Annotated in this window: 48 protein-coding genes and 2 tRNA genes (2 of these 50 running past the window's edge); 29 read left to right on the top strand and 21 right to left on the bottom strand. The window is 33.9% G+C overall.

Features of this window, described 5'->3' with window-relative positions; genetic code table 11:
• The 3 genes in view from FGF67_RS12610 to FGF67_RS12600 are tightly spaced (at most 26 nt apart) and all read right to left on the bottom strand, a layout consistent with a single transcriptional unit that may run on beyond the window.
• On the bottom strand, window positions 1-835 hold the 5' portion of the coding sequence (locus FGF67_RS12610) for a T9SS type B sorting domain-containing protein (protein WP_139698106.1). It extends 1874 nt beyond the left edge of the window; the window shows 835 of its 2709 coding nt (coding positions 1-835); its start codon is at window positions 833-835; its stop codon lies beyond the left edge, outside the window.
• A gap of 26 nt (window positions 836-861) precedes the next feature.
• The gene (locus FGF67_RS12605) at window positions 862-1686 is read right to left on the bottom strand and encodes an ABC transporter permease (protein ID WP_139698105.1); all 825 of its coding nucleotides are present in this window, start codon (window positions 1684-1686) and stop codon (window positions 862-864) included.
• Between the two features lie 19 nt (window positions 1687-1705).
• A complete protein-coding gene (locus tag FGF67_RS12600) occupies window positions 1706-2602 on the bottom strand; it encodes an ABC transporter ATP-binding protein (protein ID WP_139698104.1) in 897 nt (298 codons plus the stop codon).
• 126 nt (window positions 2603-2728) lie between these two features.
• Here FGF67_RS12600 and FGF67_RS12595 point away from each other — a divergent pair, with 126 nt between their 5' ends.
• A complete protein-coding gene (locus FGF67_RS12595; RefSeq protein ID WP_139698103.1) occupies window positions 2729-3796 on the top strand; it encodes a hypothetical protein in 1068 nt (355 codons plus the stop codon).
• A 7-nt stretch (window positions 3797-3803) separates the two neighbouring features.
• On the opposite strand, the gene FGF67_RS12590 is transcribed toward FGF67_RS12595, so the two are convergent.
• The 4 genes from FGF67_RS12590 to FGF67_RS12575 are packed head-to-tail and all read right to left on the bottom strand — an operon-like array spanning window position 3804 to window position 7386.
• Window positions 3804-4319, bottom strand: coding sequence for an IS1096 element passenger TnpR family protein (locus FGF67_RS12590; protein ID WP_139698102.1), 516 nt, complete (start codon window positions 4317-4319; stop codon window positions 3804-3806).
• Window positions 4320-4360: 41 nt separating this feature from the next.
• Window positions 4361-5380 (bottom strand): COX15/CtaA family protein, encoded by a 1020-nt coding sequence (locus tag FGF67_RS12585; RefSeq protein WP_139698101.1) that lies wholly within the window; start codon window positions 5378-5380, stop codon window positions 4361-4363.
• Window positions 5381-5386: 6 nt separating this feature from the next.
• The gene (locus FGF67_RS12580) at window positions 5387-6808 is read right to left on the bottom strand and encodes a CCA tRNA nucleotidyltransferase (RefSeq protein ID WP_139698100.1); all 1422 of its coding nucleotides are present in this window, start codon (window positions 6806-6808) and stop codon (window positions 5387-5389) included.
• 17 nt (window positions 6809-6825) lie between these two features.
• Window positions 6826-7386: an L-threonylcarbamoyladenylate synthase gene (locus FGF67_RS12575; protein WP_139698099.1), complete on the bottom strand. Its 561-nt coding sequence runs from the start codon at window positions 7384-7386 to the stop codon at window positions 6826-6828.
• 268 nt (window positions 7387-7654) lie between these two features.
• On the opposite strand from FGF67_RS12575, the gene FGF67_RS12570 reads away from it, so the two are divergent.
• Both FGF67_RS12570 and FGF67_RS12565 read left to right on the top strand, forming a co-directional pair.
• The gene (locus FGF67_RS12570; RefSeq protein ID WP_139698098.1) at window positions 7655-8530 is read left to right on the top strand and encodes a polysaccharide pyruvyl transferase family protein; all 876 of its coding nucleotides are present in this window, start codon (window positions 7655-7657) and stop codon (window positions 8528-8530) included.
• Between the two features lie 14 nt (window positions 8531-8544).
• Window positions 8545-9762 (top strand): glycosyltransferase, encoded by a 1218-nt coding sequence (locus tag FGF67_RS12565; protein WP_233244077.1) that lies wholly within the window; start codon window positions 8545-8547, stop codon window positions 9760-9762.
• Window positions 9763-9787: 25 nt separating this feature from the next.
• Here the strand turns inward: FGF67_RS12565 and FGF67_RS12560 are convergent, their stop codons facing one another.
• Window positions 9788-10441: a class I SAM-dependent methyltransferase gene (locus FGF67_RS12560; protein ID WP_139698096.1), complete on the bottom strand. Its 654-nt coding sequence runs from the start codon at window positions 10439-10441 to the stop codon at window positions 9788-9790.
• Between the two features lie 40 nt (window positions 10442-10481).
• Window positions 10482-11438, bottom strand: coding sequence for a hypothetical protein (locus FGF67_RS12555; RefSeq protein ID WP_139698095.1), 957 nt, complete (start codon window positions 11436-11438; stop codon window positions 10482-10484).
• Between the two features lie 104 nt (window positions 11439-11542).
• Here FGF67_RS12555 and FGF67_RS12550 point away from each other — a divergent pair, with 104 nt between their 5' ends.
• From FGF67_RS12550 to FGF67_RS12540, 3 genes are read left to right on the top strand one after another with little or no spacing between them, the layout of a single operon-like run.
• A complete protein-coding gene (locus FGF67_RS12550; protein ID WP_139698094.1) occupies window positions 11543-12427 on the top strand; it encodes a hypothetical protein in 885 nt (294 codons plus the stop codon).
• A complete protein-coding gene (locus tag FGF67_RS12545; protein ID WP_139698093.1) occupies window positions 12424-13224 on the top strand; it encodes a glycosyltransferase family 2 protein in 801 nt (266 codons plus the stop codon). The genes FGF67_RS12550 and FGF67_RS12545 overlap by 4 nt, the downstream gene beginning before the upstream one ends.
• Window positions 13211-13978, top strand: a complete 768-nt coding sequence (locus FGF67_RS12540; protein WP_139698092.1) for a lipopolysaccharide kinase InaA family protein — start codon at window positions 13211-13213, stop codon at window positions 13976-13978. The genes FGF67_RS12545 and FGF67_RS12540 overlap by 14 nt, the downstream gene beginning before the upstream one ends.
• On the opposite strand, the gene FGF67_RS12535 is transcribed toward FGF67_RS12540, so the two are convergent.
• From FGF67_RS12535 to FGF67_RS12525, 3 genes are all read right to left on the bottom strand, one after another.
• The gene (locus tag FGF67_RS12535; RefSeq protein WP_139698091.1) at window positions 13975-14733 is read right to left on the bottom strand and encodes a glycosyltransferase family 2 protein; all 759 of its coding nucleotides are present in this window, start codon (window positions 14731-14733) and stop codon (window positions 13975-13977) included. The genes FGF67_RS12540 and FGF67_RS12535 overlap by 4 nt on opposite strands.
• Window positions 14733-15782, bottom strand: coding sequence for a glycosyltransferase family 9 protein (locus tag FGF67_RS12530; protein ID WP_139698090.1), 1050 nt, complete (start codon window positions 15780-15782; stop codon window positions 14733-14735). The genes FGF67_RS12535 and FGF67_RS12530 overlap by 1 nt, the downstream gene beginning before the upstream one ends.
• A gap of 93 nt (window positions 15783-15875) precedes the next feature.
• Window positions 15876-16691 (bottom strand): 2,3,4,5-tetrahydropyridine-2,6-dicarboxylate N-succinyltransferase, encoded by an 816-nt coding sequence (locus FGF67_RS12525; protein ID WP_139698089.1) that lies wholly within the window; start codon window positions 16689-16691, stop codon window positions 15876-15878.
• Between the two features lie 325 nt (window positions 16692-17016).
• Here FGF67_RS12525 and FGF67_RS12520 point away from each other — a divergent pair, with 325 nt between their 5' ends.
• The 6 genes from FGF67_RS12520 (at window position 17017) to FGF67_RS12495 (ending at window position 20325) form a co-directional block, all read left to right on the top strand.
• Window positions 17017-17295 carry a hypothetical protein gene (locus FGF67_RS12520; protein WP_139698088.1) on the top strand — a complete coding sequence of 93 codons (279 nt, stop codon included), beginning with the start codon at window positions 17017-17019 and terminating at the stop codon, window positions 17293-17295.
• A 90-nt stretch (window positions 17296-17385) separates the two neighbouring features.
• A complete protein-coding gene (gene ruvX, locus FGF67_RS12515; protein WP_139698087.1) occupies window positions 17386-17796 on the top strand; it encodes a Holliday junction resolvase RuvX in 411 nt (136 codons plus the stop codon).
• Window positions 17797-18198: 402 nt separating this feature from the next.
• Window positions 18199-18447 (top strand): T9SS type A sorting domain-containing protein, encoded by a 249-nt coding sequence (locus tag FGF67_RS12510; RefSeq protein ID WP_139698086.1) that lies wholly within the window; start codon window positions 18199-18201, stop codon window positions 18445-18447.
• 124 nt (window positions 18448-18571) lie between these two features.
• Window positions 18572-19162, top strand: a complete 591-nt coding sequence (gene def / locus FGF67_RS12505; protein WP_139698085.1) for a peptide deformylase — start codon at window positions 18572-18574, stop codon at window positions 19160-19162.
• Between the two features lie 54 nt (window positions 19163-19216).
• The gene (locus tag FGF67_RS12500) at window positions 19217-19651 is read left to right on the top strand and encodes a DUF5606 family protein (RefSeq protein WP_139698084.1); all 435 of its coding nucleotides are present in this window, start codon (window positions 19217-19219) and stop codon (window positions 19649-19651) included.
• Window positions 19652-19755: 104 nt separating this feature from the next.
• Entirely contained in the window at window positions 19756-20325 is a 570-nt protein-coding gene (locus FGF67_RS12495) for a TlpA family protein disulfide reductase (protein ID WP_139698083.1), read from the top strand.
• On the opposite strand, the gene FGF67_RS12490 is transcribed toward FGF67_RS12495, so the two are convergent.
• From FGF67_RS12490 to FGF67_RS12470, 5 genes are read right to left on the bottom strand one after another with little or no spacing between them, the layout of a single operon-like run.
• The gene (locus FGF67_RS12490) at window positions 20322-21470 is read right to left on the bottom strand and encodes a lycopene cyclase family protein (protein WP_139698082.1); all 1149 of its coding nucleotides are present in this window, start codon (window positions 21468-21470) and stop codon (window positions 20322-20324) included. The genes FGF67_RS12495 and FGF67_RS12490 overlap by 4 nt on opposite strands.
• A gap of 17 nt (window positions 21471-21487) precedes the next feature.
• A complete protein-coding gene (locus tag FGF67_RS12485; RefSeq protein ID WP_139698081.1) occupies window positions 21488-21937 on the bottom strand; it encodes a sterol desaturase family protein in 450 nt (149 codons plus the stop codon).
• A gap of 10 nt (window positions 21938-21947) precedes the next feature.
• The gene (locus tag FGF67_RS12480; RefSeq protein WP_139698080.1) at window positions 21948-22787 is read right to left on the bottom strand and encodes a phytoene/squalene synthase family protein; all 840 of its coding nucleotides are present in this window, start codon (window positions 22785-22787) and stop codon (window positions 21948-21950) included.
• A 36-nt stretch (window positions 22788-22823) separates the two neighbouring features.
• Window positions 22824-24296: a phytoene desaturase family protein gene (locus tag FGF67_RS12475; protein WP_139698079.1), complete on the bottom strand. Its 1473-nt coding sequence runs from the start codon at window positions 24294-24296 to the stop codon at window positions 22824-22826.
• A gap of 43 nt (window positions 24297-24339) precedes the next feature.
• Window positions 24340-25239 (bottom strand): MerR family transcriptional regulator, encoded by a 900-nt coding sequence (locus FGF67_RS12470; protein ID WP_139698078.1) that lies wholly within the window; start codon window positions 25237-25239, stop codon window positions 24340-24342.
• Window positions 25240-25490: 251 nt separating this feature from the next.
• Between FGF67_RS12470 and FGF67_RS12465 the strand changes: the two genes are divergently transcribed.
• Entirely contained in the window at window positions 25491-27752 is a 2262-nt protein-coding gene (locus tag FGF67_RS12465; protein WP_139698077.1) for a tetratricopeptide repeat protein, read from the top strand.
• Between the two features lie 23 nt (window positions 27753-27775).
• Here FGF67_RS12465 and FGF67_RS12460 read toward each other — a convergent pair.
• Window positions 27776-27860 (bottom strand) — tRNA-Leu (locus FGF67_RS12460).
• 440 nt (window positions 27861-28300) lie between these two features.
• Here FGF67_RS12460 and FGF67_RS12455 point away from each other — a divergent pair.
• The 3 genes from FGF67_RS12455 (at window position 28301) to FGF67_RS12445 (ending at window position 32598) form a co-directional block, all read left to right on the top strand.
• Window positions 28301-28834 (top strand): inorganic diphosphatase, encoded by a 534-nt coding sequence (locus FGF67_RS12455; protein ID WP_139698076.1) that lies wholly within the window; start codon window positions 28301-28303, stop codon window positions 28832-28834.
• Between the two features lie 304 nt (window positions 28835-29138).
• Window positions 29139-31523 carry a sodium-translocating pyrophosphatase gene (locus FGF67_RS12450; RefSeq protein WP_139698075.1) on the top strand — a complete coding sequence of 795 codons (2385 nt, stop codon included), beginning with the start codon at window positions 29139-29141 and terminating at the stop codon, window positions 31521-31523.
• A 79-nt stretch (window positions 31524-31602) separates the two neighbouring features.
• Complete coding sequence (locus tag FGF67_RS12445; protein ID WP_139698074.1) at window positions 31603-32598, top strand: App1 family protein; 996 nt, start codon at window positions 31603-31605, stop codon at window positions 32596-32598.
• Here the strand turns inward: FGF67_RS12445 and FGF67_RS12440 are convergent.
• Together FGF67_RS12440 and FGF67_RS12435 are read right to left on the bottom strand one after the other, a co-directional pair.
• Complete coding sequence (locus FGF67_RS12440) at window positions 32595-33209, bottom strand: deoxynucleoside kinase (RefSeq protein ID WP_139698073.1); 615 nt, start codon at window positions 33207-33209, stop codon at window positions 32595-32597. The genes FGF67_RS12445 and FGF67_RS12440 overlap by 4 nt on opposite strands.
• Before the next feature lie 4 nt (window positions 33210-33213).
• Window positions 33214-33993, bottom strand: a complete 780-nt coding sequence (locus tag FGF67_RS12435; protein ID WP_139698072.1) for a hypothetical protein — start codon at window positions 33991-33993, stop codon at window positions 33214-33216.
• 177 nt (window positions 33994-34170) lie between these two features.
• Here FGF67_RS12435 and FGF67_RS12430 point away from each other — a divergent pair, with 177 nt between their 5' ends.
• The 3 genes from FGF67_RS12430 (at window position 34171) to FGF67_RS12420 (ending at window position 37940) form a co-directional block, all read left to right on the top strand.
• A complete protein-coding gene (locus FGF67_RS12430) occupies window positions 34171-35040 on the top strand; it encodes a GLPGLI family protein (protein WP_139698071.1) in 870 nt (289 codons plus the stop codon).
• A gap of 42 nt (window positions 35041-35082) precedes the next feature.
• Window positions 35083-37797, top strand: coding sequence for a TonB-dependent receptor (locus FGF67_RS12425; RefSeq protein WP_139698070.1), 2715 nt, complete (start codon window positions 35083-35085; stop codon window positions 37795-37797).
• Between the two features lie 60 nt (window positions 37798-37857).
• Window positions 37858-37940: transfer RNA gene (locus FGF67_RS12420), tRNA-Tyr, on the top strand.
• 47 nt (window positions 37941-37987) lie between these two features.
• On the opposite strand, the gene FGF67_RS12415 is transcribed toward FGF67_RS12420, so the two are convergent.
• Window positions 37988-39511, bottom strand: coding sequence for a coiled-coil domain-containing protein (locus FGF67_RS12415; protein WP_139698069.1), 1524 nt, complete (start codon window positions 39509-39511; stop codon window positions 37988-37990).
• A 251-nt stretch (window positions 39512-39762) separates the two neighbouring features.
• Here FGF67_RS12415 and FGF67_RS12410 point away from each other — a divergent pair, with 251 nt between their 5' ends.
• The 10 genes from FGF67_RS12410 to FGF67_RS12370 all read left to right on the top strand — a co-directional run.
• Window positions 39763-40221: a beta propeller repeat protein gene (locus FGF67_RS12410; RefSeq protein ID WP_139698068.1), complete on the top strand. Its 459-nt coding sequence runs from the start codon at window positions 39763-39765 to the stop codon at window positions 40219-40221.
• Between the two features lie 137 nt (window positions 40222-40358).
• Window positions 40359-40520 (top strand): hypothetical protein, encoded by a 162-nt coding sequence (locus FGF67_RS17545; RefSeq protein ID WP_233244076.1) that lies wholly within the window; start codon window positions 40359-40361, stop codon window positions 40518-40520.
• A 6-nt stretch (window positions 40521-40526) separates the two neighbouring features.
• Window positions 40527-42740, top strand: coding sequence for a glycoside hydrolase family 3 C-terminal domain-containing protein (locus tag FGF67_RS12405; RefSeq protein WP_233244075.1), 2214 nt, complete (start codon window positions 40527-40529; stop codon window positions 42738-42740).
• Window positions 42741-42859: 119 nt separating this feature from the next.
• Entirely contained in the window at window positions 42860-44506 is a 1647-nt protein-coding gene (locus FGF67_RS12400; protein WP_139698067.1) for an apiosidase-like domain-containing protein, read from the top strand.
• 50 nt (window positions 44507-44556) lie between these two features.
• The gene (locus tag FGF67_RS12395) at window positions 44557-47079 is read left to right on the top strand and encodes a glycoside hydrolase family 2 TIM barrel-domain containing protein (protein ID WP_199240685.1); all 2523 of its coding nucleotides are present in this window, start codon (window positions 44557-44559) and stop codon (window positions 47077-47079) included.
• Window positions 47080-47114: 35 nt separating this feature from the next.
• On the top strand, window positions 47115-49502 hold the full coding sequence (locus tag FGF67_RS12390) for a glycoside hydrolase family 3 N-terminal domain-containing protein (protein WP_199240684.1): 2388 nt from the start codon (window positions 47115-47117) through the stop codon (window positions 49500-49502).
• 12 nt (window positions 49503-49514) lie between these two features.
• Window positions 49515-50918: a sulfatase-like hydrolase/transferase gene (locus FGF67_RS12385; RefSeq protein ID WP_139698066.1), complete on the top strand. Its 1404-nt coding sequence runs from the start codon at window positions 49515-49517 to the stop codon at window positions 50916-50918.
• Window positions 50919-51060: 142 nt separating this feature from the next.
• Entirely contained in the window at window positions 51061-54780 is a 3720-nt protein-coding gene (locus FGF67_RS12380; protein WP_139698065.1) for a T9SS type A sorting domain-containing protein, read from the top strand.
• A complete protein-coding gene (locus FGF67_RS12375) occupies window positions 54780-56417 on the top strand; it encodes a sulfatase-like hydrolase/transferase (RefSeq protein WP_233244074.1) in 1638 nt (545 codons plus the stop codon). Before FGF67_RS12380 ends, FGF67_RS12375 begins: the two co-directional genes overlap by 1 nt.
• A 24-nt stretch (window positions 56418-56441) precedes the next feature.
• Window positions 56442-57671: the 5' portion of a T9SS type A sorting domain-containing protein gene (locus tag FGF67_RS12370; protein WP_139698064.1), read on the top strand. 1200 nt of this gene lie beyond the right edge of the window; the window shows 1230 of its 2430 coding nt (coding positions 1-1230); it begins with the start codon at window positions 56442-56444; its stop codon lies off the right edge, out of view.

Raw genomic sequence — 57671 nt, 5'->3', positions numbered from 1 at the left:
GTACATAAAGCAATGCTCCACTTGGTGAAAATTCTACACCGTAGGGATAATTACTAGCACCTTGAATTACAATTTCTTGTTGATTACTTACTGTGCCGTTTTTAGAATCAAAGTCATATACAAAAAGTCCATCCGTCATATTGGCGCAGACCATTTTAGTACCATCAGGAGATAGTTTGAGGTAGCCCCGAGGATCAAAAATAGATTGTAAAAATGTTGATGTTACCGCCTTAATCTCCACACCAAGATTGTTTACTTCAAAGGCGTGAAAGGTGTTAAAGAAATCTAAATCGCCACTCGCATCGGCAAAGGCAATCACCCAAATAGATCCTGAAATACAGTCTTTAATAACAGCTGTAATTTTTTCTGAGCATTGTTTTAAAAGTTGAACGTTTTTATTGGTAATGGCTCCTAAACCATTATCTAGAGACATATCAACTGTAGAGTAGTTTAACCCAAAGTGGGGTTGTTCAAAGGTGTAGTCGTCTACCGTGAAAATGTAGAAAATAGTATCACTATCAGGCTTGGGGACAATAATGGCCGATTGTGTGCTTGAAGGATCGCCAAGTAGCCCTAAACCATTGGTCATTACAGCATGATTTTTATTCCATACAGTTATGCCATCAGTATAAAATAACAGATTTCCAGTGTCGTCTGATATTGAAGCACAACCTTCAATAGTGCTCAAACTTCCATTAGTTAAAGGGGTTACTGTATTGTTGGCTGAATTAAAAGTTATGCCACTATTAAAACCAAAATACCAATTGGAAGCTTCATTTTGAGTAAAACCACAAAAAAAAGTAGCACAACAAATGTAAAAAAGAATGTTTTTCATCTTTAATAGCAAGGCTACCAAAGATATTATAAATCTCGCTTTTTTAATAATCTATACGATAAAAATATAAACAAGCCTGTCCAACATAAAACGATAATCATTTCGTAGCCATGGGCAGCATAATCATAGACCAAATTAGATTTGTCTGGAAATTTGCTCATTGCAATACGTTGAAAGGGTTGATCAATCAATTTGTACATAGATTTAAGAGGAAAAAAGTTTTGGGTTTTTTCTGCAACATTAGCATTAAATTGCCATGCAAGGAGTCCGAAAACAATCCATTCTATGATAAATAAAATGAATAAAAAGGCTAGTGCAAAGGCAGAGCGTTTTGCAAGCATACCAAAAAATAAACATAAACTAAAAAAGCCCATTAGCTTGACAAAGTAGGCTACTAAAAATTCAGTGCCTTTAAGTACTATAGAAAATTCGGTATAGCTAGAATAGTATAGGCCAATACATAGAGAAATAAGACATATTAAAACCGTAGAAATTAATGAGAAAAATACTATGGTGTAGAATTTTGATAGAATGAATTCTTTTTTACTCAAACCATCAATAAGATTTTGTTTTATGGTTTTATTGCTGTATTCATTACCAATCATACTGACTACAACAATAGCAAAGAAAAATTTAAACTGTGAGGCAAAAAATGTAGTGAGATGCCAAATAATAGGAAAATTGAAGACCCCAAGTTCTCCAAGTTCTAGTGTGAAGAACCCAAAAACATTAATTTTTAAAGAAGATAGTAGAATAACAAAGAAAGGCAGTATAAATGAAATAAATATTAGAATTTTACTTGTTCTATTAAGTAAAAGTTTCTGTAGTTCTAAGCTTAAAAGTCTTAACATTACGTTGGGTTTTGATGTGTTATTGGTTGTCGGTTAGCTGCAAGAATTGTTCTTCTAAGCTTTCTTTGCGCTGTACTAAATGCGTAAGAATGATGTTTTTATCAAAAAGAAAGGAGTTAAAATCTTCTGATTTCATGGGTTCTTTCAAAAAGGCTGTAATTAAATCAGGGGTTACAACCACTTTATCGAATGACGGGTGATTATGAAGTAATTCAATCAACTTTTCATTTTGGTTTGATTTTAGTTCAAAAAAACCATGACTTGAAATCATTTCGTCCACTCTGCCTGAATATAGCTTTACGCCTTTTCTAAGCACAATAACATGTGAACAGACTTTTTCAACTTCATCAAGTAGGTGTGATGCCAATAATATAGTAGTGCCCTTAGTTGCAATTTGTTTTATAATTTCTCGTATTTGATGAATCCCCTGTGGGTCTAAACCATTTGTAGGCTCATCAAGAATTAATATTTCAGGATCATTCAACAGGGCAGAGGCAATAGCCAAACGTTGCTTCATACCAAGTGAATAGGTTTTAAATGTACTGTCTTTTCTGTCTAAAAGTCCTACTATTTCAAGCTTTTCATCAATTTTAGCATAGTCAACACCCTTTATTTTGCATACCAATTTTAAATTTTGAGTGGCCGTCATATAAGGGTAAAAGTTTGGACGCTCAATAATAGCACCAACTTTTTTTAAAGCATCATGGGTAGACACGTTTCCATCAAACCATTTGAAACTCCCTGACGTTTTGTTGACTACGTTTAAAACAATGCCTAGTGTGGTTGATTTTCCGCTACCATTGGGGCCAAGAATACCATAAACATTGCCTTTGTTTATAGTAAATGATAAATCTTTTACAGCAGTGAGGTAGCCAAACTTTTTTGTAAGATTGTTGATGGTTAAAATAGAATTCAAGCGTGACGTGTTTAGAGCAGGCTATAAATAAGCAAGCTTTGTTAGTTATAAAGGTATGACGAGACTCTTTATTTTTTGTTACATCCTTTGCTAGAAAAGCCGTAAATTTGTGTAAGATTATGAGCTATGCAGGACTTAAAAATTTCAAAACGGAAACCTTCATTTCCAATTACTTCAAAATTACATAATTATCTTTCAGAATATAATAGAACGGTAAAGATTCCTATTTTTTATGACGATTTGTTACGGTTTCAAGGGTCTATTGTTGTGTATGATAAAGACGAAAATGATACTCTTTGGATTCGTGTTTATTATAATGAATTTGAACGCGAGGAAATTGAATCGGCATTAAAAAAAGTTTATACCATTTTTCATTCTGATGGAAATGAAAATGTATTGCCTTTTTTAAGTGTTGATGCCATTGATTACTGTACGTTTGGAAATTCAAAACCTTTCCGAATAAAAATCAGAAATATTTTAAATGATAACTCTACCTATTTTTACATAAAAACGGCCGATGCTTCCAGAATTTATGGACTAGAATTAGAACATATGTTGTCACCGTATAACCTCAATTTTTTGGTGTATAGAAACACCCTCATTGAAGAACATATTGCAGGTATACCAGGTGATGAGTTTATAAAAAATATGTTGCCTAATTGTAGCAGGTCTGAAAAATCTCAGATAGCAAAGGAGTTTGTGAAGTTTAATGAGCGGTGTATGATACGATTGCTGGGTGACATGCGTTCTTATAACTACGTGATAGTACCAATGCACGATTTTGATAAGGTTGTTTATAAGATAAGAGCTATCGATTTTGATCAACAATCCTACGAAGGGAAGTTTAACATTTATAGGCCTCAGTTTTTTAAAGAAAACTATGAGATGGTTAAATTGGTCTCAACCAGTATTCAAAAATTATCTATTGATCAGTATAAAACGGAAGAACGCTCTATGTTAGTAAAACGATTAAAAAGTTTTAATGATCGGGTAGCTAAGTTGTTGTATTGTATGGAAGCTGATGAAATCTCTACGCAAGCGCATGTTGATTATTTAAAAATGACCATTTTTGATTATACTCACGACGTTAATTTTAAGAAGAGTAAAAACATGGGGCAAATTGTAAAGTTCTCCTTAGAGTTTTTGACTAGAAATTACGAAAATGTGAATATTGAGAAATTAAAAATGCGGTAATTACCATTTAATTCCAGTGTTCATCAAAGCCTAAATTATCATAGTCATCAATGTCTAAACCATCTTCAAACTCATTGAAGTCGTCGTCAAAGTTATCAGACTCAAATAATTTTTCAGGAGCTGAGTCAGGCACTTGGCCTTTTACAAACATAAGGTTAGGGTAATCTAAGCCTTCGTTTTTATCTACAATTTCTGCTAATTCAACGTAAAATGTCCACATGTTTAAAAAGTCGTAGATATATATAAGCTTTGTTTGTGCTTCATGCACCACACAATCTAATGACGTTTCGTGCATTAAACGAGCTGAATTATCATCGCTTAAATCAAAAAGAGAAATTTCTTCGCCTTGCTCCCAAGCATCATTACTAATGTAAAAAGAAGCCATTTCAGAACCATCAAAACCAAAAGATTGCGTAATAATATTATGTAAATCTTCAAGCGTATCTGTTTCTAAGATTTCTAAATCTCTGAAGATATCCTCTTCAGTATCATTGTCTAAAATAACTCTAAATCTGTAAACCATTTAATGCATATAATTGAGGCACAAAGGTAGCTATTTTTAATTTATTTTGTAAAACGATGTAATGTAAAAGTCATAGCGCTCAACATTAAAAACGCACCTACTTGATGTGCTACACCCAACCATAGCGGTACGTGTAAAATTAAGGTAAATACCCCTAGACCAAATTGAAAAAATACTAAAATAACTAAAGCGTTTACGCTTTGTTTTTGGTACTTTGAAAGTGAAGTAGATTGCGCCTTTTTCCAAATTAAAAACACACAGGCCACTACGAGAAATGCCAAAATACGATGAACAAATTGTATACCACTAGGGTTTTCAATAAGGTTTTTATAAAAAGGTTCTAATACATAAACAGAAGGATGTATGAATTCACCATCATTCATTAAGGGCCAATGGTTATGCACTAAGCCAGCCTTTAGTCCTGCAATAAAAGCACCGTATATAATTTGTACAATTAAAATGATATAACTGATAATAATTATGTTTTTAATAGGTTTGTTTGCCGGTTTTTTATTGGGGAAAATGATATCTAAAGCCACCCAAAGCGTTGCTGCAAAAGTTAAAAAGGCGGTGGTTAAATGAGCTGCTAACCTATAATGGCTTACGTCGGGCATGTCTACCAAACCACTTTTAACCATATACCAACCTAAAAAGCCTTGAAAAGCCCCCAAACCAAGTAAAACTACACATTTCTTAATGGTGGGTTTTGTAAGTTGTTTTCTAATTAAGAAATAAATAAAAGGAATGATAAATACTAAGCCTATTGCTCTTCCAATAACACGATGAATCCACTCCCAGAAATAGATGCTCTTAAAATCTTCAATGCTAAAATGGCTATGGTAAAACTGGTATTCGGGGTGTTGTTTGTACAAATCAAACGCTTCTTGCCATTCTTGGTCACCAATAGGAGGTATGGTACCTGTTATTAAGCGGTAGTTGGATATAGATAAACCAGAATCTGTTAACCGGGTAATCCCACCCACAATAACCATAATAAAGATGAGAAAGCATCCTGTTAATAACCAGTACACTACAAATTTGTTATCCTTTTCTTTTTTCACAAAGCGTTATATTTCGGTTGGTGTTAGTCCTAGTTTTTTTCCTTTTTTTATCATGAGTGTGTGAGCAGCGTCATAATTGTTAGGAATTTCTCCTTCTAAAATGGCTTCTTTTATAGCTTCTTTAATAATACCAATCTCTTTTGAAGGTTTAAGGTTAAACGTTTTCATGATTTCTTCACCAGAAATTGGTGGTTGAAAATTTCTAACATGATCACGTTCCTCAACTTCTACAATTTTATCTCTAACAATTTTAAAATTATTATGATATTTTTTAAACTTCTTTGGATTTTTAGTTGTGATATCAGCCTCACACAACGTCATTAAATCATCTACGTAGTTACCAGCATCAAAAACCAAACGACGCACCGCAGAATCGGTTACAATATCTTGCGCTAATACAATGGGGCGTGAGCTCATTAAAACCATTTTTTGAACAAACTTCATTTTGTCATTCAAAGGCATTTTTAACCGTTTGAATAAACGGTACACCATTTTAGAGCCCTCAAACTCATGGCCATGGAAGGTCCATCCTATCTTTTTATTAAACTTTTTTGTTGGCGCCTTACCTATGTCATGCAGTAATGCCGCCCATCTTAACCATAAGTTATCTGTATTCTGTGCTATATTGTCTACAACCTCAAGGGTATGATAAAAGTTGTCTTTATGACGTTGGCCTTCTATTTCATCAATCCCTTTTAGGGCGGTTAATTCAGGTAAAATATGATGTAAAAGCCCTGTTTTTTCAAGTAGCAAGAACCCTGTAGAAGGTGTGTTACTTTCTAAAATTTTATTAAGTTCTGTAACAATACGTTCTTTTGAAATAATGGTAATACGCTTGTTATTATTCTTTATGGCATCAAGAGACGTTGATTCAATTTTAAAGTTTAATTGCGTTGCAAATCGTATAGCACGAAGCATTCTTAAGGGGTCATCAGAATATGTTATACCTGGACTTAAAGGTGTTCTGATGATTTTATTTTCAAGGTCATTCATACCTCCAAACGGATCAAGTAAGTCGCCAAACTGATTTTCGTTTAGGTTAAGAGCCAAGGCATTAATGGTAAAATCTCTACGGTTTTGGTCGTCTTCTAATGAGCCATTTTCAACGGCAGGATTTCTGCTATCTTCGGTATATGATTCTTTTCTTGCACCAACAAATTCAATTTCAATATCATCAAATTTAAGCATAGCTGTGCCATAGGTTTTAAATACCTGAACGTTGGGTTGGGTAGGCAGATTTTTAGCCACTTGTCGGGCTAATGTAATACCATTACCAATGGCCACAATATCAATGTCTTTGGCGTTTCTACGATTGAGAATAAAGTCGCGTACAAAGCCACCAATAACATAAGAATCTAGTTGTAATTCTTGAGCAGATTTAGATATGATTTTAAAAACAGGATGGCCTAATGCTTCTTTGAAATTCATTAATGCGTGTTGCGGTTTTATTCTCTAATAATTTTCACTAAGCCATTATTACTCAATTTAATAATTGAAGATGGCTTTGCGCAATTTTTTTCGTGGTGCAAATTTACAACATAGTCTACACCTTTTAAAACCTCTGGCGCTATTTCTTTAAATGATTTCGGGGTTGGTTGACCACTTATATTTGCGGAAGTGGATACAATGGCGCCGTTAAATTTTCTGCATAACCAATAGCAAAAGTCGTCATCCGGAATTCTTATGGCAATGGTGCCATCTGAAGCAATTAAATTATCAGCTAAATTTTGGGCGTCATCGTAAATGATAGTAGTTGGTTTGTTGGTAATCTCAATAATGTTTCTAGCGGCTTCAGGTATTTCTTTTACATACTTTTTTAGCATGCGGTCATCAGCCACCAAACATATTAATGCTTTGCTGTCTACACGATTTTTTAATTGATATACCTTTTTTATAGCCTTAGGGTTTGATGCATCACAGCCAATGCCCCAAACGGTATCTGTAGGATAAAGAATAAGTCCGCCTTGTTTTAAGGTATCAATAGCCTTTTTTAGTTCTGATTGCATTTTTTTATTGAATAATAGAATTCTTTTTTTTGCAAAATTACAATTTAATCTAGTGGATTTTATTAGTATATCTAAATGAAATTTAAAAAATGGAATTGTAACAAAAAGCTGTACAAATAGTTGAATTACTTAGCTGTTTTTTAAAAAGTAAACCAAATGAATACTAAAAAGATATGAGGTTCTCAGTGAGTATTATCAGTTAATAACATGTGTGGTAGTTCAATGAACCTATTTTTTGTTATACCTTTGAAAAATTAAATAAAATGGAATGCAATTAGTTTATTATAAATCAAAATCAGGAAATTTTGGAGATGATTTAAATATATGGATGTGGCCCCAGATTTTCGGATCAGATTTTTTACAAGAACATCAGGAGATTGCTTTTTTTGGAATAGGATCTATTCTAATGGAAGATTCTGTATTTATAGAACAAGCAAATACCTGTGAAAAAAAGGTTGTTTTTGGAACAGGCATTAGATCTATTAATGAAAATATAAAAATTGATGATTCTTGGCATATTTTCTTTTTAAGAGGCCCTTATAGCTCTTTAAAATTAAAAGGAAATTTAGATCATTACATAGCAGATGCGGCCTATTTTTTAACTTTGTTACCTCAATATAAATCATATATAAATACACCAAAAAAATATAAAATAAGCTTCATCCCTTATTTTATGTCTGTTGATAAAGTGGATTGGCAAAAAATTTGTGATGATTTATCTTGGAATTTGATTTTGCCAACAGACTTGAATAATGTAGAAGAATTTATTACAGAAATAGCAGCAAGTGAGCAAATTATAAGTGAGGCGATGCATGGAGCAATGATTGCAGATATAGTACGCGTACCTTGGGTGCGGTTTCGTTTTTATTCACATTTACACGAAGGAACAATGGTTTCTGAATGGAAATGGAATGATTGGTTGTTGTCTATAGGTTTTCATGAAAATAAAGAAATCAATATAGGACTTAGAAACAAAAAAAGTACCAGAGGGTTTATAAAGAAAAGAAAAGTTAAGTCCTTAATCTACAGCCAAACAAAGAATATTGATGAATCACTATTCCGATTATCCTCAGACGAAACACTTAATAATATAGTAAAGCAATTGAAATCTAAAAAGGAAGCGTTAATTCGTTTTATAGATTAATGTTTAAAAAGTTTATGAAAAAAAGATTAAAATTGATTCTTAGAAATAATCTATTGAAGCTTCAACTTAAAAAGCAAAATGTGGTTTTTGATTTTAATTCGATTAATTATAGAGAAAAAAGTATTTTAATCATAGATACCTATATTCCCAAATATAATGAAGATTCTGGATCAAAAAGATTACTTCAACTGATTAAGTTGATGCTAAACAATAACTTCTCTGTTTTTTTAATGGCTAATCAAAAAGAATATAAGCAGAAGGATGAATGTGTTGAGAGGTTTAAATCATTAGGTGTTAATGTTTATCAGCCAAGTTTGGATAAAGCGGATAACTTAATAACAAGAAATCAGTATATAAAAAACATCGCATCAAAACTAGATTATGCTTGGTTACATAGACCTGAAAATTTTGAAGCCTACCATTCGGTAATAAAAGACCTTAATAGTAAAGTGACCTTGATTTATGACATGGTAGATTTTCATTATTTAAGATTGATTAGAGAGTGGGAGCTAACAAAAAGCGATAAGCTTAAACAAAAAGCCGAAGCAATGTTAAAGTTGGAAATAGACAATTGTAAAGCTGCTGATAAAATTGTAGTTATATCAGAAAGGGATAAACATTCATTAGAAAGCTTTTACAAAGAGAATTCAAAAATGATTACCATAGGTAACCTCCATGAGTTTAAAAAGAAAACAAAAGCATTTAAAGAATTTTCAGAGAGAAAAAACTTGCTTTTTATTGGTGGGTTTAAACATAAACCTAATGTTGATGCTATTTTATGGCTAAAGAATGAAATAATGCCCTTAGTTTGGGAGGTAAATAAAGATATAAAAGTAGATATTGTGGGGAGTAATCCGCCACAAAAAATTATAAAATTAAACAGTGAAAATTTTAATGTGGTAGGTTATGTTGAAGATGTTTCAACATACTTTAACTCGGCAAAGTTGTTTGTAGCGCCATTACGGTATGGAGCAGGAATAAAAGGAAAAATAGGACAAAGTTTTGAATATAGTTTGCCTGTTGTAACTACCGATGTTGGTGCTGAAGGCTTTAATTTTGCTCCATTTTCAGAAGAAATGATAGCAAACAGCGCAGAGTTATTAGCCTCTAAAATATTAAAACTTTATGATGATGAAGCATTGTGGAGTTCTATCAGTAATCTGTCAGAACAGTTTATAGAGCCCTTTTCAAAACAACATATAGAAAATCAACTTAAAAAAGTTTTTGATTAAAGTTGAGGGGTTCTTGTGGATTAAATCAGACGGCTTGTGGTTTTTTAGCAACCGTAGCAAACTGTGTATATTTCATATCCATGGCAGTAAATAGTAAAGGGATGTTGTACAAATAAGGTTTAAGTGATTTACTAGGATTAATCCCCTCATGACTGACAACTTCATACCCTAGACTTTCATACATATTTTTAATACTTTTTTTGGTAAACCATCGTAAATGTGTTTTATCCATAATACCATGGTCTGTATAATTCCATTCGCCTTTAAATACTAGCATTTTAAGGATTCTAAAGTTTCTAACGTTAGGTATAGAGCTAATTACTATACCTCCTGCTTTTAACTTAGGTTTTAATCTTTTTAAAACATCATCGGGGTAAGTTAAATGTTCAAGAACATCATTAAAGAATATGGCGTCGAAATAATTATCAGGAAGCTCTTCAATAAAATTCTCACAAGGACCAATAAATACTTTGTCCAATATGTTTTTTGCTATCTTTCCTTCCTCAGGCATATATTCGATACCCCAAATTTCAGCATTATTATAGCCTTTTATTTGCCTAGCAAAAGCCCCTTGACCGCAACCCACTTCTAAAACATGTTTAGCTTCCCTAGGTAAATAGCCTAGCATTTCTGGTCTAGGAAAATTATAATAAGCGTCTGGTTTATTGTTGTAATCCATTATTTTGGCTTTTCATAATAAGTAATATTTAAGGTATAGGTTAATTTTTTTGTAAATCAAACACCTGTTCTACAAAATGGTCAACAGTAAATTTGTAATAGATGTTCTTCTCTAAAGGAATATATTCGGTTTTAAAAAATTGGGGATTAATGCTAAAATCATCGTCATTTAAAACTAGAATGTTATTAGCTTTATAAAACGCGTATTCTTTTACAGTATGGTTTGTAGTGATTATTTTTTTTTGATAGGCTAGGGCTTCAAAGATTCTAAAACTTAAACCATTGTGTCCTTTTCTAACTAAATCAAGCATCACTTTTGATCTGTTTAAGTATAAATTTAGCTGTGTCGTGTCAATATCATTATTACTGTGTTCAATGCCCTTGTATAAATTGCTTGGTCTTTTTTTAGAAACAACTATAAATTTATAGCTTACATTATTGTCATCAAGCTTTTTTGCCAACTTATTTAATTGTTTAATTCTTTGGTCTGGCGACATAACCATAAATAAATCATATTCAAAATCATGTCTAATATCTTGTTTATCTAAATAAATGTAGTTTGTGATGTGCTCAAAATTGTAGGTTTTTACATCTTCTAAATCAAAAGAAAAAATGCGATTAAAAACATCGTTTAAAAGATGGTTTATAGGAAAGCGTTTACAACTATCATAAATATAAGCAATATAGTTTTTAGTAAAACCTTTTATTGCTAAATGCGTAGGCTTATCAATTAAATCAGGCCTTATAACTAGAATATAATCCTGTTTTCCTATTTTTTCAAGTGTATTAAGAATATATTTTTGCCTGTTTATTTTTTTTTTATTCTTTTTTAAAAACGTTTTGGATAAAAAATTACCCAATTTTTCAAACACGCTTTTATACACATACTTGTATTTGCTTATATCAATATGGGTAGCATCTATTCCTTTCTTTTGTAATGTGTTTACAATATGGTGGTCGTAGTCCCAGTAATCAAAACTGATTAGGCAAATCCTCATTAATTAAGTTTTTAAAATCAAATTTAGTCTTTTTTTTGGTTTACCCAATGACCTTTAAATAGGTATTGTATATTTGTTTTTATTTTATTTGAATATTGAGATTTATGAATAAAATTCAAGTAGGCTTTTTGGTATCATACGATTATGAGTTGCTAAAAAATGCTATTCCGTTGGTTTATAAACAAGCCGACACAATTTATTTGGCTTTAGATAAGGATAGAAAAACGTGGAACGGGGAAACTATTGAAATAGCTGATAATTTTTTTGATTGGATAAGGGCTTACGATACCGATAAAAAGATTCATTTATACGAAGACCAATTTTATGTAAAAGATTTATCTACTATGCAATGCGAGGTGAGAGAACGTAAAATGTTGGCAAATAAAATGGGGATAGGTAATTGGATTATTCAACTAGACGCCGATGAATATTTTATAAATTTTAAACGATTTGTTACATACCTAAGAACTAAAACTAGGCTTTTGATAAATCCAGAGAAGCACCCAGTTCAAATTCAGCCATTTCATGTAAGTTTATATAAAAAAGTTGATGAAGGATATTTGTACGTAGATGAAGCTACAAAAACCGTGGTAGCAACCAATTACCCAGAGTATACTGTTGGTAGAAAAACAAAAGGTCAGGTTATATATTTTAATGCCTTAATACTTCATGAATGTTTAGCAAGAAACCGAGATGATTTGTTGCAAAAACTAACAAATTGGGGGCATAATAATGATTTTGATATAGAGGCATTTATGAAGAAATGGGATGGTGTTAATGAACACAATTATAAAGAAAAAGAGAATTTCTTTTTTTTAGAACCAGAGAAATGGAAATATCTGGACTTTGTAAAAGGGAAAAACTTCAAAGAATTATTTGATAATTTTAAAATAGAAAAGGAGCAAGGGCTCTATAAAACTAAGTTTTTTATCATAAAAAAGAACATAGGACAATTTTTTAGATACCATTTTAAAAAGAAATCATTTTGACATCTGCACTCATTATAACAACCTATAACTGGCCGGAAGCACTTGAACTCGTTTTAAAAAGTGTTAAATTACAAGAGGTTTTTCCTACTGAAGTTATTATCGCGGATGATGGTTCCTCCAGTGAAACAAAAGAATTGATTGAAGCTTTTGCAAAAGAGTTTCCAGTGCCTTTGAAGCATGTTTGGCATGAAGATAAGGGGTTTAGAAAATCTGGAATTTTGAATTTAGCAATTTCAAAAACTAAAGCAGATTATATAATTCAGCTAGATGGGGATTGTATAATGCATAAAAAATTTATTAAAGACCATTTGCAAAGTGTTGAATCAAATACGTATTTGTATGGTTCTAGAGTAAATGTTCAAGAAGATTTTTTATCAATATTGTTTAAAAAGAAAATAGTTAAGTTTTCTTATTTTTCAAAGGGTATAAAAAAACGGAATAGAAACCTTCATATACCATTTTTGGGAAGTTTAATATATAAGAAGAGCAATAAATTATCAAGAAAATTAAGAGGTTGTAATCTTTCTTATTGGAAATCAGATTTTATAAAAGTTAATGGCTATAATGAAAATATGACGGGTTGGGGTAGAGAAGATTCAGAACTCATCATTAGAATAATAAATAGTGGTATTTTAGGTAAGCGAATGAAATTTAAAGCCATTATCTATCATATTTGGCACAAAGAAAGTTCAAAAACAAAATTGAATATTAATGATACGATTCAGCAAAAGACCATTGAAGAGAGAAGGGTTTGGTGTGAAAACGGTATAGATAAATACTTAAATGAAAGGGAATAAGATTATACATAGTCGTTATAATAAGCACGAACTTTTTTTTGATGATATTATTGAAAATTTTGACACTAAAGGGGAAAACTTTGGTAATCAAGATAGAAATTCTTTAAAACTATTTCAGTTAGAGGATAAAACGGTTAATGTTAAGTCTTTTAGAGTGCCTAGTATTATTAATCAAATTGCGTATCGTTTTTTTAGAAAAAGTAAGGCACAACGGTCATATGAGTATGCCAACAAGCTAATGGATTTAAATATTGGAACCCCACTACCCATAGCATATTACGAGTTTAAAACCCTTTTTTTGTTTAAAAAGAGCTTTTACATCAGTGAGCAGTTAGATTGTGAATTAACCTATAGAGAACTCACAACAGATTTTAGTATTCCAAATTACCAAGCTATTCTCCGAGCATTTACCCGGTTTACATTTGAGCTGCATGAAAAAGGGGTTCATTTTTTAGATCATTCTCCAGGGAACACACTCATTCAATTAAATAACGGTGATTATAAATTTTATTTAGTTGATCTGAATAGGATGGAATTTAAGACCTTGGATTTTGAAACTAGAATAAAAAATTTTTCGCGTTTAACTACCCATAAATCTATGGTTGAAATAATGAGTGATGAATATGCTAAATGCTCTGGAGAAAACTTTAATGCAATTTTTGATTTGATGTGGGGTGAAACATTAGTTTTTCAAAAGAAATACCACCGAAAACAGCAGCTTAAAAAAAAAATAAAATTTTGGAAAAGGTACTAATTGTTTCGTTTAGTTAGCTCGTAAAGTTTTATATACTTCAAAAATGTTACATTAAAGGTCTGAATACAAATAATCAAACCATTCAATCCATCTAAAAATCCAAGTCTTAAAAAATAAGCTTTAAAAAATGCCCAAGAAGGCCTAAACACAATTTTAAATATAGAAGAATTAATACCCAATTTGTAATACGAATGAGCGGCAATCGTTGAAAACCGTTCAACTTTAAGGTTATGTTCTTGGTAGTCTCTGTAAATCCAGTGTAGTAAATCTCCTTTTAAATGTCCAGATTTAAGTCCTTTTTTTAAGGTGTAGCTGTCGTGAGGGTTAATACCTTTCCATTCGCCACTCCCTTTTTTGAATAGTCGAAGCTTTCGGTCGGGATACCAATCTGAGTGTTTTATCCATTGGCCACAATAATTGTTTAATCTATTGGAATAATATCCTTCAAATTGCCAATTTGCTTTTACTTTTAAAATAGAGTCTTTTAATGTTTCAGAAAGCGCTTCATCTCCATCTAAAGACAAAATATAATCATGTTTTGCTAACGAAAGTGCATAGTTTTTTTGTTCAATATAGCCATCAAAAATATGTTCAATAAATCTAACATTAAACTGTTTACATATTTCGGGAGTTTGGTCGGTTGAAAATGAATCAACTACTAAAATTTCATCTACTACACCAACTAAAGATTGTAAGCATTTTTCTAAATGTTCTTCTTCATTATAGGTTATTATAACGCCTGATATTTTTACCATTACAATGCTTTTAAAAACGTTTTTAGCTGGTTTGAGAATAATTCGGGTTTGAATAATTGATAAAGTTGAAGTGCTTCTTTTTTATATTGTTTTTCAGGTTTGGTATAGTACTCAGGATAATAGTCTTTTAAATGAACTCCAATATTTTTTTCTTCTTCAAAAAGACTCCAAGACGCTTTATCAATCCAAGGCGAAAATATTGAAAAGGTTTTTACTTTCATTGCCTTAGCCATATTTACCGCGCCACCTTCATTACCAATAAGCGCATCACAATGGTATGTGATGGCTAAAAATTGTCTTAAACTTTTTCCAAAGACATTAAAATATATTTGGTCTTTAGTTTTGGGTTTGCAAAGGTTGAATATGGTTTTGGCGTCTTCTGCTTGATTTGGAATATAATTAAACAGAAGCTGTGCTTTTGGTTGCTCTTCAACAATAGTATCAACCACATGTGCCATGAAGGCAAAAGGATAGGTTTTGTTTTTGGTACTACCTAAAACACTAATCATAAAAACTGGGAACTCAAGTTTAAGTTTATTTTGGGTTAAAAACAGAGCACTGTCTTTAATTTCTTGTTTGCTGAGGTATATTTTAGGTTGAAGAGGTTCAGCGTCAATATATAAGGGACATAAAAGTTTAAGCCTATGCGTAATGGCTAAGTTATTCGTTTTACTTTTCTTTTTACGTTTTACATTCTCATTATAAATCCAAGCCGTATAGAGTTTGTAATAGGATATTTTTATTTTGGCGCCAGAATATAAACTGATTATATTACTTGAAAGTTTTGAATACACATCAATAACAACATCATATTGTTGTGCTTTTATCTTTTTAGCAAGTACGAATAAGCCATGTTTGATTTGTTCTTCCTTTTTTGTGAAGAAAATAAAATTATCAATAAAAGGATTGTTTTCTACTACAGGATAGGTGTAGTCGTTTATCAAATAATCTAATTGAGCTTTTGGATATTCATGACGAAGTACTTCAAACAGAATACTGCTTGTAAGCACATCGCCAATCATTTTTTGTTGTATAACCAGTATTTTCACTCGATAATCGAGATTTTAATATTTATAAACTAGTAGTTTAAAAGCCTAAGTGTCTTTTGATGTAAAAATATCCTAAAAACTATGTCTTGTGGTTTACACAGCTACATCATGTTCACGAAGCGCATCGTTAAGTGATGTTTTTTTATTGGTACTTTCTTTACGTTTTCCAATGATTAAGGCACAAGGCACGTTGAAGGTTCCAGAAGGAAATTCTTTAGCATAACTACCAGGAATGACTACTGAACGTGCTGGTACAACACCGCGGTATTCCATAGGTTTATCACCAGTTACATCAATAATTTTTGTGCTCATAGTTAGGGTAACTCCTGCACCTAAAACAGCTTCAGTTTCAACGCGAACGCCTTCCACTACAATACATCGGCTTCCAATAAACGCGTTGTCTTCAATGATAACAGGGGCTGCTTGCAGGGGTTCAAGAACACCGCCTATACCAACACCGCCTGATAAATGTACATTTTTACCTATTTGAGCACAGCTTCCTACCGTAGCCCAAGTGTCAACCATAGTACCTTCGTCTACATAGGCACCAATATTTACATAGCTAGGCATTAAAATAGTTCCGCTAGAAATATAAGCACCATGTCTTGCTACGGCATGAGGTACTACACGAATACCTTTTTCTTGATAGCCTCTTTTTAAAGGTATTTTATCATGAAACTCTAGTGGACCACACTCAATAGTTTCCATTTTTTGCGTAGGAAAGTACAATACCACTGCTTTTTTTACCCACTCGTTAACTTGCCAACCACCTTCAATAGGTTCAGCAACTCTTAATTCTCCTTTGTCTAATAAATCTACTACCTCTTTTATGGCAGCTATTGTTTTTTCGTCATTTAATAACGCACGGTTATTCCAAGCGTCTTCTATGATTTGTTGTAATTCAGTCATTGGTATTAATATTTTCAGCAAATATACTAGCTATACTTGAAATAGGCGATGAAATGAAAAAAATTATAAGGTGGTTTCTATGAAACATTGATAATGTTTAAAGTGCTTTTTATGGAATGAAAACAGCAGTTAAACTTTTTGTCTTGCTTGAAATAGGTTGAAATGCACAAAATAAAGCTTTTAGTCGGTAAAACATGTGTTTTAACTATTTATCGGTTAAAAATAACTGCTTCTCTAATAATCGAAAATTCTGTTTTGTACAACTAATTTTTTGCGTGCCAGGCTTAGAGTGAACCTATATTTGAATCATCAAACAATAACAACCATGAAAACAAATTTCTACTTATTATTAATTTTCTTATTAGCGTTCTCTTTTGGAAATGCTCAAAGTGATGATTCTAAAGTAAGTGTAGAAACTGTTAAGGTAATTTCAAACGAGACGCCTAACCAGATAAATGAAAGTGAATTATTGATTGATGCTACAGAACTAAAAGCAAATATTGCTAAAATAAATAGTGATATTAGAATTTATTTAAACCGTCAGAGAAAAGCAGGTAACATTAGTTTTGTATTCCCAAAGATTAATAAAGCGGTTAAGGCTTAATTCAAATATTAATAATTTAAGGTTTAAACAAGAGGGCTGTCAGTATTGATAGCCCTCTTTATTTTGTTACATTTGTGCCAAAAGAAACTAATGGCGCGTATTCTAGCAATAGATTTTGGAACCAAACGAACGGGAATAGCAGTAACTGATGAGTTACAAATTATAGCCTCAGGGTTAACCACTGTTGACACTAAAGAGCTCATTCCTTTTTTAGATGAATATGTGAAGAAAGAAAATGTAGAACTTTTTTTAGTAGGGGAACCAAAGCAAATGGACAATTCGGCGTCTGAAAGCGAAGTTCATATTCAAGCCTTCTTAGAAAAATTACATAAAAAAATCCCCAGTATTCTTATAAAACGTGTAGATGAGCGTTTTACTTCAAAAATAGCCTTTCAAACTATGATTGCTAGTGGTTTGAATAAAAAACAACGTAAAAACAAGGCACTTGTAGATGAGATAAGTGCGACATTGATTTTACAAAGTTATTTGTATTCTAAGTAGTTGTGGAAAAATAAGTCAGACTTTGTAGGAAATTCTTAAATTTATATCTGAAATCAATAACCAATGATATGAAACAAATTTACTTATTAGACTTTACTCTACTTTTTTCTTTAGCACAAGTTTTTGCAGACCAGTGCCTAAATTCTGGAACAACGTCTTCAAATGGTAATTAAATTATATGCAACCTTTTGAGCATGTTATGATAGGCCAAGTGTAATTACTGTAAATAATACTACTACGGATTTTATTTTAGATGCCTTTTCTTGCTTAACAAAAGTTTCTGTATATAATAAAGAAGAGACTTCTGGCCCTGCCATTACAGGTCAATATTTTACAGTCGCCTCTGGTTTTGATTCTACTTGTGAGTATTCTTTAGGAACATTGCCAACAGAAGAATTTAGCATGATAAAGGAAGAATTTAAAGTGTTTGCAAATGCGGTAAATGGAAATGAAATGAATCTGTCTTTTGAAATTGCTACTTCAGTGGACATTGAACCATATGCTATTACTGGCAAGTTTGTGTTTAAAACATCATCTAAAAATACCTTTTCTAAAATTATAAATGTTGGTGGATTACCCAATGGTATTTACATGATAAAAATAAATAAAGGTAATAATGCTTTAACAAGAAAAGTGGTTATACTTAAATAAAAGGTATTCGCTCAAACTATCAACTCCTTTATGTATATATTAGATAGAGGAGTTTTTTATTCTCAAAAAGAGACATAAAATATCACATAGAATTGTATTTTTGCACAATTAATTTTGTTTCCAGATGATTTTACCCATAGTAGCCTACGGAGATCCGGTATTAAAGAAGAAAGCTGAACCCATTACAAAAGACTATCCTAAGTTCGATGCGTTGTTACAGAATATGTTTGAAACCATGTACAATGCTTATGGGGTAGGGTTGGCTGCTCCACAAGTTGGATTACCTATTAGAATGTTTTTAGTAGACACATCGCCATTTGCAGAAGATGAAGATTTACCAGCCGATGAACAAAAAGCTTTAGGCGATTTTAAACGTGTTTTTATTAATGCGCAAATTCTAGAGGAAGAAGGCGATGAATGGGCGTTTAACGAAGGGTGTTTAAGCATACCTGATGTTAGGGAAGATGTGTTTAGAAAACCAAAGGTTACTATAGAGTATCTCGATGAGCATTTTCAGCCACATACAGAAACGTTCGATGGCTTGATTGCTCGGGTTATTCAACATGAGTACGATCATATAGAAGGGATTTTATTTATTGATAAACTTTCTAGCTTAAAAAAAAGATTAATAAAAGGAAGGCTGGCAAATATATCAAAAGGAAAGATAAACGTAGATTATAGAATGCGTTTTCCAAACCAAAAAAAGAAACGATAATACTTGCAAGACAGTATTAAACAGATGATATTTGCGCTTTTGAAAATATAAAATATGAGTTTAGATAAAGTAATTTCAATTTCAGGAAAACCAGGTTTATATAAGTTAGTCACGCAAACCAGAGGTGGGTTTGTTGCAGAATCTTTGCTTGATAGCAAACGTGTATCTGTGAGTGTTCAAAATAATGTGAGTATGTTAAGTGAAATTGCTATATATACCTTAGCAGAAGAAGTGCCGTTGAAAGAAGTATTTCAAAAAATTAAAGAAAAGGAAAACGGAGAGCCTGCATCTGTAAAGCCAAAAGATAGTAAGGATAAACTGGAAGAATATTTCTTTGAAGTGCTGCCTGATTATGATGAGGATAGAGTGTATCCTAGTGATATAAAAAAGGTTATTCAATGGTATAACCTTTTACAAAAACATAATATGTTAGAGGGTTTAACCGATGATGAAAATACGGTTACTGAAGCCTCTGATGAAGAGGAATAAAAATAAGTGCATACTTATAATTACTAAACCTCTCAACTGTGAGAGGTTTTTTTGTAGGTTTAGGTGGTTGTTTAAATGTAATACCATGCTTTAAATTTGTATTCATGAAGATATCAAAAGCTCAACTTAAGAATGTTACTTTTTTAGTCATAATAGTCCTATTGTTGATTCCAAAAACAAGACAGTCTATTCAAATTTTATTAAATAAGGGTTTGGCACTTATAGCACCTTCGGTTGAGAAGGATTCAAATCAAAAAATGTTGTCTGAGACAGATTATCTTTGGAATTTACAATCGACTTCAGGCGCGCTGTTACATTTTGATGATTTAAAAGGTAAAGTTATTTTGGTGAATTTTTGGGCTACATGGTGTCCGCCATGTATTGCTGAGATGCCTAGCTTAGAAGCCTTATTTCAAGATTATAAAAACGAGGTAGCGTTTGTTTTTGTTTCTAATGAAACCCATGAAACGACAAAGACTTTTTTAAATGATAAAAATTATTCTTTTCCATCTTTTGTACCTTTAACAGAATACCCGAAACTTTTCAATGTGTCGAGTATCCCTAGAACTTTTTTAATTGATAAGTCTGGTCATATAGTCATTGATAAAACTGGGGCTGCCAATTGGGATAGTGACAAGGTGAAACAAACTATTGAAAATTTATTAGCCAATTAAAGAGTTTTAAAAAAGGCTTTTATAAAACTGAAAGAGAACAACGACCACATGATTTGGAGGTCTTCAAAAAAGGTGGATTCTTCATCAAGAAATTTAAACATGGTTTGTACGTTGTTTTTTTTATAAAATTGATAAAAAATCCATTCGCCTTTTTCGTTTTCGTCCTGTAAAACTTTAAGAAATATTTTATCATAGAACTTAAACCGTTTTTTTGAAAGTTTATAAGTTGGTAAACGGTTTGCTTTTATGTTCTCAATAATTCGATGTGCCTTTTTTTCGGTGTGTTTAAAAGCATAGCCTGTAGAGCCTTTTACCCAACCTCCAGCGGTTCCAATTTTTGTGATACGAAGGGTATTGAGTTTTTCAAAAGGATAATCGGTCATAGGTATTTGTCCTATTTCAGTTTCAACGATAGTGTAGGAATCAATGTTCAAGTAATTGGTAATATATTGGGCAATATATTCGTCATAAACTGATGCTTCAACCGTTTCTTTTGTGAAATAAGTAAACTCTATTAAGGCTTCATTTTTTGAAAACGGCAAAACATAAGTGAAGGTGGTTTGGTTGCCATCTTTTAATCTAAAGTCCATCATAGTCATACAATGGTTGTCAAAAACATTGGTATTACACCTTATAACCCAACCTTTAAAGTGTTGAATGATGGAACTATGTTTAGAGGTATTTATGTTAAAGGTGTCAGGAATACGGCTGTCAAACACATGATGAGCGGTATAGGTGTTTTTATCTGTTGTGACCTTTACGTATTCTAATTCTGAAGTGTTAGTAACTGTTTCGTGATGAACTATAAAGTTTTTTTTGTTGTTTAGAATTTGTTTGGCATAGCTGTAAAAATCAATAGATTTAATGGTTTTGTAACAATAAGGTACAAGGTTGAGTGTTATGGAGTCCTTAGAGGTTATTATGGATGCTTTTTGCCACGACTTGAAAACTAAATCATCCCAAAAACTAGGTTGTTTTTCCCAAAAACTCCAGGTTTTGTCATTTTTAGTTTTTTTAGAAGGGTCTATAAGTGCTATTTTTTTATCAGAAAAAAAACTATCAGAAGCCATTTTTAAAGCGAGCTGAAATCCTGCTAATCCACTTCCTATAATGATATAGTCAAAATGGGAGGTGTCACGAGTCATACGTATCTGATAATCTGTTATTTTTTGAAATATTTGAAAGGTACAAATAGCATTCCGAAGCATTCACCATCATCTTTTCCTAAATGTTTATGATGTATTTTATGTGCTCGCCTTACGCCTCTGGCGTACCAGTTGTTGGCGTTCCTAAACATTTTAAATCGTTGATGAATAAATATATCATGAACCAAGAAATAAGATAGTCCGTATGCAAAAATACCTAACCCAATGGGCAGTCCTGGCCAGAAACTTGTATATTTCCATAATAGGAAGAACCCAATACTCACAATGGCATAAAAAATAAAAAAGGTGTCATTGCGTTCAAACCAGCTATCATGGTCTTTATGATGATGGTCTTTATGCAGGCTCCATAAAAAACCGTGCATAATATATTTATGTGTAAACCAAGCCATAAACTCCATAAAACAATAAGTGCCCAAAAAAATCAATATCCAATAAACAAAATGCATGACGTAAATTTTATAATAAATTTAGTTGATATTTGACATAACTTCTAGCTAAAAGTTCAATTTTTTTAGGATTTGAAACTCTAATTCTAGATTCTTTTATTTTTAAAGCAGGAGTACTTTTAAGTTTTTTCATGAGTTGACGGTAATAGCGATAGGCCATAAAAACACCAAATTTTGCTTCGATAGGTAGTTTTTTTATGCCTTGTAATCCTTTAGAAAAATCAGCTTCAATATCACCAATAATCTCTTTTTTAGATGTTTCGTCTAAGTTTTCTAAGTCGGTATTAGGGAAATACGTTCTGTTTAAACCTTCAAAGTCAGTTTTTAAATCACGAAGAAAATTAACTTTTTGAAAGGCAGATCCAAGTGCCATGGCAGTGTCTTTTAATTCTTCATATTTTTCAGTATCTCCCTTAACAAAAACCTTTAAGCACATTAAACCAACCACATCAGCAGATCCATAAATATAATTCCTATACTCGGTCTCTGTGAGATATTCTGTTTTATGTAAATCTAATTCCATGCTATGCATGAATGCATCAACTAAAGCTTTATCAATATTATATTTATGAAACGTGTGCTGGAAGGCATTTAAAATGGGATTTAAGCTCACTTTATGATGTATAGCAAGTTCTAAATCATCAGAGAACCTTTCAAAAAGCATTTCTTTATTGTAATCATGAAAACTATCAACAATTTCATCAGCCAATCTTACAAAACCATAAATATTGTAAATATCATTCCTTATCGATTTATATAGCATTTTGGTAGCCAAAGAAAAAGAGGTGCTATAGGTTGTTGTTACAAGCTTGCTGCTCTTGTAAGAAACGGTATCAAATAGTGCTTTCATAATGTTGGTTTTCTTTTTAAAGTTAAACAATTCCAATTAAACTAATACGCCAAACTGTTTTGAAATAAGGTTAGCCGCCAATTTTCCTGATATTAATGAAGGAGGTACTCCTGGACCAGGTACAGTTAACTGCCCTGTGAAGAAAAGGTTTTTTACCGTTTTGCTTTTTAATTTAGGTCTTAAAAACGCGGTTTGTAAAAGCGTGTTGGCCATACCGTACGCATTCCCTTTATATGAATTGTAATCTTTTATAAAATCATTGATACAAAAACTTTCATAAAACAAGATGTCTTCTGATACCTTTTGAGAGGTTACATGTTCAAATCGAGCTATTATCTTGTTAAAGTATTCTTTTCTAATGTTGTCATTGTCTTCTATACCTGGTGCTAATGGAATTAAAAAAATGCCTGCCTCTTTACCCTCAGGGGCAAAAAAATCATCTGTTTTACTCGGGAAACTAGCATAAAACAAGGGGCTTTCGGGCCATTTTGGATTATCATAAATGCTTTTGGCGTGGTTTTCAAAATCTACATCAAAGAACAGTGTATGATGATTTACATGCTTTAATGTTTTATCGAAACCCACATAAAAAAGTAGGGCAGCTGGTGCAAATGTTTTTTTAGACCAAAAAGTTTCAGAGTATTGTCGGTACGCTTTGTCCAGTAAGGTTTCAGTATGATGATAATCTGCACCACTGAGAACAATATTAGAATAAAACGCTTTACCGCCACAAATAAGTCCTTTTGCCGTTTTATCTTCAACAATTATACTTTCAATATTGGCGTTTGTTTTTATGGTTACGCCAAGTTCTTTAGCTAAATGTTCCATGGCTAGAATGACCTGATACATTCCCTTTTTTGGATGAAAAGTGCCCAAACCAAAATCGGCATAGTTCATAAAACTGTAAAAAGAAGGCGTGTCACTAGGTTTGGCACCTAGAAATAGCACGGGGAATTCTAAAATTTTAACCAGACGGTCATTTTTAAATTCTTTTCTTACATCTTTTTGAATGGTACTAAAAAACTGATTAATTTTTTTGATAGTATTTGGGGTAATTAACTCAAGTGGCGAAAGTCCAGGGTTGTAAACAAGGTCTTTTATGGCTATATCGTAGTTGCTTTTTGCATTTTGTATAAAGGTTGCTAATTTTTTAGAGCTGCCTGGTTCTTCATTTTCAAAAGCTTTAGAAATTTTTTCAAGGGTGTCTTCAATTGTGATGAGGTCATTTTTTCCAAAATATACACTGTAAGCAGGATTTAACTTTTCAAGTGTGTAGTAATCTGATGGTTTTTTATTGAAATCTCCAAAAAAGCGCTCAAAAACGTCGGGCATCCAATACCAAGTGGGGCCTATATCAAAGGTAAAGCCATCTTTTTTTAGTTGTCTTGCACGACCACCAATAGTATTGTTTTTTTCAAAAATAGTAACTTTAAAGCCATCTTGGGCTAAATAACAAGCTGCTGCAAGTGATGAGAAGCCAGATCCGATTATGTGAACAGTTGTTTTCATATTGTTTAACAAATATAAAAAAAAGATAAACAATATAAAATTTTTATAAAGCTTTTACTAAATTTTCGATAGAATTATAAATGGTTACCTTTTCAGGAAGATTGTCTATTTGTAAATCTTCAAGCTTTTTGCCTAATAATAGAAGTTGAGTCCTGTCTTTTTGGAGTAAGAGTTCGTTGAAATCTTGAATGTATTCTGGAATATCTTCGGGAGCCGGATTTACGGTAAAATAGGATATGAAGGTAACATCGTCATAAAACTCTAATAAATCACTTAAGCTTTGCATGGGTACACTTTCTCCCAAAAATATGGTATGGAATCCTCTACTTCTCAATTCATAATTAATAAACAATAACCCTATATCATGAATTTCATGATCTGGTAAAAATAAAACAAAGGTTTTTGAAACAGGTTTGGGTTCTAATAGTTGAAGGCGCTCAATGTTCAGCAAAATCTTTTGCTTTATATGAATAGACAAAAAATGCTCATGGGCAGGAGTTATGGTGTTGGTTTGCCATAATAATCCAATCTCATTTAATAAGGGTAAAAACACTGAGTAGAAAATCTCACTAAAGGTTTTGTTTTCTAGTAAGTTGTTATAAGTACTATAAAATAGGACTTGATCAAAATTAATCATGGCCATTTTTAAGGCATTAATGGCGTGGTCTTCAACCTGAGCTCGTGAAGCAATTTCTCTTACTTTTATTGGTATTTCCTCTTCCTTTAGTTCAGCAATTTTAGATATTTTTAACCCATTATTATTTAAATAAGAGATGTTTAATAGTTTTTGAAAACTTACTAAACTATAACTTCTTATATTAGTGTCTGATCTATTCGGTTGAAGTAAATTATAGCGCTTTTCCCAAATTCTAATGGTATGTGCTTTAATTCCCGTTAGGTTTTCAAGATCTTTAATACTAAAGTTTATCTTAATATTGTTCATTAAAACTTTATTTTTGTTAAACAAAATTAAGTAATAATTAAGTTATAAACTATACTTTTCTTTAAAATTTGGAACATTTTAATAGAATATTTAAGGATTTAAATGAATCACGCTATTTTTTGAAAGAAAAAATACACAATTAATACAGATGATGTTGGTAAATAAATTCAGAATTAATCTGTATTGATACACTATAGTTTTACCAAATAGGTTATTTTTAACTTTTATTTTATAGATAATTCTAAGAAACATTGAAGACTTTTAGTTTATGGTTTGTGGGTGCACTTTTAGCTGTACTGACATCGTGCAGAGAGGAAAAAAAAGAGTACATATCTGCCCAAGAACCTATTGAAACCGTATTTAAATCTACCGATAAAATTCCTGATAGTCATTTTTTAGGCGATGAGAAATGTAAAGCATGTCATGATGCAGAGTATAAACTATGGCAAGGTTCTCATCATGATAAGGCGATGCAGGAGGTAAAAGCTTCCACGGTATTGGGTGATTTTAATAATGTTACCTTTAAAAGTCAAGGTGTTACCTCTCGTTTTTATAAAAAAGGAGAAGATTATTATGTTAACACAGAAGGCCCAGATGGTAAGTATCATGATTATAATATTGTATATGTGTTTGGCATCACACCCTTGCAGCAATACATTGTTAAATTTCCAAACGGTCACTATCAATGTTTAAGAACCGCTTGGGATACCGAAAAAAATAAATGGTTTGATTTATATCCTGATTTTAAAGTGGTGCATTCAGAATGGCTGCATTGGTCAAGAGGCGGATTAAATTGGAATACTATGTGTTCTGATTGTCATTCAACCAATGTTAGAAAAAATTATGATTTACAAACACATAGCTATGACACTAAATATGCGCTTATCAATGTAAGTTGCGAGGCTTGCCATGGTCCTGGTAAAACGCATGTTGAACAAGTCAATAAATTAGGTGATGCTTATAAAGGTGCAGGAGACTTAAAAATGACTCCTGGCATTGATTCAGAAGAGTTGATAGACCAATGTGCTAGATGCCATATAAGACGAGAGCAAATTACAGAGTATTTTAATTTTGAAGGCTCTTTGTTAGATCATTATTTTCCACAGTTAATAGAGGAGAATCTGTATTATCCTGATGGTCAAATTTTAGATGAGGTATATGTCTATGGGTCATTTGTGCAGAGCAAAATGTATCAAAATGGGGTTATGTGTACAGATTGCCATAACCCACATTCATTAAAATTAAAATTTGAAGGTAATAAACTTTGTGCACAATGTCATGTGCCAGAGACCTATGATACGCCTTCTCATCATTTTCATGAATCAGGAACTGAAAGTGCTCAGTGTGTTAATTGTCATATGACAGGAAAGTATTATATGGGAAATGATTTTAGAAGAGACCATAGTTTTAGAATTCCAAGACCCGATTTAAGTTTAAAATATGGTTCACCAAATGCGTGTAAGCAATGTCATGACGATAAGGATGATGCGTGGGCTTGGGAAAATTACCAAGCATTGTTCGGGAAACCCAAAAACAAGCATTTTTCTGAATTATTAGCACCAGGTATAACAGGTGCAGAACATGGTATTGAAAGTTTAATGGAGTTGGTTCTCGATACTATTTACCCAGAAATTTCAAGAGCGTCAGCAGTAAAAAGCATGACCAATTATTTAAATCCAGAAGTGATTAACAACATGTTGCGTTTTCTTAATGACGATTCTGCCTTAGTAAGAGGTGCAACGCTTGATGTTTTGGGTAGTCTTGATTCTCCAGATTATTTAGAGTATTACTTACCATTGTTAAAAGATGAAAAACGTGCAGTAAGAGTAAAAACATTTTTTGCTTTAGGTGCTTTTGACGAACTTCAAATTCCTCAAGCCTATAAAGAGGTTTACAGCAAAGTGAAGAAAGAGTTTAATGCGAGTTTAAATGTAACGTCTGATTTTGTTGGAGGTAGAGTTAAACGGGCCAATTATGAATTAAAGAAGGGTAATTTGTTGGAAGCAATAAAATGGTATGAAAAGGCTCTGGAGATTGATAATATTAACAATATTGCTAGAACTAATTTAGCTAATTTGTATTACAGAAATGGTGATTTTGAAAAAGCAGAGCAAGCCTTTAAAACAATTATTAAGCAGGAGCCCGACTTTGGGCAAACCTATTTTTCATATGCTTTGTTGTTAGCAGAACTAAATAGATATGATGAGGCTATTGCACAAATGAAATTAGCTATAGATCGCATGCCAAATAACATTCGTCTTTATTATAATTTAAGTTTGCTGTATGATAAATCTAACGATTTAAAAAATGCAGAGAAATATGCGGCTTTAGGGTTGAAAAAGGCGCCTCAAAATGAGAGTTTATTATATATGTTGGCTTACGTATATTCTAAAAGTGGAGATATACAAAAGGCCACCAATGTATGCGAAACGCTTGTGAATCTATATCCTAATAATTCAAACTATGTTACCTTTTATAATCAATTAAGAGGGCAGTTGGCACAACAGAAATAAAGAGGGGTGATTTTGTTGTAAAGTGCGCACGAGAAGATTCGAACTTCCACATCCTAAACGGATACTGGCCCCTCAAGCCAGCGCGTCTACCAATTCCGCCACGTGCGCTAAAGTGAGCCGCAAATATACAGAAGTTTAAAACTTTTTAGCAAATGCTTGTCATAATTTTTATATCAAAAAACACAAGTTTGTTTGTAAAGGTGTTACAGATCTTTTCTTTTAAGAATCAATTACTTGAGTAGAACGTTTTTATGATTGAATATTCTAAAGGCTTGGGTAAAGTTAAAGAAAAACATTTTTGTTCTGTTGGTCACGATATTAAAAAGACCAACATTGGTTCCTTATGAAGTTGATAGTTTGATAAACTACAAGCTAAAAAATATCAAAGAAGTATTAAATTTGTAATAACTTTAATTTGAGTTTATCTTATTGTAAAATCTCATAAAACAAGAGTATTTACTTGCTTTAAGGAGAAGCGTTCAGTACATTTGTGAGCTTAAAAGTAAGGAGGAATACCCTTGCTGATATAGATGAAAAATAACAATACTATGAGTGAAAAGAATAAGAAACCAGTAACATTTGATGTCTTAATAGAAATACCAAAAGGAAGTAGAAACAAATATGAATACGATTTTGCTTTACACAAAATTCGATTTGATCGTATGTTGTTTTCATCTATGATGTATCCTGGAGATTATGGGTTTGTTCCAGAAACATTAGCTTTAGATCAGGATCCATTAGATGTATTGGTTTTAGGACACCAACCAACTTATCCAATGGTAGTTATGGAAGTTAGACCAATTGGTGTTTTCTATATGACCGATGAAAAAGGGCCAGATGAAAAAGTAATTTGTGTGCCTGTTTCAGATCCTATTTGGAGTAAGAAAGAAGATATATCAGATTTGAATCCCCATCGATTAAAAGAAATAGAACATTTCTTTCAGGTTTATAAAGATTTAGAAAAGAAAAAAGTAGATACAGGAGGTTGGGGTAATGCTGCTGCTGCTGTTAAAATTTATCAGGAATGTGTAAAGCGTTATGAGGAAAGTGATCACAAAAGAAAAAGAACCTTTACTATCTAAAAGAATATTTATGAATTATAGGAGCCATCTTTTCACTAAGGTGGCTTTTTTATTAAATTTCGTGACTATATTTTTAAAAATCACAGATGTTTTCAGGAGTAAAGCCTGTGTGTTATAGTGTTTTTTGTTTAAAAATCCTTAATATTTAGGCAAAAAAACTGACGTAAATCATAGTATTAAAAATATTATAATTTAAGGTAGGTTTTGGTGCGCAATCTTTAGTGTTTTGAGGTTTTTTTTATCACATTAATTTCCATACTTTTGAAATCGAAAATGAATTTTTTAAATAACTAATTGATTGAAAATGGAATTAATCGTGAAATTTTTACCGCTATTTGGGGTTTTAGCCTTGGCGTTTGTTTTTATTAAAAGTGCATGGGTCACCAAACAGGATCAGGGTGATGACAGAATGAAAAGAATTGCCAAAAATATTGCAGATGGAGCTATGTCTTTTCTCAAAGCCGAGTACAAAATATTGTCAGTCTTTGTGGTTGCTGTTGCCATCCTGTTGTATTTCAAAGGGAGTTCTGAAGCAGGGTCTAATGGTGTAGTGGCAGTGTCTTTTATTGTAGGTGCTATATGTTCTGCGTTGGCAGGATTTATTGGAATGAAAGTAGCCACCAAAGCTAATGTTAGAACCACAAGTGCCGCCCGAAATTCTTTAGGTAAAGCCTTAGAAGTTGCTTTTGCAGGAGGAGCCGTTATGGGGCTTGGAGTTGTAGGTTTAGGCGTTTTAGGTTTAAGCGGATTATTTATGATTTATAGTGCTCAAGGTTGGGGAATAAACGAAGTGCTTAATGTGCTTTCTGGATTTTCACTGGGAGCATCATCTATAGCCTTGTTTGCGCGTGTTGGCGGAGGTATTTATACCAAAGCAGCCGATGTTGGTGCTGATTTAGTAGGTAAAGTTGAAGCGGGTATTCCTGAAGATCATCCTTTAAATCCAGCGACTATTGCTGATAATGTAGGTGATAATGTGGGTGACGTTGCAGGTATGGGAGCCGATTTGTTTGAATCCTATGTAGGGTCTATCATTGGTACGATGGTCTTAGGAGCCTTAATTGTTACACAAGATTTTAATGGTTTAGGAGCTGTGTATTTGCCGTTGGTATTAGCGGCCGTTGGTATTGTTATGTCTATTGTGGGAACCTTTTTTGTGAAAGTAAAAGATGGTGGTTCACCACACAAAGCGTTAAATCTAGGAGAATTTGGTTCTGCAGGGTTAATGGTTGTTGCGTCATATTTTATTATTCAAGCGTTTATTCCTGAAACTTTTACATTTAAAGACGTTGATTATACTTCTATGGGGGTGTTTTGGGCAACTATAGCTGGTTTAGTAGCAGGATTACTTGTTGGAAAAGTAACAGAATATTACACAGGAACAGGAACTAAACCTGTAAATTCTATTGTAAGACAATCGGAAACAGGTGCCGCAACCAATATTATTGCTGGTTTAGGTATAGGAATGATGTCTACCATGATTCCCATCCTATTGATTGCCGCAGCTATTTTAGTGTCTCATTATTTTGCAGGATTATACGGTATCGCTATTGCGGCAGTAGGTATGTTGGCTAATACTGGAATTCAGTTAGCTGTAGATGCTTATGGTCCAATTTCTGATAACGCTGGGGGTATAGCAGAAATGGCTGAGTTACCAAGTGAGGTACGTGAAAGAACAGATAAATTAGATGCAGTAGGAAATACTACAGCGGCTATTGGTAAAGGATTCGCTATTGCTTCAGCGGCATTAACGGCATTGGCTTTATTTGCGGCCTTTATGGAGACAGCAGGCGTAAAAGCAATAGATGTATCAAGACCTGATATTATGGCTGGATTATTGGTTGGAGGTATGTTGCCTTTTGTGTTCTCGGCGTTATCAATGAATGCGGTTGGACGTGCTGCCATGGCCATGATTGAAGAAGTAAGAAGACAGTTTAGAGACATTCCTCAATTAAAAGCAGCGCTTGAAGTGATGCGTAAGTATGATTCTGATATGAGTAAAGCATCTGATGCTGATAAAAAAATATTTCATGAGGCGGATGGTGTTGCCGAATATGATAAGTGTGTGGCTATCTCAACACAAGCCTCTATTAAGGAAATGGTATTACCAGGTTTATTAGCTATAGCAGTACCAGTAGCAGTTGGATTTATTGGAGGTGCCGAAATGTTAGGAGGATTGTTAGCAGGGGTAACTACCTGTGGCGTTTTAATGGCTATTTTCCAGTCTAATGCTGGAGGTGCTTGGGATAATGCTAAGAAAACCATAGAAGAACAAGGTAAAAAAGGAACAGATGCTCATAAAGCGGCTGTAGTTGGAGATACTGTAGGTGATCCGTTTAAAGATACTTCAGGTCCTTCTTTAAATATCTTATTGAAATTAATGTCGGTTGTAGCTTTGGTAATTGCTCCTAGTTTAGTAGATGATGATGTTGTTACGGCCTTTGTAAAGGATGTTAATCAAACAGAGGAAGTTGCTGTTTCAAAAGAAGTAAAAGTAGAAATGAATAAGAATGAAGATGGTACCGTTGAAGCTGTAAAAACAACCGTTACTACTGAAAATGGCGAAACCGTTACCACTTATGAAACATTTAAAGGAACAGAAGCAGAAGTAAAAGCTAAGATTCAAGAAAGTGAAAAAGTGAGTAAAGTATTTACCACCGTTCTTCATAAAAAAGAAGCAGGTTGTTAAAACCTATATTAATAGTTTGATTTTAAACCACACTTTTTAGTGTGGTTTTTTTGTACTTTTATTTTCAATAGCAACGCCAATGTTTAAAAGAGACCCGCTTCAAATTATTGCTTTTCATACGTATGGAACAACAAAGCGTATTTACTTAAGAGGGAGAGCTTTAGAAGATGAAAATATTAATTTAGAGCAAAAAGGCGCACTGAAACTCTTTATAAATGCATGGAAGCGTTTTGAAACTGATGAAGTGAAACAGGCACAGCTTCGAGTGAAACTTGGGGAAGATAGATTTTTTTATACACAAACCGACCATAATGGATATTTTATAATTGATGAAACGGTAGAAGATATTAAGTATTACGCTAATACAGAAGGCTGGGTTAAACTTGAATTTTCATATCAATTAGAAAAGCTTTCAAGAATCATTCAATCAGATAATAGGTTTCCAGGTGAAATGCTTATTCCTTCAGAGCATGCTTCGTTTGGAGTTATTAGCGATATTGATGATACTATTCTGCATACGGGGATTGTTTCTGTATTAAAATGGCGCGTTTTGTTTAATACCTTACTTACTTCTGCAGGAAAACGAATACCGCTAGAAGGAGCTCCTGAGTTTTATCATTTATTGCATCGGGGTAAAACAGGACAGGAGGCCAATCCTATTTTTTATGTGAGCCATAGCCCTTGGAATCTTTACAGATATCTAGAATTTTTTCTCACAAAGAACAACTTTCCTAAAGGACCAATCATATTAAGGAGTTTTCCAAAGCCTTTTTCTACACGCAAAGGCGAAAAACCTCAAAAGCAAAAGGAGATTATTAATATTTTAAATACGTATACGTCCTTAAAATTTATTTTGATAGGCGACATCGGAGAACATGATCCTTACATTTATCTGGAAATTGCAGAAGCATATCCTAATAGAATACATGCTATTTACTTAAGGAGTGTAAACCACAAAAGAAAAATGGCACGGATAAAAGCGCTTTTTGAAAACTATAAAACTATTCCGGTGTTACTGATAGAACATCCCGACGAGGCAGTAAAACATGCCAAAAAATATGGGTTTATTCGTTAAAACAAGCCGTGGATTTCAGCATCAATTTTATTGATAATTAACCCTAAGTCTTCCGGATTGTCAACAAAATCAAGATGATCTACATCAATAATTAGCAGCTTACCTTTGTTGTACCCATGAATCCACGCTTCATAGCGTTCATTCAATCGGCTTAAGTAATCAATGCTGATAGAATTTTCATAATCACGCCCGCGTTTATGAATTTGAGATACCAAATTAGGAATACTACTTCGTAGATAAATTAAAATATCGGGACCTTGTACTAAAGATTCCATAAGCTCAAAAAGTGAGCTGTAATTTTCAAAATCACGGTTAGTAAGTAAACCCATAGCATGCAGGTTGGGTGCAAAAATATGGGCATCTTCATAAATAGTTCTATCCTGAATGATGTCTTTTCCGCTTTCTCGAATTTGTAAAACCTGACGAAATCTACTATTTAAAAAATAGACCTGTAAATTAAAACTCCAACGTTCCATTTGGTTATAGAAGTCGTCTAAATAAGGATTGTCAACCACATCTTCAAGTTGCGCTTCCCATTTGTAATGCTTTGCTAACAGTTTAGTCAAAGTTGTTTTTCCGGCTCCAATATTTCCAGCAACGGCAATATGCATAGTTTTAATGTGTTTTTAGTTGGAATAGGTGTAAGGTTTCTTTGGTGTAAATATACAAGGTTTCGCCGATTACAAAAAAATCATTTATAAACAAATTACCCGTGTTTATAGGAATGATAGTATCACTATTTTCATTTAAATAAAATAATGACTGTTCTTTTTTTAATATTATAGTGTCATTGTTTTCCGCAATTGCAATAAAACCGTTGTTCTTTATTTTTTTAATGAGGCGTCCAAAATAGTTGTATTGGTATAAAAAGTTTTCGGTAAGTAACCAGCAGTAATTGTAATTGCTTTTTAAATCTAAAACAGAGCTTTGCACGGGAACGGTTTTAACTTTTGAGTTTTTTAACTTATAATCAAATAGCTCTAATTGTTGTAAATCCTGATTAAAAATCCAAAGGCTATTGTCATATCCAGCAGAAATGAATGAAACGTTTTTGTAAGGAACGAGGGTGTTAAAATCAATTTTAAAAATTTCGGCAAGCCTGTTATCTAGTAAAATGACTGTATTAAAATCTTTGTAAAACAAATTTGTTTTTAGGGGATTAAAAGTATTTACGCTGTATAAAGATCCTAGTTGTAAATTGTTATAAGAAGTAGATTGCGTACCATTTGTTTTATAAAACACATTATTTTTAGTGTAGTAGGTGTTTCCAAAATTATCAACCGAAATAAATGCATCTGCATTTAAAATAATCTCATTTATAAGGGTGGTTTTTATTTCCTCTTGCGCAGCAACAGGAAAATAAACAAAGAATAAAAAATATAATACGCGTTTCATTTGGTTTTGAAAATTACAAAATTCAAACCAGTTTTAGCGTGGAGCTGGTAGCAATTTATGTCTGGTTTTAAGATTATTTTAACACTTCTAGATTAAACTTCATCTTAGCTTAGAAGTCTAACAAAGTAACCCGTAACCGGGCTAAATGTGTGTATTTACCAAACGTATACTGTTATCATGTTGAATTTTAATATTTTAAAACGTTGCTTAGGGGCGCTTTTTTTGCTAACTATTGTGACTAGTACTGCTCAAAATAACTTTCAAGGAAAGGCGTATTACCAATCTAAAACCTCTGTTGATATGAGCAATTTTGGAGGTGGCCAGTTAAGCGAAGAACGTAAAAAGCAGATAGCGGCTAGAATGAAGAGCGCTCTTGAAAAATCATTTATTCTAAGTTTTAATCAGTCTGAATCCGTATATAAAGAGGAAGAAAAATTAGATACTCCATCCAACCAAAGCGGTGGAATGCGTTTTAGCATGATGGCATCAGGCGGCGGCGACCAATATAAAAATGTAAAAACCAACAAAGTTGTTCAGGAAAAAGAACTTTTTGGTAAAAAATTTCTAATAAAGGATAGCCTTCAGAAGTTAGATTGGGTTTTAACAGGTGACACTAAAGTTATTGGAAAGTACACCTGTTTTAAGGCTACGGCTGTGAAGAAAAAAACAGGAATAGATTTTAGTAGTTTCAGACGAAGAGATAATGCTACAAAACCAAAAGATTCTTCAGAAAACACAAAAGAAGCCACCAAAGAAGAACCAGAAGCGCCTAAAAAAATTGATGTTGTAGCTTGGTATACACCGCAAATCCCTGTAAACCAAGGTCCTGATGTGTATTGGGGGTTGCCGGGTTTAATTTTAGAAGTTAATGCAGATAGAACGACAATATTGTGTTCAAAAATTATCATTAATCCTTCAGATAAAGAGAAATTAAAGGAACCAACTAAAGGTAAAGAAGTGACACAAGAAGAATATGAAGCTATTGTTTTAGAGAAGACTGAGGAAATGCGTGAAATGTTCAGATCTAGAAGAGGTGGTAGACGCTAATTGATAAGCATTTCAACATACATTAAAAACAAATGACTCAGTATGATTAAAAACACACTATTTGTAATCTTTTTTATTTTAAGTCCTTTGGTTTATGGGCAAGTAAAAATTCAAGGAATTGTTAAAGATAGCCTTGGTATACCTTTAGAATTGGCAAACGTTATTGCTATAAATCAAGAAACCCAAAAGTTAGATTCATACGGGATTACAAATGATGACGGACAGTATAAGTTGTCTTTAGAGAAAAATACAGCCTACAAAATTCAGGTGAGTTACATTGGTACGAAAACAAAGCAAGCAGAGGTAACCACTACAGATTTAGATATAGCAAAAGATTTTATTTTAGAGTATGATAACACCCTTGATGAGGTGGAGTTAGTTTATGAAATGCCAGTTACCGTAAAAGGCGATACGATTGTTTATAATGCCGATTCTTTTACCTCGGGAACCGAGCGAAAGTTGGAAGATGTACTAAATAAATTGCCTGGTGTTGATGTTAATGATGATGGTGAAATTGAAGTTGAAGGTAAAAAGGTAGGAAAAGTGATGGTGGAAGGAAAAGATTTTTTTGATGGCGATTCTAAGCTCGCTACCAAGAATATCCCTGCTAATGCCATTGACAAGGTAGAGGTGCTAAAAAACTTTTCAGAGATTACCCAATTAAGCGGGGTTACTAATAATCAAGACAACGTAGCTATCAATATTAAATTAAAGCAAGGTAAGAAGAACTTTTGGTTTGGTAATATTACAGGAGGTGGTGGGGTATCAGATGACAAGGCTCTTTATTTAGCGCAACCCAAGTTGTTTTATTACAGTCCAGAATATAGTATAAACTTAATAGGTGACTTAAATAACATTGGTGAAATTGCTTTTAGCAGAAGAGATTATTTTAATTTCACAGGAGGCTTCAGGAGCCCCAGTAGGAGTAGTGGTACCAATATTAATTTAGGTAGTAACGATTTGGGTTTTCTTACGCTGCAAAATAACAGGGCTAAAGATATAAACACCAAATTTGGAGCCGCCAACTTTAGCTATTCTCCAAAAAAGACTTTAGATTTAAGTGGTTTCGCTATTTTTTCTAGTAGTAGAACGCAGCTTCAAGAAAATAGAGCTACCCAATATACCAATCCAGAGTTAAATATTCCAGATGAATTAACAGAAAGCAATACACAACAGCGTAGTGATTTAGCGATGTTAAAGTTTAGTACAAAATACAAACCCAATACCAATAATCAATTAGATTATGATATACTAGCTAGAACATCAAAGGAGTCTCAAGATCAGTTGTTCTTTTCCTCTGTAAATGGTAATATCAATGAGTTTGAAAGTGCTAAACCGTATAGTGTGCATCAAAATTTAAATTATTATTATACACTAGATGAAACAAATATTTTTGCTCTAGAAGTTCAGCATTTATTACAAGATGAAGATCCGTTTTATAATGCCTTTATTGAAGAAAAAGCCAATTATGATGATGTTGCTTCTCAAATAGGTTTTGATGATACACAAATAGCCTATGACGTAGCTCAGCAAAAGCGAGTAAAATCAAATCAACTTGATACAAAGGTAGATTATTGGAATATTCTCAATCAAAAAAGTGATTTGAATGTTACTTTAGGAACCCTGTATAGTCGTCAAGATTTTAATTCTAATATTTTTCAGTTTTTAGATGATGATACTACTTTAAATCCAGTGCCTAACTTTAATGATGGTTTGGCTATCAATGATATTGGATATAGTTTTTCAGATTTATATTTGGGGGTACATTACCGTCTTAAGGCTGGTATTTTTACATTGACACCAGGCGTATCTGGGCATGCTTACAATGCCAAGAATAAGCAATTTGCAAAAAAATATACAGATAACTTTTTTAGAGTATTGCCCGATTTTAATGTAAGAGTACAGCTAAAAAATAGTGAACAGATTGTTTTTAATTATGGCATGCAAACACGTTTTACAGACGTAAACCAGTTGGCAAGAGGTTTAGTAATGAACAGTTATCGTTCATTTTTTGCAGGAAATCCAGAACTTGAAAGCGCTTTGTCTCATAACGTGAACTTATCTTACTTTAGTTTTAATATGTTTAATTATACCAATGTGAGAGCCAGATTAAGCTATAGCAAAACAATAGACAGAATAAGAAATCAATCTCAATTTGTACCTGGAGGCGTGGTAAGAGTGAGTACACCTTTTAATTCTGACTTAGCCGATGAAAGTGCTAGTGCTAATGCTAATTTTGAAAAAACATTAGGTAAATTTAGAACCACTTTAAGTGCAAATTTAAGTTATAATAAGTTTAATCAATTTGTAAATGGTCTGGCTTCGGTTAATGAAAACTATGCGCAGAGTTATAGAGCAAGATTACGAACCAATTTTAGAGAAGCTCCTAATTTTGAATTAGGTTATCGGTTTTCAATACAAGACAATGACCAGGGTTCCAGTAGAACAAAATTTTTCACCAATGCACCTTCTGTAAGATTTGATGCGTTGATTTTTAAATCGTTTACCTTTAAGACAAATTATTCTTATAATAATTTTAGAAATGAAGAAAAGACTTTAAATACGTTTGAATTTTGGGATGCATCATTGTCTTATAGGAAAAGTAAAGAAAGTAAATGGGAATATGAAATAAAAGGTACTAACTTACTAGATACCAGATCTCAAAATAATAGTACGTCAAACAATATATCTGTAAGTGTCACAGAATATTATATCCAACCAAGATATTTAACGTTCAGAATACGTTATGAGTTGTAAAAATGTCTTGTTTTTTATTTTGTAGAATTAATAAACAATGATATATTTGCCGTCGGTTTTGGGGAGATACTCAAGCGGCCAACGAGGACAGACTGTAAATCTGTTGGTTTTTACCTTCGCAGGTTCGAATCCTGCTCTCCCCACAAAAAGCAAGCTTTAAGGCTTGCTTTTTTTATACTTGACATCGTGTCTATATAGAGCCAATGTAAGTTTCCAGACTTGAGTTTGAGCTTAACTTCATTTTTTTTCGTATTCTATACCGAGATGTATGAACACTTTGCAATGAAATATTAAGTATTTTGGACATTTCATGACTATTAAAGTTCAATTTAATTAACGAGCAATGTTTTAATTCGGTTGGTGATAACGTAGGGTGCTTTTTGCAAAGCGTTTCATGAAAATGAGTATTCACTTCAGAAAACCTTTTATCAAACTCTTTCCATGTGTTTAAGTGGTCTCTTGCATATGTCTTTTTTAATGATTCGTAGGCTTTAGGGTCAATCTTTTTTGTGTTTTCAAGTATGCTTTGAACAGCTTCTTCCATTTTTATTATTTTCAAGGTATAACTAGTTAGTTCTTTACTTTTAACTTTTAAAATGGCTTGATTTTTCTCCCTGTCAAGCTCATTGACTAAGTATAGTTTTTTTATTTTATTTCTTTGAAAGTATATTAAGTAGCTAATAAAACTTAATAAAAGAATGCATCCACATATAATTAATATGTTTCTAACTTTTTTGTTTTTTTGTTTTAAAAGAATTTGTTGTTTTTCAATTAAAGTTTTGTTTTTTTCAAGCTCTGCTCTGTATTTGTTTTTAATTTCAAATAAACGTTGATTATGCTTACTGGTAGCACTAAATAGGTCTTCATAGCTTTTTTTTGAAGCACTCATATTATTTATGGCTTCAAGTAAATCTCCTTTTAAAACATAAATATCTGCTATTTTTTGAAGTATATCGGGCTTGTATTCTGTATGCACATTGTAATTCACAAGATGGTTAAGGCTTTGGGTGTAAAACTTGAGCGCATCATTATATTGATGTTTAACACGTTTTAAATCACCAATAAAATTTAGATTAACCACAAGGTAAGGGGAGTTTATGGCTTCTAGGTGTGTTTTTGCTTCAAAAAGAAGTGTTTCAGCAGCCTTAAGGTTGCCTAGTTGTAAATTACAATAGCCACGATCTGTCATAGCATATGGCAGCGCCTTTAGTTTTTTATTGTATATACTACAAGAATCGAGGTATAAAAGTGCAGTTCCATAATCTTGTCTGTCTCTCCAAAAATTTGATAAGCTAAAGTAACTAGGTACAATATCTTGCTGTTTTATGAGTCCCGTTTTTAGTAACACTTTAGATGAATTTAAAGCGGTTTTAAAGTGTGCCAGTGCAAGCGAGTCTTTATTGTAGATATCATATAAAATGCCTAGTCCTCTATGAATTTGAACCAAAGGTACTTTGTAGTCTTTGCGTTCAGCAATTAACATGGCATCCCATAGCTTGTCAAAAGCAATGTCATAATTGCCTTTTGTTCTTTCAATGTCACCAAGTTGAGTTAGTTCGTTTATGTAAGCCAAGCTGTCTTTTTTTGTTGAATTTAAATGGGAGGCAATGGTTTGGCTAGGACTTAAATTTGAAGCAAAAGCATAAGGCAATTGACACATAATCAAATGTAAAAACAAAAATAAATAAGAGTTTTTGTTGAATTTTAATGTCATGTTTCAAATGTAATAATAAGGTGTGGTAATTGAACCATGAATAGTTTGAATGTTTTTGTGTGTTTTTTATTTTTATGAAAATCAATATATTATGTGTTGCGTTAAAACAGGTTGTATAGTTATTGAATAGCTTTTTTTATATGAGTCTAGTTTTAGACTAATAAATTTATTGCAATATTTAAGTTCAATATAGAAATTTACATCATATATGAACTAAATTGTAGTTCAGCTAAACTAAAACTTAAATTAAAATGTTAAAGAGTTCTATTAGCCACTCAGTGTTGGTGTGCTTCTTTTTGTTGTGTTCAATAGCGTCATTTGGACAAAAAGATGCCGGTAATCAAGATTTTTTTAAAACGTTAAGACTTCAAAAAGTACAGTCCGATCAAAATGTTCAATGGAATAATTTTGGGCCAGGCATGTCTGGGTATTGTGAAGGGTTTTGGTGTCATCCTACAGATGCCAATGTTATGTTTATGGGGCCAGATATGCATGTAAGTTTTGGTACATGGGATGGTGGAAAATCTTGGCATACCTTAAAGGATTCTGATGGTTTAGGATTGGATATGAAGCGGGTTTTAGATATTGAATTCTCCATTCAAAATCCTGATTTTGGAATGGCTATCGATTGGAATGGCTGGATTTATCAAACTCATGATAAAGGTAGAAGCTGGGATAAACAAGGTGGTTTTGGAACATCATATACCTAACATGGCTTTGATTTAGAAACGGAAAATGACTTTTCAAGAGGTTGGTATCCAAGCAACAAGGAATTCGCCGTAGTGAATTAGCAGTTGATTCTACTAATGATAATGTATGGTTTGCAGGAGCTGGCAATTTTTGAAATTTGAAAGGAAATCATAAATCGATAAATAAACTATACCGTAGTACATTTAAGTATGAGGTAAACGGTTATATATGGAAGTCTTCTGATAAAGGAAAAACATGGCAAAAAATAAGCAATGGACTGCCTGAAAATACAGATGTAGCAAAGATAATAGTAAAATAAAATCATATGAATTTTAAGATGCAAACGAGTAAACTTAGCAAAGCGCATTGGCTTATTGGGGCTATGTTTTTTGGATTTTTAGTACATGCCCAAGAGGTGAATTTTGAGTATTTAAACGAGAATTTACCTTTAGAAGAACGTGTTGAAATTTTGGTCTCACAAATGTCAACCGAAGAAAAGGTAAGTCAGTTAATGAACGGAGCAGCTCCTATTGAGCGGCTTAAGGTGCCAAATTATAATTGGTGGAATGAAGCCCTTCATGGTATTGCTAGAAATGGAAAAGCCACCATTTTTCCGCAAGGTATTGGTATGGGAGCCACATTTGATCCTGAATTGGTAGAGCGCGTAGCATCAGCCGTATCAACCGAAGCGCGGGCAAAATATATTATTTCTCAAAGAATGGGAAATCATAGTAAATATGCGGGTTTAACATTTTGGACTCCCAATGTAAATATTTTTAGAGACCCAAGATGGGGGCGCGGACAGGAAACTTACGGCGAAGACCCTTACCTGATGTCTAAAATTGGAGTGGCTTTCGTTAAGGGGTTGCAAGGAAATGATCCACAATATTTAAAAACAGCAGCCTGTGCTAAGCATTTTGCTGTGCATTCTGGTCCTGAAGAATCTAGACATAGGTTTAATGCCGAACCAAATCAGCAAGATTTATATGAAACCTATTTTCCAGCTTTTGAGACGCTTGTAAAAGAAGCTAAAGTTGAAGGAGTTATGGCGGCATACAATGCCGTTTACGGAAAACCAGCATGCGCTAGTCCGTTTTTACTTCAAGAGGTATTAAAAGATCAATGGGGGTTTGATGGGTACATTACTTCAGATTGTGGCGCGGTAAATGGCGTATATGGAAAACAAAAGTTTGTTGGTACGCCAGAAGAAGCTGCTGCGGTTTCGCTTAAAGCAGGAACGAATTTAAATTGTGGTAAAACTTACTCTAATCTTCTTAAAGCTTTAGAAAAAGGGTTAGTTACAGAAGAACTTATTCATGAACGCACCAAACAACTATATAAAACTAGGTTCCGTTTAGGGATGTTTGATAAACAAGATGATCATCCATATTTTAATGTGAGTGCCGATAACATTCACAGTGATGAACACGTGGCGTTGGCCAGAGAAGCAGCCCAAAAATCTATTGTACTCTTAAAGAATAAAGATAATGTGCTACCGCTTTCAAAGGATATCAAAGTACCTTACGTTACGGGGCCATTTGCAAATTCTTCAGACATGCTTATGGGAAGTTATTATGGTGTGAGTTCTAGTTTAGTAACCATTCTTGAGGGAATAACAGATGCCGTTTCGTTAGGGTCATCATTAAATTACCGCAGCGGTGCTTTACCGTTTCATGATAATATAAACCCCAAAAATTGGGCGCCAAATGTAGCGGCAGAATCTGATGTAACCATTTGTGTAGTAGGACTTACAGCAGATAGAGAAGGGGAAGAGGTTGATGCGATAGCGTCAGCCGATATTGGAGATAAAGTAGATTTAAAATTACCTGAAAATCAAATTAACTATGTAAAACAAATTATAGAAAAGAAAAAAGGACCGCTTGTTTTAGTAGTAGCGAGTGGAAGCCCAGTGTCTTTAGAAGGTATTGAAGAACACTGTGATGCCATACTTCAAATATGGTATCCAGGAGAGCAAGGAGGACATGCTGTGGCCGACATTTTATTTGGTGATGTGTCACCATCAGGACATTTGCCAATCACTTTTCCTAAAAATGTAGAACAACTGCCAGATTATAGCGACTATTCTATGCAAGGACGTACCTATAAATATATGACCGAAGATCCCATGTTTCCATTTGGCTTTGGTTTAACATATTCAAAAACGGTGTTTCAGGACTTGAATCTTAGTGATACTAAATTACGGAAAAATCAAGCGTTGAGTGTCACGGTTGAGGTATCAAATGAGGGTGAATATAATATTGATGAGGTTGTGCAACTCTATGTGTGTCCTAAAGGAGTGTCGGGAGGCATACCTATTAAGTCCTTAAAAGCCTTCAAGCGTATACATTTAAATAAAGGAGAATCAAAAAATCTTGAGTTTGTTCTTGAACCAGACCAACTTAAAGTGGTAAATGAAAAAGGTGAAAAGGTATGGCGTAAAGGGTATTACAATATTGTTGTAGGAAATGCTTCACCAGGTGATTTAAGTGTGAATTTAGGCGCAGCAATTCCTCAAACGGCTTCGTTACAATTGAGATAAGTATAATCGAGTAGTTAATTTAACCATTTGTTAGGTAAATGCAATCCAAACTCATACTAAAACCGTTTGTTATGCCATATTTTAGATTGAAATAAAATTAGCAAAATAAAAATATGTTTATGAAGAATATTATATACACATTAACTCTCTTTTTTTTAGTTAGCTTGCAGGGGACAGCCCAAATTAAAACTTGGGAAAACCCGAAGCGTAACATAGTGGTTAAAACCGTTCAATGGGAAGTCAATGATATCATTTATAAGGTTAAAGGTGATGTAAAAAATCCTTTTGAAAAACAGGTTTATGCTGTAGTTAGCGGAGAAGAAGGTGAGCAAAGAGTCCCCGTGTTTTTCAATGGAAACCGTGAATGGGTGTTTCGTTATTCTAGTGCAAAAATAGGAGAGAAAATCTTTGTGATTGAATCAGATATAAAAGAGCTCAATCATAAAAAAGGGAAAATAGTTGTTGGTGCCAATGAAAAACAAAATCGTCATGGCGGTGTTGTTTTAAATGAAAGTGATCCCCAGCATTTTTATTATGAAGATGGTACGCACTACTTCAATTTGGCTTTTGAATGTGATTGGCTTTTTGCTTTAGATTATGGTCAAAAAGATATTCCTAAAACGGAACATTTATTGTCTTTAGTTGAAAAATACGGGTTTAATCAAATAGTCATGAATGTGTATTCTTATGACGTGAGTTGGCCAAAAGATAAAAGGTTACTCGAGCATCCCGAGCATGAGTATGGAAGCAGAGAAGATATTTACCCGTTTTTAGGCTCCAATTCAAAACCTGATTACAGTGCGCTAAACATTGATTTTTTTAAACATTTTGATAAGGTGATTTCAAACATGCATGATAGAGAGATTGTGAGTCATCTTATGATTTATGTGTGGAATAAATTGGTAGAATGGCCCGATATGGAATCCAAGGCAGATAATATGTATTATGATTACATTGTTAAACGTTATCAAGCCTTTCCAAATATTATCTGGGATGTGTCAAAGGAAGCACTACACTACACGCGTGCTACAAAAGAGTATATTTTAGAGCGTATAGAACGTACTAGAAAACTAGATACTTACCATAGGTTGGTGTCGGTTCATGATTATGGGTTTTGTGTAAATAATCCAGATAAAGTTGATTTTATATCTACTCAAAATTGGAAACATACCTTATATCAGCACATGCTAGAAGCCAAGCATAAGTTCCCGAATAAACCAATTTTTAATATTGAACATGGCGGGTATGAAGCATCTCCATATGTTGTGTTTCCAGGTGCTTATGATGATGCCGAAGCTTGTTTAAGACGAAACTATATGTGCGTTTTTGCGGGGGGCTATACCACATATTATTGGCAAGGAACATCATGGAATGCCGTGATTCATAATCCGTTTGAACAACCTGATAATTTTGATAAACCGCATTTTGAGTATTTTAAACACATGCGAACCTTGTTTGATACTGTTAATTTTCAAAATTGCAAACCCTTAGAAAAATATAATACAGCGGGTTATAATTTAACGAATGAAAAAGATGGTATTGTGCTGTTATATGCCCCTAAGGAAAATAATTGGGTGGGAGCTGCACGAATTATAAAGGACAAATTTGATCATACACATGCAACTAAACAATGGTTTAATACTATTACTGGAGAATTTACAGCAGAAGAAAAATATGAAAAAAAGGCCTTAGAGTTTTGGGATTGGCGTCCTTGGAAAGGTGAGGCTGATGCCGTTTTGATTATTCGAGGATTAAAGAAAAAATAAAGAAATAAGTTATCTTCTAAATACTGACTATACTAAAGCAATGTGCTACTATGAAAATTTATAAATTAAGTTTTGTTCTACTTACGGTATTTACCGTATTAATGACATCTTGTAAACAAAATTCAATGGTTTCAATTCAAAGAGAAGCCGATTTTAATTTCGATTGGAAATTCACTTTATTAAAAGATACAACGTCCTTAACTAAAATTCCACTTCCTGATGCAGATTGGCGTGATGTACGTTTGCCACATGATTGGAGTGTTGAATTTTCTTTTGATTCTAATTTAGAAGGTTGTACAGGTTATCTGCCTGGAGGTGTTGGGGTGTACCAAAAACATTTTAAAAGCCCAGCTAATAAAAAAGAAAAAAGCACTTTTGTTTTATTTGATGGGGTGTATAATAATGCGAAATTTTGGATTAATGGTCAGTATCTTGGATTCAATCCTTATGGTTACTCACCAAGGTATTTTGATGTAACACCTTTTTTGAAAGAAGGTAATGAAGATAATGTGATGACGGTTTATGTAGACCATTCGCGGTATGCTGATAGCCGTTGGTACACAGGAAGCGGTATTTACCGAAATGTAAAATTGATAACGGTAAACAAACTACATATTCCTATTTGGGGCACCTATATTACCACGCCAGAGATTTCAAAAGAGGAAGCCAAAATAAACCTAGAGGCTACTGTTGTTAATCAAGGCTTTGAAAATACCTCTTTCACCTTAAATACAGCCATTTTTGATAACTCAGGAAAAGAAGTAACAACAGTTTCAAGTGCTGTTATTATGACTTCTGGTGAAGAAAAAAAGGTTGATCAGGTTATGACGGTTTCAAATCCTAAGTTATGGGATACAGATCATCCTAATATGTATAAAGCCGTTACAACGATTATACATAATGAAAACATTGTAGATGAATATATAACGCCTTTTGGTATCAGAGATCTTCGTTTTGATAAGGATACAGGCTTTTATCTTAATGGTAAGTCTACCTATGTAAAAGGCGTTTGTTTGCATCATGATGCGGGATTGGTAGGGGCTGCCGTACCTCGTGGTGTTTGGGAGCGTCGCTTATCTATTTTAAAAGAGGCTGGTGTTAATGCTGTACGTACCTCGCACAATCCTTTTTCTGAGGAGTTTTTAGATATCTGTGATGAAATGGGTTTTCTGGTTCAGAATGAAATATTTGATGAAATGGATAACCCTAAAGATAAGCAGTTTAATAAAAATGAAACACGTGAGTTGTATATAACCCGTGGGTATACAGAACACTTTCAGGAATGGGGCGAAAGCGATTTAAAACGAACCATAATGCGAGATAGAAATCATCCGTCTGTATTCCAATGGAGTATAGGTAATGAAATAGAGTGGACCTATCCGCATTATCAACATATTAGTGGTTTATGGGATCCCGAGGTTAAAGGTGGCTATTGGAATAAAATTCCACATTTAACACCAGCAGAAATGAAAGCGCGTTATAATGCTTTACCAGAGCGCAAATATGTACTGGCAGAAACGGCGCATCGTTTGTCAAAATGGGTAAAAGAAATGGACATCACACGTCCTGTTACTGCAAACCTCATAATACCTGTAGCTAGTTGTGCATCAGGATATGCTGATGCCCTTGATGTAGTAGGTTTTAGTTATCAAATTAAACAATATGACTGGTGTAAAGAACACTATCCTGATATGCTATTTACGGGTAATGAAAACTCAGGGTATTTAAGTGAATGGAAATCGGTAACAGACAATCCAATGGTATTCAGTATGTACATGTGGACTGGTATTGATTACATGGGAGAGTCACAAGATGATTGGCCTCAAAAGGCTTGGCCTGGAGATATGCTCGATTTAGCAGGGTTTGAAAAAGCAGGTTATAATCACTTTAAAAGTATTTGGACGGATGAACCATTTTTGAAAATTCAAACACATGCACTTTCAGAGTCGCCTTTTAAAATGGACGAAGATGGTAATGTTGTACCTGCATCAAGAAAGGCTTTAAATTGGAATAATTTCCTGTCAAAAGAACATTGGAACTATGAAGCAGGTGAAACGGTTATTGTTGAGGTGGTTTCTAATCTTCCAGAAGCCGAATTATTTTTGAATGGTAAATCATTAGGAAGTTTAAAACTGGCTGATTATGAAGATAATATTATGCGTTGGGCTGTGCCTTATGAAGCAGGAATACTTGAAGCTAGAGCGGTTAATACACAAGCTAAATTACAAACAGCATCATCACCTGCTAAAATTAAGGTTACTGTAGATAAAACACAACTTGCTGCCAATGCATACGATGTAGCGCACCTTGTAGTTCAGCTTATCGATAAAGATGGGCTTCCTGTAAAAACAACTGAGCAGGAAATCGTTTTCAATATTGAAGGTGATGTCCGCTTACTTGGGGTTGACAATGGCTGGAATAAAAGCACACAAGATTTTCAAACCAACAAAGTACTAACTCATCAAGGGCGTTGTTTGGCTATTGTACAGGCTAATAAAAGTGCCGGAAATGTCAATATAAAGGTAAGTGCTGAAGGTATGGAGCCTCAGATGGTTACCATTGCAATCCAATAAATACTTGTTTTCAAAATAAAATTATGATAAACATTATGATGAAATTAAAAATGCCGTTTGTTTGTATGTTATTGATTACTCTACTGTTTTCCTGTATACATACAAATAAAACAGTGAAAGAAGTTAAGGTGATGCCTCCTTTTTCAAACTCAGAAATTGATGCAAAGGTAGACGCCTTGATTGCAGACATGACCATGGATGAAAAATTAGCCCAGATTATGGGAACACGTTTACGAGATATCATGGTTGATGGTAAGGTATCGCTAGAGTTATGCCGTAAACATATACCTTATGGTATTGGTCATTTTTGTCAGTTTTCATCCAGACAGGAAATTACCCCAGAAGCCTTAAGAGATTTGGTGCGCGAGGTGCAACATTATTTAATGACTGAAACACGCTTAAAAATACCTGCTATTTTTCATGAAGAAGCCATTACAGGTTTTGCCACTTATACAGCTACAACCTTTCCTCAGCAAATTGGAGTTGGCTGTACCTGGAATCCAGATTTGGTAGAAAAAAACACGGCTTCAACAGCAGGAAATATGCGTGCCGTAGGTGCTACGTTCGCCTTATCACCTATGCTTGATCTTAGTAGAACGGCGCATTGGAACCGTCATCAAGAGAGTTATGGTGAAGATGCTTACTTAACATCGCGCATGGGAGTGGCCTTTGTAAAAGGTTTGCAGGGAGACGATTTTAAAACGGGAGTTGCAGCAACCGTGAAACACTTTGCAGGATATGGCACCAAAAATAATAGTGAAAAGGTATTGTATGAAGAGTATTTAATGCCACATGAAGCCTGTATTAAAGTTGGTGGGGCGAAAAGTGTCATGCCATCGTATGGAGTATACAAGGCGTTGCCAATTTCTGCCAATCCCACCATGCTACAGCAAATATTACGACGCGATGTTGGTTTTGATGGTTTAGTGGTTAGTGATTATGGTGCCATCAATCAAATATTTAAAAAATATAAACAAGCTAAAGATTTGCCAACAGCAGGAGCCATGGCCATGAATGCAGGTGTTGATATTGAATTATCCTCTCCAACAGCTTATCCGTTTTTACCTGAAGCAATAAAGAAAGGTTTGGTAACTGAAGAAATCATTGAAGAGGCTGTTAAGCGTTCATTAATTATGAAAGCGAAATTAGGATTGCTAGATGAAAATCCAAAAATAGGAACTGATGGTAATTTAGATTTTGATCCACCAGAAAATCGTGAATTGGCTTACCAAACGGCATGTCAGTCTATAGTGCTTTTAGAAAATAACGGCATTCTTCCTTTAAAGGATGATGTGAAGAAAATAGCACTTGTTGGTCCTAATGCGTCAACGGTATACGGTTTATTAGGAGATTACACCTACCAAGGTATGCGATCGTTTTGGAATCAAGTTGGGTTTGATGCAAATCACCCGAAACTGATAACGGTTAAAGAAGGTTTAGAAAACAGGTTGGGAAGCAGTGTAGAAATTTTACATGAACGAGGATGCGATTGGAGTGCTAGGCTTGATGCTCAAATTGATACAACCAGTTTTGGTGATGATCGATTAAGTCAGTTGAAGCTAAGAACAATTAAAGGGTTGCCGCAACCTAATCTTCAAAAAGCCCTTGGATATGCTAAAGAAAGTGATGTTATTATTGCAGCTATGGGTGAAAATCTTTATCTAAATGGCGAGGGACGCTGGAGAAAAGGTATTGGTTTGCCAGGAGAGCAGGAAGCTTTTGTGAAACAGTTAATAGCCACAGGAAAGCCCGTTGTATTGCTTGTATTAAGTGGGCGTCAACAAGTTATTAGTAATATCTCAAGTCAATGTGCGGCCGTGGTACAAGCTTGGTTTCCTGGTGAGGAGGCGGGGCACGCTATTGCAGATGTATTGCGAGGCACAGTAAATCCTTCGGGTAAACTCTGTGTATCTTACCCAAGCACAGAACAAGATATAGAAATTAATTATCAAGATGGTGTTTCTACTAAAGATTATGTACAGTATCCTTTTGGCTATGGTTTGTCATATACAAACTTTCAGTATGATAATTTTAATATGGCATCTTCGGCGCATATTACTGATGATCGCTTTGTAGTTTCATGCAATGTTAAGAATACTGGCCAGAGAGATGGTACTGAGGTTGTGCAATTATATGTTTCGCCTGTTGATACGGAAATCAGTATGAAGTCCATTCTTCTAAAAGGTTTCAATAGAGTGGATTTAAAAGCAGGTGAAGAAAAGACGCTTCATTTTAAGGTGTCGCCACAACAATTGGCACAGTACAAAGATGCCAAATGGTTTGTAGAAGCAGGTAAATATGAATTCAAAATAGGAGCGTCTTCCGCAGATATTCGTTTGTCTGGTATAATTGAAATCCAAGGCGAGGATTTGATACTGGAACAAGGTAGACAAGTGTTTTTCTCAAAGAATGAAATAAATTAAAATTATAAGAATATGAAAATTAAGACTATATGTTATGGCTTACTCGTAGTGGGAAGTTGCTTAGTATGTACTAATTTTAGTTTTGCTCAGAAGAAGAATATTGTTTTTCTTTTTGCTGATGATGCAGGGTATCATGACTTTGGTTTTCAAGGTAGTGAAACGTTTAAAACACCAAACCTAGACGCTTTAGCGGCTGAGGGAGTGGTATTTAAAGAAGCTTATACAACCGCAGCTGTATGCGGGCCTTCGCGTGCAGGACTTTTAACAGGAATGTACCAACAACGTTTTGGGATAGAAGAAAATAATGTGCCAGGTTATATGAGTGAATCCTCAAAGCTTATGGGTGATGAGATGGGGCTTCCGTTACACTTAAAAACAATAGCAGATTATTTAAAACCGCTAGGCTATAAATCTGTAATCTTTGGTAAATGGCATTTGGGAGGCGCCGATAAGTATCACCCTTTGCACAGAGGTTTTGATGAGTTTTATGGTTTTAGAGGAGGCGCCAGAAGTTTTTATAGGCTTACCCAAACCCAATCAGCAGAAAAACCTGAAAATAGATGGGAGAAAGGTTATAAGGTTTATGAAGAGCCAAAAAAGTATTTAACAGATGAAATTGCAGATGAAGCATGTAATTTTATAGAGCGGAATAAAACCAAGCCATTTTTCATGTATGTGTCTTTCAACGCAGTTCATACACCACTTCAAGCAACGCAAGAAGATTTGGATGAGGTAAAAGGTTTGCAAGGGAAGCGAAGGATTCTTGCAGCCATGACGATTGCTCTAGATCGTGCTTGTGGGAAAATTTTAGATAAACTAAAAGCCTTAGGTTTAGAAGAAAATACTATTGTTGTTTTTTCTAATGATAATGGAGGTCCTGATGGATCAATGACATGTAATTATCCATTAAGTGGCTGTAAATCAAATCATCTTGAAGGAGGTATTCGCGTGCCTTGTGTTATGAAATTACCAAATACTATAACCCCTGGAAGTACCTATGATAGTCCCATTAGCATGCTAGATATGTTACCCACATTTGTGAATGCAGGTGGTGGTGATTCCTCAAAGATAGAAGGATTAGATGGTGTTGATTTAATACCATTTGTAACCGGTAAAAATCAAAATGTCCCTCACAAGACTTTGTTTTGGAAAAAGGAAAATAGAGGGGTCGTTAGGAATGGCGACTGGAAAATGCTTCGATTTCCAGACAGACCAGCAGAATTATATAACATATCAAAGGATATCACAGAAAATAATAATCTAGCTTACAAATACCCAGATAAGGTTAGGGAAATGTTTAAAATGTTATGGGATTGGGAAAGTGAGTTAGAACGTCCGTTATGGCAACTAAAACGCGTATATGAAGTCAATGCCATGAAACGCATGGATGAAAAAAGAACCCCCGTTTTAGATTAAAAAGTAGCCTAGGGTCAACATGTTTTTATCTATTAAAAGTATTGACTTCATAGCTATTCAATCCATATGTTGCTTAAATGAAATCATGGAGTATCTGTTTTAGAATAGCAATATCCTAAAATTGTATGTCAAAAAATGAAACATGAAACATAAAACCATAAAAGTTGAGGCTAAGTTTTTGTACTTAGGTGTATTTAGTTTATTACTGTTCTTTAATTTATCTGCTTACGGTCAATACGGTGGAGGTAGCGGGACAAGTGAGGATCCTTATTTAATTGAAACTTCCGATCAGCTTGTTACCTTATCAAACACGTCTTCACACTGGGGAAAACACTTTGAGTTAATTCAAGATATTGATATGTCTGGAAAAACATATTCTCCAGTTGGAACGGCTTCCAATCCGTTTACAGGTAGTTTTAACGGTTTGAAACATAGTATTTCAAACTTGACAATAACTGCACCATCTGATGAATTAGACGGCACAGGAATGTTTGGTGTTGTAAGTGGACAAATACAGAATTTAGGTATTGTTAATGTTTATGGAAATTATACTGGAACAGCATTTAGCAACTGGACAAGAGCAGGCGTGTTTGTAGGTATTCTTCAAGCGGGTGGTTCTGTAACTAAATGCTATTCACAAGGAGGTTCGTTTACCGTGAGTGGCGGTTGGACAGGAGGTATTGTTGGGGTACTTTTTGCAGGTGGAGTAACCAATACTGTTGAAGATTGTTACAGCTCTACCTCTGTCAGCGGAAGTTATGGTTGTGGAGGTATTGTAGGGCTTAATCGAGGAGAGCATATTATAAACCGAGTAGCTTTTTATGGTACAGTTTCAGGAGGAAATGCCATTGTATCTATTCAAAACGATCCAACCAATGCCCAGAAAAATGGAATACCAGCAACCAATGCCTTTTATAAGGCTTCTTTGAGCTCTGATAATGGGGCTGTAGGCTTAAGTGAATCTGAATTATTAATAGAAAGTAATTATACAACTTTTGATTTTTCATCAACATGGCAGATTGATAATAGTTTGGGACATGCTATATTATCTAATGTTATTCCTGAACCGTCCTTTTTTGAGATTATTAGAAACCAAAGGGTTGCATCAGAAAGTAGTGTGAAGTGGATTAATTTTGCTCCTGGTACTTCAGGATATTGTGAAGAATTTTGGTGTCATCCAACTGATGCAGATGTGATGTTTAGTGGACCAGATATGCATGCAGCATTTGGTACTTGGGATGGGGGACAATCATGGCAAACCATAAATGATAGTGATGGTAATGGTTTTGAAATGCGTCGTATTATTGATATACAATTTTCTTTACAAAATCCAGATTATGGAATAGCCTTTGCCAATGACCAATCAGGAAGTAGTACCAGTGGAAGATTGTATGAAACACAGGATAGAGGGAGAACATGGTCTGTAATCTCTGTAATGGGGAAATGTCATTCAAAATTGTCAATACACCCCACTAATGATAATGTTTGGTTTTTAGGAGCAGGGGACTTTTGGAATGTGAAAAGTAATCATAGAAGTGCTGCAAATCCAGGTGGTATCAAACAATCACGCTCTGATTATGGGTATGTTTGGAAAACGACAGATAAAGGTGTTACATGGAAAAAAGTAGCCACTGGAATTTCTTCTGATTTAGATGTTGGGCGCATTATTTTTGATAGGAACAATCCTAACAACATGATTATGGCTACCAGTCACGGTATGTTTAGAAGTACAGATTTAGGAGAAACATGGAGTTCTAGTGCTACAGGATTACCCAATGATAGACCTCGAGATTTAACATCGTATTACAATTCAAATACCAATGAGTTTATTTTGTATGCCGTTGATCAAACATTTTATGCAGCAAATAGTTCAACAATAAACAGTACGGGCGGTGTATTTAAAAGTACAGATGGGGGCTTATCGTGGCAAAGTATAACGGGTAATTTAGCATTAAATATGCAATCTATTACCGATTTTACAACTAGAGATAGTTATCATAGAACCGTGGCCAATTGGTTAGGAATTTCTAAGAGTGATTCAAAGTCTGTCTACACAACCTATCCCTCTTCAATATTGCCAACTTTTAACAGGATAGTTGTTAATCCTACTAATAAAAATGAGATTTACTTAGTACATAATAAAAGACATACATTTAGCTTTGGGCCTGGAGATGTTTGGAAAACAGAAGATGGTGGTACGTCATGGATCGCCTGCTCTAGATCTGGTCTGTATTGGATTAATGAAACAGATAAAGCGTATTGGCAAAGTAGAAATAACCCATTGGGGGCCAATATTGATTTTTCTCATATGCAACGTTATATGGATGAAGGACGAGAAGAGTCTTCGGCCGCAAGAATGTTGGCTATAACTATGAATGGAGATGTGTTTACAGGTATTAATCAGCAATTGTTAAAATCGAATAATGGAGGTGATTCATGGGAACAGGCTGATGATTACGAAACTAATCCTGGGAGTAATGCTTGGGTAGGACGTGGTAATACCAATCTGCCAGGACGTCAACTTATTCTTGAAACAGGTGTTTCAGGTAGAAAATTACTTTTAAGTGGTGAGCATGGATTATGGCAAACTACAAGCTTAGGAAGTCACCCTAACCCCGATGCTGTAGCTATTCAACAAATTGAAGGTCAGATATATGATAATGGGGCGCATTCTATAGCTACAGCGGCTGTTCATCCCAATAACCCTAATATGATTTATATGCTTATGTGGCGTCAAGAGCATAGAGGAAAGCTAAGACGCACATCAAATGGAGGCGATTCATGGAGTAATATTGCTACTATTTTTGAAGGAAGTAATAATAGTTGGGAATCTGTTGCTTATCAAAATTCATTATTGATAGATCCCATAACACCACACAATATGTACTTCTGTGCTACGCGAAAAGCCGTATCAGAAGTTGGAGGTTCTGTAGACGAAAGTATTTTAACCAAAGGATCTTATGGGATATATAAATCGTCGGATGCTGGTTTTAACTGGGGGCTGGCCGATTTGGGTTTACCTGCTAATTGTAGTGTAAGGCGATTGACTATGGATCCTTCTAATCCCAACATTATTTACGCATCACTAAATCAATTTGGAAATAATGACCCAGGTGGTTTGTATAAAACAACTAATGGAGCTTCAACTTGGTCGCAAGTGAGTATTCCTTCAGAAATTAAATCTGTCAATAATTTTTTTATTGATAGAAACACAGGGTCTATGTTTATATCTGCAGGATCTCGATCAGGAACTTTAAATGCAGGTGGCGTTTGGAAAAGTGAAGATGAAGGTACAAGTTGGATACGTATTTTTGAGGCACCTTATGTATGGCAAACGGAAGTGTCGCCAGCTAATCCTAATATTATTTTGGTGTCTGTAGCTGCTCAGGTACCCAGTATGCTTAATGAATTTAAAAATCCAGGAGCCTATATCTCAATTGATGCAGGAGAAACTTGGAAAAAAATCAATCAAGGTTTAGCACATCCCGATAGAATTGTAGATTTAAAACCTGATCCTGTAGATGAAACCCTCATTTGGTCAGCCGGCTGGGGAAGTGGTTGGTATAAGGCTAAGATAGATTTGGATGTTTTAAGTTTACAATCTGATAAAAAAGTAGATAAACGAAAAGTCAAGCTATATCCAAATCCAGTAAATAATGGAATACTTAATTTTAAAGGAGTTGAATTACTTGCTAACTATTCAAAATTTACTATTGTAGATGTTATGGGAAAAGTAGTGCGCAATGGAATTTTAGAGGAACCTAGTATAAATGTTTCGGGACTTCAATCAGGCATGTATGTTGTGGTTATTTCTTCTGGAGAAGAGACAAATTCATATAAAGTTTTAATTAATAATCTGTAATGATGAATAAAATAAATAAAGGTTTTATTGTTGTATTACTGTGTGTTTGTAGTGTTTTAGTAGCACAAAATAACATTCAAAAACAACCCAACATCATTTTACTGTTTGCAGATGATATCAGTGCCAGAGAGTTGCCCATTTATAATTCAACTGTTTGGAGCGCTCCAAAAAGTAACACCCAAAAAGGAGGCAACACCTCAAACCTTGAGTTTAGAGCACAAACTCCAGTTTTAGATAAGTTAGCAAATCAAGGTTGCTATATTGAAACAGCTTGGGCAGCAACAGTGTGTAGCCCCAGTAGAGCTATGATGATGACTGGGCGTTATGCGCATTTACATAAGTGGTGGCATAACAAAGATAGAGGTAAAGCTCCAAGTGGAAAAGGAAATTGGAATTTATATGAAAGTTCACCTTATAATATTGCCAGTGTAGCTAAAGCAGGTGGTTATTCCACGTATTGGGCAGGAAAAACCCAAATGAATATTGATGGATTCGAGTTTGATGAAGGCTGTTTTACACCGGGAGAAGGCTCTTATAATAAAGCTATTTATACCACAGATTTCAGATTGGAAACAAGAAAAGTAAATGGTAATAAAAAGCTATTTAATGCAGATACAGGTAAGGAGCTAACTCAAAAAAGTTATGTGCAATCAGGGTGGTATTGGAAACCACATGTACAGTTAAAAAATCATCCCTCAACAGGAAAAGGATTAGTTTGGTGGCCAAATGATAAGACATCTAAGCAAGAAATTGGATTGAATGTTTATGGACCCGATGTAGAGTTGGATTTTGTTTTCGATTTCATGGAGCGAAAGCAAAAAGAAGATCAACCATTTTTTATTTACCATACCAGCCATTTAGGTCATGATGCTTTCGATTTTTTACATCCAGAGTCTGGACAGAAATGGCCAGGAACACCAAAAATTAGTTGGGATGGTTCAAAATATACACGTATTACTCCAAATATAACAGGAGATAATGGGGTTTATGATACGCATGAAACCGTAACAGAAAGCGGTATTCATCATCATATTAATTATCTAGATTACCAAGTATGGCAATACATGAACAAATTGAAAGAATTAGGTATTGAGAACAATACTATTTTTATCTTTTGTGCAGACAATGGAACCAGTGGTTACGGTAAGTCTAGTCCCGTGTCGCAGAAAGGAACTCATGTGCCCTTAATTATTTATGCGCCAGGGTTAAATATGACCAAAAAAGGATTTCAAAACGTATTAGCCAACATGTCTGATATGGTGCCTACTATAGCAGAACTTGGCCATGTAAAAATTCCAGATAGTTATGAAATAAATGGAGAAAGCCTAATACCATTTTTAACAACCCATAAAAAAACGCACCGCGATTGGGTTTATGGGTATCATATGGAAAAACAAATCATCAGAGGAGATTATGTGCTTAGAGATGGAAATGATGTTTGGTATGATGTAAGCCAAAAGCAAAATGACCTAATAAGTTTTCCTAAAATAACCTATTGGGATTCAGTGTCTGAAAACCATAGAAAAGAGCGTGATGAGTTATTACGTATACTCCCCAAATATAATTTACATGAAGCAGAACATGATGCTCCAAAAAAGGGTAAAGATAAACCTGATCCTTTGACAAAGTATAACTAACTAATTAAGAGCTAAATAGATATAATGAACATTAAAATATTCAGCTTAATTATAGTCTTTATTTCAATATCTAGTGTTACTCAAGCGCAAACAGCATTTGAAGAAGATTTTGAGACTAAAGCCAATGGCTTAGATTTAACCACTGAAGGATATCAACTCTCTAAAGATGTTAATTACAGTGGAAATATAACAGCAACTGTAACCGAAAATAGCGGTAATAAATTTGCCAGAATGCTAGCCTCAACTAATGGCGGTGCAAAAATGCAAATTGCAAAAACAATAGATGTTGTGGCAGGAAAAACCTATACTTTTGAGATGGAATCTAAGGGGCCTTTTAAAAGACAGTTACGAGTTTTTTCGATTTCAGATGAGTTAATTCAGGTATCTTCAGATTATAAACCTTCAACAGCTCAGGAGGAAACTTCTTGGAAGAAAATGTCAGTATCATTTTATGTTCCCAATGGCGTATCAAGTGTCAAAATAGCATTTTATCATTATTGGTCAGGAACCATAGATTTAGATAATATTAAGGTTTTTGAAATTTTAAGGCAAACCAAATATTATTTGAGTAGTGCTGGAGATGATAGTGGTTCAGGGAATATTGATGCACCTTGGGCGAGTTTGTATAAAATTAGTGACACACCACTATTTCCTGGAGATAAGGTGTTCTTTAATAGGGGAGATCGGTTTGATGGGCATTTTGTTATAAATGGTTCTGGAGAAATGAACAACCCAATTACCATAACGTCATATGGTAGTGGTAATAAACCGATAATATCAGGCGAAGTAGGAGCTGCTGGTGGAAGCGATTATAAAGAAGCTATTTTAATTGAAAATAATGATAATATTACTATTGAAGATATAGAGGTTAGGAATGATAGAGAGGTGGCTCGATCTGGGGTTGCTGATACCGATGGTTTTGGAATATCCATTGATAACAGTAGTGATCAGATCATGAAAAACTTCATTTTTAGAAATATTATCGTCAAGAATGTATTCGCTGTCCAGCCCATGTTAAATCCGGAGGATTTTGATGCCATTCAGGTTTCTGGAATTCGTTTTACATGTTCTAAAAATACAGAAATAGGAAAGGAAAAAAATATTCAAAACATACTTATTGAGGATTCATATTTTACAAATTTACAGCGTTTGGGAATTCAGTTTAAACATAGTGGAGGGAATGAAGGTGTTGGTAATGACGAAATCAATCGAAATAAGGATATTATTGTTAGAAATAACGAGTTTTATTATAAT

The organism is Allotamlana fucoidanivorans, from assembly GCF_006265225.1.
GTDB lineage: Bacteria > Bacteroidota > Bacteroidia > Flavobacteriales > Flavobacteriaceae > Allotamlana > Allotamlana fucoidanivorans.
This window is presented reverse-complemented; position numbering and strand designations above follow the sequence as displayed.

Excerpts from the sequence above, each read along its gene's own strand:
- FGF67_RS12605 (WP_139698105.1), bottom strand. The coding sequence starts at position 1,686 with ATGTTAAGACTTTTAAGCTTAGAACTACAGAAACTTTTACTTAATAGA.
- FGF67_RS12595 (WP_139698103.1), top strand. The coding sequence starts at position 2,729 with ATGCAGGACTTAAAAATTTCAAAACGGAAACCTTCATTTCCAATTACT.
- FGF67_RS12590 (WP_139698102.1), bottom strand. The coding sequence starts at position 4,319 with ATGGTTTACAGATTTAGAGTTATTTTAGACAATGATACTGAAGAGGAT.
- FGF67_RS12580 (WP_139698100.1), bottom strand. The coding sequence starts at position 6,808 with ATGAATTTCAAAGAAGCATTAGGCCATCCTGTTTTTAAAATCATATCT.
- FGF67_RS12575 (WP_139698099.1), bottom strand. The coding sequence starts at position 7,386 with ATGCAATCAGAACTAAAAAAGGCTATTGATACCTTAAAACAAGGCGGA.
- FGF67_RS12570 (WP_139698098.1), top strand. The coding sequence starts at position 7,655 with ATGCAATTAGTTTATTATAAATCAAAATCAGGAAATTTTGGAGATGAT.
- FGF67_RS12565 (WP_233244077.1), top strand. The coding sequence starts at position 8,545 with ATGAAAAAAAGATTAAAATTGATTCTTAGAAATAATCTATTGAAGCTT.
- FGF67_RS12560 (WP_139698096.1), bottom strand. The coding sequence starts at position 10,441 with ATGGATTACAACAATAAACCAGACGCTTATTATAATTTTCCTAGACCA.
- FGF67_RS12555 (WP_139698095.1), bottom strand. The coding sequence starts at position 11,438 with ATGAGGATTTGCCTAATCAGTTTTGATTACTGGGACTACGACCACCAT.
- FGF67_RS12550 (WP_139698094.1), top strand. The coding sequence starts at position 11,543 with ATGAATAAAATTCAAGTAGGCTTTTTGGTATCATACGATTATGAGTTG.
- FGF67_RS12540 (WP_139698092.1), top strand. The coding sequence starts at position 13,211 with ATGAAAGGGAATAAGATTATACATAGTCGTTATAATAAGCACGAACTT.
- FGF67_RS12535 (WP_139698091.1), bottom strand. The coding sequence starts at position 14,733 with ATGGTAAAAATATCAGGCGTTATAATAACCTATAATGAAGAAGAACAT.
- FGF67_RS12525 (WP_139698089.1), bottom strand. The coding sequence starts at position 16,691 with ATGACTGAATTACAACAAATCATAGAAGACGCTTGGAATAACCGTGCG.
- FGF67_RS12520 (WP_139698088.1), top strand. The coding sequence starts at position 17,017 with ATGAAAACAAATTTCTACTTATTATTAATTTTCTTATTAGCGTTCTCT.
- ruvX (WP_139698087.1), top strand. The coding sequence starts at position 17,386 with ATGGCGCGTATTCTAGCAATAGATTTTGGAACCAAACGAACGGGAATA.
- FGF67_RS12510 (WP_139698086.1), top strand. The coding sequence starts at position 18,199 with ATGATAAAGGAAGAATTTAAAGTGTTTGCAAATGCGGTAAATGGAAAT.
- def (WP_139698085.1), top strand. The coding sequence starts at position 18,572 with ATGATTTTACCCATAGTAGCCTACGGAGATCCGGTATTAAAGAAGAAA.
- FGF67_RS12500 (WP_139698084.1), top strand. The coding sequence starts at position 19,217 with ATGAGTTTAGATAAAGTAATTTCAATTTCAGGAAAACCAGGTTTATAT.
- FGF67_RS12495 (WP_139698083.1), top strand. The coding sequence starts at position 19,756 with ATGAAGATATCAAAAGCTCAACTTAAGAATGTTACTTTTTTAGTCATA.
- FGF67_RS12490 (WP_139698082.1), bottom strand. The coding sequence starts at position 21,470 with ATGACTCGTGACACCTCCCATTTTGACTATATCATTATAGGAAGTGGA.
- FGF67_RS12485 (WP_139698081.1), bottom strand. The coding sequence starts at position 21,937 with ATGCATTTTGTTTATTGGATATTGATTTTTTTGGGCACTTATTGTTTT.
- FGF67_RS12480 (WP_139698080.1), bottom strand. The coding sequence starts at position 22,787 with ATGAAAGCACTATTTGATACCGTTTCTTACAAGAGCAGCAAGCTTGTA.
- FGF67_RS12475 (WP_139698079.1), bottom strand. The coding sequence starts at position 24,296 with ATGAAAACAACTGTTCACATAATCGGATCTGGCTTCTCATCACTTGCA.
- FGF67_RS12470 (WP_139698078.1), bottom strand. The coding sequence starts at position 25,239 with ATGAACAATATTAAGATAAACTTTAGTATTAAAGATCTTGAAAACCTA.
- FGF67_RS12455 (WP_139698076.1), top strand. The coding sequence starts at position 28,301 with ATGAGTGAAAAGAATAAGAAACCAGTAACATTTGATGTCTTAATAGAA.
- FGF67_RS12450 (WP_139698075.1), top strand. The coding sequence starts at position 29,139 with ATGGAATTAATCGTGAAATTTTTACCGCTATTTGGGGTTTTAGCCTTG.
- FGF67_RS12445 (WP_139698074.1), top strand. The coding sequence starts at position 31,603 with ATGTTTAAAAGAGACCCGCTTCAAATTATTGCTTTTCATACGTATGGA.
- FGF67_RS12440 (WP_139698073.1), bottom strand. The coding sequence starts at position 33,209 with ATGCATATTGCCGTTGCTGGAAATATTGGAGCCGGAAAAACAACTTTG.
- FGF67_RS12435 (WP_139698072.1), bottom strand. The coding sequence starts at position 33,993 with ATGAAACGCGTATTATATTTTTTATTCTTTGTTTATTTTCCTGTTGCT.
- FGF67_RS12430 (WP_139698071.1), top strand. The coding sequence starts at position 34,171 with ATGTTGAATTTTAATATTTTAAAACGTTGCTTAGGGGCGCTTTTTTTG.
- FGF67_RS12425 (WP_139698070.1), top strand. The coding sequence starts at position 35,083 with ATGATTAAAAACACACTATTTGTAATCTTTTTTATTTTAAGTCCTTTG.
- FGF67_RS12415 (WP_139698069.1), bottom strand. The coding sequence starts at position 39,511 with ATGACATTAAAATTCAACAAAAACTCTTATTTATTTTTGTTTTTACAT.
- FGF67_RS12410 (WP_139698068.1), top strand. The coding sequence starts at position 39,763 with ATGTTAAAGAGTTCTATTAGCCACTCAGTGTTGGTGTGCTTCTTTTTG.
- FGF67_RS12405 (WP_233244075.1), top strand. The coding sequence starts at position 40,527 with ATGAATTTTAAGATGCAAACGAGTAAACTTAGCAAAGCGCATTGGCTT.
- FGF67_RS12400 (WP_139698067.1), top strand. The coding sequence starts at position 42,860 with ATGAAGAATATTATATACACATTAACTCTCTTTTTTTTAGTTAGCTTG.
- FGF67_RS12395 (WP_199240685.1), top strand. The coding sequence starts at position 44,557 with ATGAAAATTTATAAATTAAGTTTTGTTCTACTTACGGTATTTACCGTA.
- FGF67_RS12390 (WP_199240684.1), top strand. The coding sequence starts at position 47,115 with ATGATGAAATTAAAAATGCCGTTTGTTTGTATGTTATTGATTACTCTA.
- FGF67_RS12385 (WP_139698066.1), top strand. The coding sequence starts at position 49,515 with ATGAAAATTAAGACTATATGTTATGGCTTACTCGTAGTGGGAAGTTGC.
- FGF67_RS12380 (WP_139698065.1), top strand. The coding sequence starts at position 51,061 with ATGAAACATAAAACCATAAAAGTTGAGGCTAAGTTTTTGTACTTAGGT.
- FGF67_RS12375 (WP_233244074.1), top strand. The coding sequence starts at position 54,780 with ATGATGAATAAAATAAATAAAGGTTTTATTGTTGTATTACTGTGTGTT.